Genomic DNA, 57,671 nt, shown 5'->3' with positions numbered 1-57,671 from the left:
CCGTCACTCCGCAGACACAGCAGGACTCGCGTCCTCCGCCGGACTGCACCCCCAGGTGCGTGTCGCCGCACTCCACCCCGTTTCCGGGAGGGAAAGCCATGTCCACCTTCACCCGCCGCACCATCGCCATCGCCGCCGCGACGCTCGCGCTCGGCGCCGTCACCGCCGGCACCGCCTCCGCCGCTCCGGCGCCCGGCTACGACTGCCTGATCGGCAACGTCACCCTCGGCGTGTTCACCGGGCAGTACTGCGCGCCGCGCGGTGGCGCGCCGGCGGCCGGACCCGTCAGCGGGTCGTTCACCGCCACCACCCTGCTCGTCGCGCGGGCCCGGATCCAGTGCGATCCGCTGCTCGACGCCGGACTGCCGCTGACCAGCGGCGTCGCGACCCAGTCGAACACCGGCTCGGTCCAGATCATCGGCACCAACTGCCACACGTACTGACCACGACCGACGGCGCCGGCTCACCTCGGGGGGTGTGCCGGCGCCGTCATGCGGTCAGGCCTCGGTCTCGACCTCGATGCGCGGGAACAGCGGGGCGGACTTCTCCACCTTCAGGCCCTCGACGCCGGTCGCCCAGTCGGCCGCGCCCGGCACCGTGTCCGGCGTGTCGCCGAAGATCGCCAGCAGCCGCGCGCCCGCGTCGGGCAGGAACGGCGTGATCAGGCGACCCAGCTGGCGCACCGCGCCGACCAGGTGGTGCAGCGTGGTGTCCAGCGCGGCCACCGACTCGGCCTCGTCGGACTTCGCCAGGTGCCACGGCGCGCGCACGTCGACGTAGGCGTTGGTGCGGCGCACCAGGTCCCACACCCGCAGCAGCGCCTCGCGGTGGTCGTAGTTGCGCATCGCGTCCACCGACGCCTGCTCGGTCGACGCCAGCTGGTCCAGCAGCGTCCGCTCGTCCTCGCCCGGCTCGCCGGAGGCCGGCGTGACACCGTCCCGGTAGCGGACGGTCATGCTGGTCACCCGGTTGACGAGGTTGCCCAGCGCGTTCGCCAGGTCCGCGTTGTACCGGGCGATCAGCCGGTCCTCGCTGAAGTCGCCGTCGATGAACGGCGACAGGTCGGCGAGAAGGAAGTAGCGCACCGCGTCCGCGCCGAACCGCTCGACCAGGTCGCTCGGGTCCACCACGTTGCCGGTCGACTTGCTCAGCTTGAGCCCGGACGCGGTGATGTAGCCGTGGACCATGATGTCGGTCGGGATCGGCAGACCCGCGGCGATCAGCATGGCCGGCCAGTACACCGCGTGGAACCGGGTCACGCCCTTGCCCATCACGTGCACGCGCTTGGCCGCGTCCACCCAGTAGCGCTGGTACTCCTCCGCGCCGCGGGTCCAGCCCAGCGCGTTGGTGTAGTTGGTCAGCGCGTCGATCCAGACGTACATCACCTGGTCGGGGTCACCCGGCACGGGGATGCCCCAGCCGTGGGCGCGCCCGGTCGACCGGGAGATGGAGATGTCCTCCAGGCCCGCCCGGATGAAGCTGACGACCTCGTTGCGGCGCGTCTCGGGCACGATCCTCATCGCGCCGGACTCGATGGCCTCCAGCAGCCGGTCGCCGTAGCGGGACAGCCGGAAGAAGTGGTTGGACTCGGACACCAGCTCGGGCTCGACCAGGTGTTCCGGGCACTTGCCGTCGACCAGTTCCGCGGGCGAGTAGAACTGCTCGCAGCCGACGCAGTACAGGCCCGAGTACTCCTTGGTGTACACGTCGCCGTTGGCCGCGATGCGGTTCCAGATCTCGGTGGCGCCCTCGATGTGGTCGGCGTCCACACTCGTGCGGATGAACCGGCTCAGTTCGAGCTGCAATTCCGCGCCGAGTTTCTCGAAATGCACCACGTTCCGGTCGACGAGCTCCCGGGTGGAAATTCCGGCCTTTTCCGCCGCGAGCACGTTCTTCAGGCTGTTCTCGTCCGAACCGCTCAGGAAGTAGACGTCCATCCCCGTCGCCGCCATGTGCCGCGCGTACGCGTCCGTCTGGACGAACTCGAACGCGTGGCCGAGGTGCGGGCTGGCGTTGACGTACGGGATGGTCGTGGAGATGAAGGCTGTCTGCTTCATGGTCCTCTTGTTCCTGACCGGCGCGAACCGACTTCTCGATTGGGGGCGAACGCCCTACCCGAAGTGTAACCACCGGGCAATGCGATTTTCTTCCGACCCCGGCCGCGGCGGAGCTTGAACCTCACGTCGGGTGAGGTTCTAGGGTCGGATCCGTGACCGGGATCTCGTGGAGCGTGGGGGCGCTGGCCAAGGCCACCGGCCTGACCGTCCGCACCCTGCACCACTACGACGAGCTCGGCCTGCTGCGGCCGAGCGCGCGCACCGCGTCCGGGCACCGCCGGTACACCGCCGAGGACGCCCGCAGGCTGTTCCGGGTGCGGCTGCTGCGCGGGCTCGACGTGCCGCTGGACCGGATCGCGGAGGTGCTCGACGCACCGGACGTGGAACCGCTGCGGGCGCTGCTCGCCGACCACGTCGACCGGCTGGACGACGAGGTCGAGCGGCTGACGTCGGTGCGCGAGCGGACGAGGGGCCTGCTCGCCCGGCTGGACGAGCCGGACGACCTGCTCGCCGGGCGGCACGAGGACCTGCTCGCGCTGCACGGCCGCACGAGCCTGTTCGACGACGGGTTGACGCAGGAGCAGGCAGCCAGGCTGGAGGCGCAGGCCGAGGCGATCGGGCCGGAGGTCAGGCGCGAGCTGGACGTGGTGTGGCGGCAGGCACTGGCCGAGGTGGTCGAACACCACCGCGCGGGCACGTCGGTGGACGACCCCGCGGTGCGCCGCACCGTCGAACGGCTGCGGTGGGTGGTCGGGACGTTCACCGGCGGCGACCCGGAGCTGGCCGCGTCGCTGTCGGCGTTCTTCCGCGACCACGGCGACGGCGTCGCCGACGAGGTCGTGCCCGGCGGGACGTCCGACGGCTGGTGGGACTACCTGACCAGGGCGTCCACCGCGTACTGAAAAACGCACGCCCATCGAGGGGAACGGAGGGGGATCACGATGCGCCGAGCACTGGCGTTCGCATTCGCGATCAGCGTGACCGCGGGAGGGGTCGCGTCGGGAGGGGTCGCGTCGGCGGGGACCCGGCTGACGCTGCCGGCGCCGACGGGACCGCACGCGGTGGGGTCGACCACGCTGCACCTGAGGGACCCGGGTCGGGTCGACCCGTGGCGCGGCGGGCCGCGCGAGCTGATGGCCACCGTGCACTACCCGGCCTGGAACGTGCTCGGGTACCCGGTCGGGACGCAGCTGACGGCGGCCGAGGCCGAGGCGTTCCGGGCGATCTACCCGTTGATCCACCCCGAGGTTCCGGTGGACGTGGCGTGGCAGGACGTGCGGACGCACTCGCACGTCGGCGCGCCGGCCGTGCCGGGGCGACGTCCGGTGCTGCTGTTCAGCCCGGGCGCGGCCGACCCGCGCGGGCTCTCCTCGTCGTGGGTGGAGGAGCTGGCGAGCCGCGGGTACGTGGTGGTGACGATCGACCACCCGGGTGAGCCGCCGGCGGTGGAGTTCCCGGACGGGTCGGTGCGCGGGTTCGCCCTGCCGGGTGATCCCCGGGTCGACCCGGCGTTGCTGCACACGCTGATCGACACCCGGTTGGCGGACACCCGGTCGGTACTGGACTCGGTGGAGGCACTGGCGGCCGGCGGCAACCCGGACGTGGAGCGCCGGCCGCTGCCCCGCGACCTGGCCCGCGCGCTCGACCCGACCCGGATCGGCGTGTTCGGGCACTCGGGTGGCGGCACGGTGGCCGCCGAGACGCTGCACGACGACCCGCGCGTGGACGCGGCGGTGAACCTGGAGGGGTACCTGGACTGGCCCGCCGACCAGCCCGGCGGGGTGGGCGACCTGCTGCCGGTGGCGCGGGACGGGGTCGACAAGCCGCTGCTGCTCGTCGGCACGGACGGCTACCGCGACGCCCGGTACGACCGGTCGTGGGCGGCGATGCTCGCGCACGGCACCGCGAGCAAGCGCGTGCTGACACGGGCGAGCCACTGGGCGCTGACCGACTTCGCCGTGCTGGCGCCGCAGTTGCAGCGGACCGGGGCGATGACGCCGGCCCAGCGCGTCGCGTTCATCGGGGCGGTGTCGCCCGTCCGCTCGGTCCCGACCGTCCGCACCTGGCTCGTGACGTTCTTCGACCAGGCGTTGCGGGGGCGGTGAAACGGAAGCCGGACCGGACACGTCCGAGTGACGTGATCAAGTCGACGTGGGTGGCGTTGGTCCTGGTGCTGGCGGCGTGCGCGCCGAACCCGGTGGAGGAGCCGACGCCACCCGCGGTTGAGCCCGGTCCGGCCCGGTCGTTGCCCGAGACCGAGGTGTGGGACCCGGTGCGCGGCTGGTACGAGGGCGCGCCGGCGCCGTTGGCCGCGCCGTCGGCGAAGTGGCGGGCGAAGGCCGACTCCTCCGCCGTGCACGGCTGGTTGATCGTGGCGGTGGCGGACGGCGTGGCGCGCCGACTGGACGTCGCGACCGGCGCGCCGCTGTGGGAGGTGGCCGCGCCGCCCGGGGCGAAGGTGTCCGTGGTGGACGACGTCGCGGTGCTCACGGCCGACACGACGGTGGTGCTGGACGGCGCGACGGGCGCCGAGTTGTGGCGCGGTCCGGCCGACGACGTGGACACCGCGCCCGGGCTGCTGCTGGTGCGCGGTGCCGCCGGCACGATCGCGCTCGACCGGAAAACCCTGGTCCGGCGGTGGACGTCGCCGGTGCGGGTGTCCGAGTCCGAGGGCGTGCTGTGGGGTGGGACGGGCAACCAGTGGCACGTGGTGTCCGCGGTGACCGGCGCGGCGGAGTGGGGCGTGCTGCGGGCACCCGGCAGCCACGTGGTCGTCACGAAGCACCGGATGATCGTGTTCTCCGGCGAGCGCGGCGAGATCACCCAGGCCCAGGCGTTCGCGGTCGGCAGCGGCAGCGCGGAGTGGCGGCTCACGGTGCCGGCGCTGCACGAGGCCCGGTTCGAGGCGGTGGTGATCGACTCGACCTGGGCGGTGATGAAGGACGACGGGGTCGCCATCACCTTCGACCCAGCGGGCGGCCACACCCACAGGTCCGGGTTGAGCCGCGGCGAGCCGGTGCCGCTGCGGGTCGACTCGGCGGCGCGGGTGATCGAGCGGCTGCTCGACCAGGTCTACCTGTGCCCGCCCGCCGCGGACCGCCAGGAGTGCCCGACGGCGACCGTGCCCCGGGACTCGACGTCCGTCGACGCGGGCGGGGTGCGCTACGTGCGCGCCGGCGAGTCGGTGTACGCGGTGCGGCACTCGGACCTGGGCGTGCAGTGGACCGCCACCGCGCCGGTCGGCGGCGACCTGGTGCCGATCCCCGGCGGCTTCCTGCTCACCGGGCCGGAACTGGTCGCCCACCTGTGAGGCCACGCACGTTCTACCTGCGCGTTTGCCCGGGTAGGATCGGTTCAGACGATTGTTGGGCAACCCGGTCACCGTCGACTTGGGCGACGTGACAGGAGACCCGCCGTGACCACCACCGCGCCGAGGACCCGCGGCGGCACCACCGCCGCGATGGGCGCGCTGGCGCTGGGCGGGTTCGCGATCGGCACCACCGAGTTCGCCACCATGGGCCTGCTGCCGCAGATGGCGGACACGTTCGGGATGTCGATCCCGACGGCCGGGTACGCGATCAGCCTCTACGCGCTGGGCGTGGTCGTCGGCGCGCCGCTGATCGCCGGGTTGGCCGCGAAGCTGCCGCGCAAGGGGTTGCTGATCGGGCTGACCATCGGGTTGGCGCTGGGCAACGGGCTCTCCGCGCTCGCGCCGAACGCGGGTTCGCTGCTGGCGGCCCGGTTCCTGGCCGGGTTGCCGCACGGTGCGTACTTCGGCATCGCGGCCGTGGTGGCGACGACACTCGTGCCGCCGGAGCGCCGGGGCACCGCGGTGGCCCGGATCATGGTCGGGTTGACGCTCGCGAACCTGGTCGGCGTGCCGGTGGCGACGGCGGCCGGGCAGCGGGTCGGGTGGCGCGTCGCGTACCTCGCGGTGGCGCTGATCGCGTTGGTGACGGCGCTGGCCCTGGCCCGGTGGCTGCCCCGGGTGCCGGCCGCGCGGGACGCGGGCGTGGCGGCCGAGCTGCGTGCGTTCCGCCGGCCGCAGGTGTGGTTCGCGCTGGTCACGGGCATGGTCGGGTTCGGCGGGATGTTCGCCGTGTACTCCTACATCTCCCCCATCGCGACCGAGGTCGCCGGGTTGCCGGGCGGCGCGGTGCCGTGGGTGCTCGCGGTGTTCGGGTTGGGCATGACCCTGGGCGCGATGCTCGGCGGCCGGTTCGTGGACCGGTCGGTGCTGGGCACGGTGTTCGGCGCGCTGGCCGCCACGGGCGCGGTGCTCGCGCTGTTCGGCCTGACCGCGTCGTCACCGGTGGCGGTGTTCGGGTCGGTGCTGGTGGTCGGGTTCGTGACGCAGGTCCTGGCGTCCGCGCTCCAGGTGCGGCTGATGGACGCCTCGCCGGACGCGCCGTCGCTCGCGTCGTCCTCGAACCACTCGGCCCTGAACATCGCGAACGGCGCGGGCGCCTGGCTGGGCGGCCTGGCCATCTCCGCGGGCTGGGGCTACGCCTCGACCGCGTGGGTCGGCGTCGGCCTGAGCCTGGCCGGCCTGGCGGTGGCAGGAGCCTCAACCCTGGTCGACCGCCGCCCCCGCTAGAGGGACCCCGCCAGTAGGAACGACCGACCTCGATCACCACCGCACCCAGCCGGGGACACCGCTTCGCCCGCCCGGGTTGCCGCCGCCCGAAGCCCGAAGCACCACCACGCAATCCGGAACGTCACCGCGCCCACCCGCGGCGCCGCCGCGCGAGGCCCAGGGCACCGTCGCGCCCTGCCCGAAGCACCGCCGCGCAATCCCGAGCGACACCGCGCCGCGACTTCGGGCACCACCGCGACTCGGGCACCACAGCGACTCGGGCACCACCGCGCAACCCGAGGCCATGACCGAGGTCGTGGACCTCCCGGCCGAGCGCACCCCTCGCGGCAGCCTGGGCGCGCCCCGACCTCGCCCCGGCCGATCGGGTCGGCGCAGCGGTCAGCCCCCAAGAGCCGCAACCCCCTCGGGCAGTCGGGGGCAGCGCCCAGCCCGGGCGGGCTCAGCAGCGTGACTTCATCCCCGGCGGTCGAGCTCGGTGCCCGCGCCGGCGGTCGGGTTCGGTTCAGTGCGGCGCCATCACCCCGGCAGCCAGGCTCGGCGGGCGGTGGCGTCGACCACCGCGCGCAGGTGGACGGCCGCGCGCAGCCACGCGGTCGGGAAGTCGTCGCCCTCGTCGTGGAGTACGCGACCGAAGGCGTCCCGTTCCCGGTTTCGGGAGGTTGCCGTCAGGGTGGACAGCAGGGTGGCCGTCGTGGTCAGGCCCAGGGCCGTCAGGTAGGCCACGGCCGGGTCCACGGCGCCCACCGCGACCACCGCGCGACCGCCCAGGGTGGTGCGGTGCAGGACGTTCTCCAGGGGGCGGACCGGTGCCGGCACGCGGTCCGGAGTCGGGCGGGGCGGTAGCGGGGTGGTCGGCGGGTCGGTGCGGACGGCCAGGTACGCGCGTTGCAGGCGGTCCAGGGTCAGGTCGGCTCGGCCGCTGAGCTCGGACGGCAGGGTCAGGTCGTCGCCCGCCACCGCGAGCGCGGTCGCGGTGCCCGGTCGGTCCGGGAGCGGCCGGGCCACGAAGCGCAGGGCCAGGCCCGGTGCGTCGAGCACGCGCAGGTTGTCCCGCGCGCGTTCACCCTCGCCGACCAGGTCGACCGGACCGTGGTCGGTGGCGACGCGCAGCGCCCCGTCGGCGAGCCCGAGCACGGTGGCGTCCAGGAACAGCAGTTCGCCGCCCGCCGACCGGTGCGACGCGGGCGCGGCGGCGGTGTCGAACGCCCGGTTCAGCTGATCGGGCAACGATTCCGCCCACAGGGCGGCGAGCGGCGGCTCGGTCCAGGCCGCGCCGGACGCCGCCACGGCCCGCACGTTCCGGCCCGCGCCCAGTCGCCGGTCGGCGGACGCGGTGCCGCCGGACAGCAGCAGCCCGCGTCGGCCCAGTTCGCGCTGCGTCAACCCGGACTCGCCGATCGCGACCGGACCGGCGGCGGCCACCGGGACGCGCTCCCGACCGCCGGGCATGATCGCCGGCACGCTCCACAGCATGCCGGAATCGTCCACCAGGTGGGTGACCACGCCGGCGTACCCGGAGGTGGTGACCACGGCTTCGGTGCACAGCCCGTACAGCCGAAGCGCGCCGACGGGGTGGTATTCCCGCCGGGCCGTGCCGCGCAGCTCGCCCGGATCACCGTGCCCGGCCCGGATGTCGTGGCACAGCAACAACAACTCGGTCAGTTCGGCGGTCAGCACCTCGCGGTCGAACGACGAGTCGCCGGACCGCGCGGCGGCCAGCGACGCGGCGATCCGCAACCCCGTCGCGGCCGCCCGGTGCAGGCCGACCACCCGCGCGGTGTGCACGGCGCGCAGCAACTCGGCCCGCACCACCACACCGCTGCCGGTCGCGCCGACCCGCAGCACGCCCGCCGCGGCCGACCACAGCCCACCGGCCGCGTGCCGTTCCGGCTCGCCGAACCCACCGTCCACTTCGGACACCACGGGTTCCGCGGCCACCGCGGGCCCGTCGGACGCGACCGGGTCGGCCGGCGCGTCGGACGCGGTGTCGGCGACCTCGGCCGCCGCCACCGCCACGCCCCGGTGCAGGCACTTCGGCGCGAGCAGGCACGTGCAGACCAGGTCGGCCGCCGCCGTCAGCACACCGCCGCGCAACGTCCATGTCAGCGTCGTGTCGGCGTCGAGCACCGCCGTCGCCGTGTCGCCGTCGACCCGGACCTCCCACCCGGCGACCTTGTCCAGCGCCGTGTCGACGCGTTTGCGCAACCTCGGCGGCAGGGCGTCCAGGACGTCCGCCACCACGTTCGGCGCCACCACGGGCGTGCTCATCCGCGCACCTTCTCCCCCACCCAGCGGGCCAACTCCTGCGGACTGAGCGCCGCGACCGGCATGCCCGCCGCGACCAGCGCGCCCGCGACCGACGTCGAGTACCGGGCCGTGCCGGTGTCGTCCAGGCTCGCGCACCCCAGCACCGTCACGCCCGAGGTCACCAGTTCCCGGACCTGGGCGACCAGCCCGCCCACCGGGCCGCCCTCCTCGAAGTCGCTGACCAGCACGACCATCGTCCGCTCCGGCACGGTCACCAACGACCGCGCGTGCCGCAGCGCGCCCGCGATGTGCGTGCCACCGCCGACCCGCACCTCCAGCAGCAGCGACAGCGGGTCGGCGACCCGGTCGGTCAGGTCCACGACCTCGGTCGAGAACGCCAGGAAGTGCGTCGACAGCGCGGGCACGCCGGCGAACACCGACGCGGTCAGCGCCGACCACACCGTCGAGGCCTCCATCGAGCCCGACACGTCGACCACCAGCACCAGCCGCCAGTCGCTCGACCGCCTGCCCCTGGTGCGGAACACCGGTTTCTCCGGCACCACCAGCACCCAGTCGCCCTGCCGGCGCGCGGTCGCGAGGTTCGCCCGCAGCGTGCGCGGCAGGTCGAGCTTCCCGCCCGGCCGCCGGGTCGGCACGGGCAGCTGCATGCCGGTGAGCGCGGGCCGGACCCGGTTCACCAGCTGCGCGGCCAACTCCCGGACCAGCCTCGCCACCAGCGGGCGCAACCGGGCCAGCGCGCTCTCCGACAGGCCGCCCGCGAGCGACAGCACGCTGCGCAGCAGCTCCACCGACGGCCGCACCGAGCCGGGATCGATCTCCAGGGCCGCCTCCAACCGACCGCCCTCGGCCGCGGCGGCCAGCACCTCCTCGCGCACCCGCTCGCCGAACAACTCGCTCAGCTCCTCGGACCACTCGCGCACGCCGGGGAACGGCGCGGAGCGGTCCGCGCCGAGGTCGCCGCGCAACGCGCCCTCACCCCGGTCGCGCCCGTACAGCTCGTCCAACGCCGCCGCGTACCGGGCGGCACCCGCCGGACGTTCGCCCCGCGCGCCGAGCACCAGCCGCCACCGCACCACCGCGGGCAACCCGCCGGGCTCCGGTTCGACCGCCGGTGGTGCCGGTACGGCCTCAGGCGCCGGCGCGGCCGTCGGCCGGACGACCGGATCCTCCACTGTGGACAGTCCGTGCGCGGCCAGCGCGTCGCGGCCGGCGTGCTCGGCGAGCAGCCAGTGCGCGAGGAGTTCCGGGTCGGGCGCGCCGGCGGTGTCCACCCGGTCGCCGGTGCGGGCCTCCACCACCGCGAGCACGCGGGCCCGCGCGGCCGGGCCGACCGAGGTGAAGGCGCCGCGCAGGGCGGGCAGCCGGTCGAGGAAGTCCTTGTCCCGCAACGACTCCACCCGCTCGAGCAACGGGTCCAGGGCCTCCCGGGTTTCCAGCAGCGGTGTCGCGGCCGCCAGCACGCCGGTCAGCGACAGGCGCAGCGTGACGCGGCGGTCGGGTGTGGTCGCGCCGTCGATCCAGGACGCGATCCGCTCGCCGAGCTCGGGCGCCGGCAGGAGGTCCAGCAGCACCCGGGCGGCGCCGGCCGCGCCCGCGATCAGCGGCGCGCCCTCCTCGGCCAGGCGCTTCAGGGTGGCGGCCAACCGCAGACCGGTGCCCCGCGCGTCGTGCCGCCGGCCGAGTTCGACCAGGGCGTGCGCGTCCGCCACCGCCTCGGAGCCCGCCAGCCCGTCGAGCTGCGCCACCGCCGCCGTCTCCAGCTCGTCCACCAGCAGCGGGTGACCGTCGAGGACGTCGGGCGCGGTGCCCGGGACGTGCCCCGAGCGCAACCGGTCCAGCAGGTCGAGACCCGCCAGCAGTTCCGGCAGGGTCGCGGCCGACGGCAGCACCGTCGCCGCGTCCGACAGCAGGTCCCCGACCAGGTCCGGCAGTCCGCACGCGGCCGCGGCCGCCAGGTCGGTGAGCACGTCGGCCGGCGTGTGGCCGTCCGCCCGCTCGCGGTCCGCCCGACGGGCACGCAGCTTGCCCTGGGCGGCCGACTCGAGCGTCACGCCCCACACCCCGGCCACCGGCAGCATCGCGGCCGTCGTCGGGGTCCACGTCGCCGTCCAGCGGGTGCTGAGCGTCTCGCCGCCGCCGACGCCCGTCGTGCCCGTCTCCTCGGCGTAGCCGACGCCCAGCACGGCCAGCCGGCGCAGCGCGACCTCGCGCCGACCATCCAAAGTAGACCGCATCGGGTCCAGTCGGAGCTGGACGGGCTCGCGCGAGCCCGGGCCGGGCAGCCGGAGATCGGCCAGCAGCGCCTCCACGGCGGGCGCGAGGCCCGAGCGCGGTGTGCCGGGCGCGAGCGCGCCGACCCGACCGCCCACCAGCACGTCACCCGCGGCGCGCGCCACCACCCGGCCGCGCCCCAACGGCTCGGCGTGCGTCAGCACGGTCTGGACCGCCTCGACCACCTCGCCGCGACCGGGCGCGGGCAACCCGCGCAACCGGGCCAGGTCCACCGCCAGGCGCAGCGCCTCGCGGGCCTCGCCGGGACCGGCCGGGTGGCCGAGTTCCCGGATCCGCGCGCACATCCGCACGATCACCCCGGCCGCGGCGGCCTCGACCGCCTCCGGGTCGGTGGCCGCCTCCAGCACGGCCTGCTGCCACTCCGGGTCGCGGATGCCCGCCGGGTAGCCGGACCGCTCGTCGAGCAGCGCGAACCCGTACGGCACCAGCGAGGTCACCACGTCGGCGGTGGCGGGCACCGGTTCGCGAACCTCCGCGCCGACGCCCTCGAGCAGGGCCGCGGCGTGGAACGAGCCGACGACCGCGGCGCACCGCCGACCGCCCACCGCGGCGACCGCGTGCCGCATCCACGCCTCGCGGCGCAGGTCGAACGGGTCCACCCCGCCGTCCTGCTCGGCGTCGCGGCGCAGCGCCCAGCCGGTGAACAGCGCGGCCCGGCGGACCGCCTCCGGGGTTTGGCCCGGCGCGGCGGCCTCCACGAGCCGGTCCCACAGGTCGTCGCCGTCGCGGCCGGTCGTGGTGCGGCGCAACGCCTCCGTCAGCGGTGACGCGCCCTGCCTCCCGTGTCGGTGGCCCTCGCCGCGCAGCGCCAGCGGCAGGTCGCACGGCCGCACCTCGACGTCGTTGCGGCGCGCCCAGCGGACCGCGGCCAGCTCGGGCGAGAAGTCCGCGAACGGGTAGAAGGCGAGCCCGCTCCCGTCCCGGCCCGCGCCGGACAGCGCGACGGGCGCGACCAGGTCCGGGTCGGCCAGGTGCGGCAGCCAGTCGGCGAGCTCCTCGGGCAGCTCGATCAGCAGCACCTCGGGCTCGGCGGCGTCGAGCAGGGCGGGCACCACGGCGGCCAGCGCCGGCGAGTGGTGCCGCACCCCGATCAGCAGCGGCTCGCGGTGCGCGGCCAACCGGTCCGCGAGGTCGGTGTCACGCGTCGAGGACGTCACGGAGCTCCCACAGCCTTCGCCAGGTGCGCGCGCCGGACTCGGCCCGCCGCCGCACCGCGCCGTCCCAGTAGCCGAGCAGCCGGGCCGCGTCGCCCGGGTCGTCCTTGCGGACCACGCCGAGCAGGTGGCCGGGCAGCAGCGACAGCGGATCGCGGTCGCCCGGGAAGTACGCGTCGGCCAGCCCCAGCGACGTCGCCACCGACACCGCCTCGGCGGTGCTCATCACCGTCGACGGCCGCTCGACCGCCCAGCCCTCCTCGGACACCCCGTTGCGCAGGTCCCGGAACGCCGTCACCAGCGCCTCCAGCACCACGTCGTCCACGCCGAACGGCGCCGAGACCCGGTCCAGCGCGGCCGAGGCCTGCCGCCGCACGAGCGCCGTCTCCGCCGCCAGGTCGCCGATCGGCCCCACGGCCTCGAAGTTGAACCGCCGCTTGAGCGCCGCCGACATCTCCGACACGCCCCGGTCGCGCAGGTTCGCGGTGGCGATGACGGTGAAGCCGGGCGCGGCGTGCACGGTCGCGCCGTCGGTGCCGGACAGCTCGGGCACCGCGATCCGCCGGTCGGACAGGATCGACACCAGCGCGTCCTGCACCTCGGGCAGGCAGCGGGTGACCTCCTCGACCCGCACCACGCCACCGGTGCGCATGGCGGTGAGCACCGGCGAGGGCACCAGTGCCTTGGGGCTCGGCCCCTCGGCGAGCAGCAGCGCGTAGTTCCAGCCGTAGCGCAGCTGGTCCTCGGTGGTGCCGGCGGTGCCCTGCACGGTGAGCTGACTGGTGCCGGACACGGCGGCGGCGAGCAGCTCGGACAGCATCGACTTGGCCGTGCCGGGCTCGCCGACCAGCAACAGCCCCCGCTCACCCGCCAACGTCACCACGGCCCGCTCCACGAGCGCGCGCTCGCCGACGAACTTCGGCGTGATCACCAGTCGGTTGGGCACGCCGTCGACCTTGACGCCCTTGGGCAGCACGAGCGCGTCCCCGCCGCTGCCGACGACGAACGTGACGACGGCGCGCGGGGTCAGCCGCCAACCCGGGGGCCGGGCGCCGTCGTCCTGGGCGGCGAGGAACGCGAGTTCGTCGCGGTACGCGTCCTCGGCGGGCTCGACCTGCCGAACGGGGGTGGAACTCACCGAACTCCTCCGATGTCGAGACGTGCTGAACGCGGGAAACGAACCGCGGGAAGCGAAAGGGTGCCAGAAGGCGGCGAAAGCAACCGCGCCGGACTCGGGCGACGGCACGCGGCGGGCGAATGGCACGGCTCCGAGTGCGGAGGGCGGCCCGCCACAGGAAGGCACCGCGCCAAGCCCGAAAGGCGGCCCACCACGGCAACGTATCGAGCCGAGCTCGACCGACCACGTGCCGCAGGCGAGCGACGCCAAGCCAGGCGCGAAAGGCGGCCCGCCGCAGGAAGGCATCGTGCGAAGCGCGGAAAGCGGCCCCCCAGAGCAAGGCACCGTGTCGAGCTCGACCGACCGCGCGCCGCAGGCGGGCGACACCGAGCCAAGCGCGGAGGGCGGCCCGCCGCAGAAAGGCCCCACGCCAAGCGCGAAAGGCGACTCGCCGCAGGAAGGCATCGTGCGAAGCGCAGAAGGCGGCCCGCCAGAGCAAGGCACCGTGTCAAGCTCGACCGATCGCGTGCCGCGGGCGGGCGACACCGAGTCAAGTGGGGAGGGCGGTCCGCCGCAGGAAGGCATCGCGTCCAACGCGAGCGACCGCGCACCACGGGCGGGCGAGGTCGAGCCGGACGCGAAAAGTGGCTCGCCGCAGGCAGAAGGCACCGTGCCGGACTCGGGCGACCGCGTGCCGCGGGTGGGCGGCACCGTGCCGGACCCGAGCGGCGGGAAGGTGTGCGCGGGCCGCTCCGTCCACCGTCCACTTCGGACTGTCGTGTGGGGCGTTCCTCGGCCGGGGCGCCGGCCCGTGGCACGAGGTCTGCGGGCGGGCGCACCGGCGAGGCCGCGTCGCGGGTCGCGGGCCTGGGCGCGAGCGGTCTCCCGGGCTTCGGGCTCGGCGACGAGCGGCGGAGGACCGCGTGGGCCGACGAGTGCCGGGTCCGGGGCGAGCGGCCGGCTCGGTGGGGTGAGGGGGGCGCCGCACCCGGCTCCGGCGCGCGAGGCGTCGGGGCCGGGTGTGGCGGTGGTGCGGTGGTCATCGGCGGGTGCCGGTTTTCAGTTCTTCGTAGGCCGGGGCGTCGCCCGAGCGGACTCGGGACCAGGCCTGTTCGAAGAGGGTCGGGATCGGTTGCCTCGGTGCGACGACCGTGCCGTGGGGTGGGGCCAGGGTGAAGCCGAACATGGTGGCCTTCCACGACTCCAGTGGGAGGTGGGGGGTTCCCAGCGGGAGCCAGCCGCCCGGGAGGAACAGGGTGCGGCCGGCTCGGGCGCGTTTCGCGGTCAGCACCAGGGTCGTCTCGGCCAGGGCGGCACGGGCCTTGCGGAGGCGGGCCGGTTTCCAGGCCGTCCACCTCGCCACGTTCGCGTCCGTCGGGTCCGGCAGGGCCAGGAGTTGCAGGTACAGCACCGCGGCGTCCTCGGGCAGCCCGAGCGTCGCCGCGACCTCCGCCACCAGGTGCGGCACGGAGAACGCCGGGTCCTGGAAGTACGCCTCCGGGTCGGCGCCCTCGGGTGCCACCGCCGCGCACGCGGCCTCGAAGTCCGCGTCCGCCACCAGGTCCAGCGCGGCCACGGCCTCGCGGGAGTTCGTCGTCTCCGCCGCCGCGACCAGCAGGTCGCGATCACCCGCCCCGACCAGCGCCGGGCGGATGATCAACCGGCAGTAGTGCTCGTTCACCCGGATCACCTCGAGCCAGCCGCGCACCGTGGTGGACGAGCCCACCGCGGGCACCTCGCCGGCCAGCGCCGTCACCGACTCGGCGTCGTGCCAGCCGCCGAAGTCCACCGCGAAACCCGGGTCCGCGACCCGCCGCCGGATCAGGTCGAGCGCCACCGGCAGCTTCGCGCGCAACGGCGACCCGGCGGGCAGCCGGTGCGCCAGCCACCGCAGCACCTGGGGCGCCGTCATCAGGTTCTCCTGGCTGAAGCCCTCGGGGTGCCTCGGGTTCAGGTCGGTGCCCTCCAGCCGCAGCCCCTTGTCCGTGGTGAGCCACACCGTGCTCTCCGGGTTGAGCACCGCCGTCACGTACTCGCCGGCACCCCGCGTCGGCAGCCGCTTGGTCGCGTCCACCAACACGTCGTCCGGCACCGGGCGGCGCACGCCGTGCTCGGCCGTCCACACCTCGGCGACCGCCGCCACGTCCGGACCGGAGGTCCACAGGTCGGCCGGGTCGGCGGGCACCGCCGCGGCGAGCAGCCGGTGCCGGTAGGTGTCGGACAACGGCTTGAGCCGCTCCTTCGCCGTCTTCGCCGCCGCCGCCGAGACGTCGAGCAGGTGCCGGTCGGCGGTCGACAGGTACGACGCGTCCCACCGGTCGACACCCGGCATGCCCGCCAGCAGCACGGTCGCCTCCGCGGTGCCCAGACCGGTGCGCTCGACCAGCGCCGGCACCGCCTCCGGCCGCCACGACAGCGGGCCGTTCTCGGCGAGCGCGGCCAGGAACCGGCGCACCCGGTCACCGCCGAACGGGCTGGTCACCCGCGTCTCCGAGGACACCACCCAGCCCTTGGGCAGGCTGTACGAACCCGGCGTCCGGGTGAACTGGACGCCCTCGTACTTGTCGCCCTCGCCGCGGTTCCAGTGCTCCGCGAACAGCGCGAGGAACCCGTCCGCGACCGGCGTGATCCGGTGCCGCGGATCGGCCGTCTTCTCCGGCACGACCACCTCGACCACGCGCCACTGCCCCGCGCCGTCCGCCAGGCCGTGCTCGGTCAAGGTGCGCAGCACCAGCACCAACGCCTCCCGCTGGTCCTGCGGCGTCAACGGCGACGCGGCGCGGTAGACCAGGGAACCCAGGTGCGGCAGCGCGTCGTACCACTCGGTGCTCGTGGTCGCGCCCAGCGCGCGGCCCTCGGGCTTGGCCTCCGCCGCCACCGCGCCCAGCTCGCCGATCAGCGCGGGCAGCTTGGTCGGTGTGCCGCCCGACCGCCCGGAGTTGCCGCCGGAGAACCAGGACAGCGCCTCGTTCACCACGCTCTCGGCCACGTCGGGGCCGGCCGGGGTGAACGCCGTCGGGTCGACCGTGCGGGCCGCCGACGCGATCTTCGCGTAACCCCGGTAGGACTTCAGCAGCTCGCCCGCGCGCCGCACCACGGCGACCACGCCGGCCAGCAGACCGGGGTGCTCCAGCCCGGGCAGCGCCTTGAGCACGGCCCGCTCCAGATCCTCGCGATCACCGCGGACCAGCGCGGTCAGCTTGCCGCGCAACGACTTCTCGGTCTTGCGCTCGGCCGCCGCCACCGCGATCAGCCCGTCGACGGTCTTGCGGTCGACACCGCGCAACGCCGCCGAGCCCGCCTCGTCGCGCGGGCGCAGCAGGTGCCACCAGTCCAGCGGCGGCACCAGCGGCGTGCCGGGCGCGCCGAACGAACGCCTGCCGCCCACCAGGACGGTGCCCAGCAGGGTGCCCTCCTCCTCGAGCAGGTGGATCTCGTTGCCGTTCTGGGCCAGCACCAGCCGACTGCCCGCGGGCAGGTTCAGCACGCCGACGGGCGGCTTCGCGCCGCGCGGCAACCGGACCCGGTCACCCGCCACGCTCTCGCCGAGCCACGAGCCGTCGGCCTCCTTGCGCACCCGCCACCCGTGCAGGCCCGAGGCGGCGCCCAGCGGGCTGGCCGCGGTCGCCTCGGTCGCGGGACGCAGGTCGCAGTCCGACAGCCGCAGCGTCGCGCCGTCGGCGGCGAAGTCCTCGATGAACGCGGGCAGGCTGTTGCGGCCGCGCTCGCCGGTGGCCGGGTCGACCTCCACCCAGCGCCACGCGCGGTCGTGGTGGTGCCCGCTCCACAGGGTCGTGCCGTCGCCGAACGCCACGTCCGAGACGGGCAGCGAGGTGTCGCCCGGGTGCACCGCGCGGTGGCCCGCGAAACGACCGCCGCCGGGCAGCGCGACGGACGGCTCGTGCTCGTCCCGGCTGTAGTAGTACGACCGGCTCGCGCCTTCCGGCTCGAACACCCGGTCCGGCGCGTCGCTCCAGTACGCCAGCGGACCGTCGGGGCCCTGCCAGCGCACCAGCAGCACGCCGTCGAACCACGCGGCCGTCGGCTCGAAGGACCAGCGGTTGCGGGCCTCGGGAGGCACCCGGGCGAGGTGCTCCAGCAGCACGCCGTCCGGCCCGACCACGACGAACTTCTCGCCCCGGCGCAGCACCAGCGCGGGCCAGCCCTCGCCGCAGACGACCGTGCTGTCGTCCTTGTCGTGCTGCGGCTCGCCGAGCAGCGCGACGGCCTCCTCCAGCGCCGGCCACTCCACCTCGTCCACCAGACCGGCGCGCAGCGTCGCGTGCAGGGCGGCGGCCACGTCGGTCTCGGCGAGGGTCTCGGCGGCCTCCGGCACGTCCGCGAACGCCTCCGGCACCCGCACGGCGGCCAGCCGGTCGAGCAGCAGGCCCAGGTCCGGCATCCCGGTGACGGCGACCTCGCCCACCCGGTCGGTCAACCAGCGGCGCAACGCGGAGCGCAGCCCCGGCACGGCCATCCCGGGCAGCAGCACCTCGGTCGCGGCGATGCCCGCGTTCACCGCGGTGCGGACGCACTCCACGAACGCGTTGCCCAGCGGGCCGACGAACCGCTCGTCGGCGGCCAGCGCGGCCAGGTCGCGGGCGCCGGGCTGCTCGTCGGCCAACCAGTGCGACAGCTCCAGCCGCAGCTCGCCGCGCTCCTGGTCGTTGACCGGCACGCCGCGCGCCACCAGCAGGTCGAGCAGGTCGAGCTCGCCCTGCCGCCACCCGCGCAGCACCACCACCGCGATGCCGTCCGCGACCAGCCGGTCGGCCATCTCGGCCACCAGGTCCAGCACGACGGCGGACCGGTCGACCGAGCGCCACCCGCTCGACCGCACCGCGAGCAGCGACGACAGCCACGCGGCGGGCGGCGTCGTGCCCTCCGGCGCGGTGCCCGTCAGGTACTCGAACGCGCCGCAGTCGCGCAGGATCTCCACCCACGTGTCCAGCGCGTTGACCGAGGACGGCACGAACGACAGCAGTCGGACGCGCACCTCCTCGGACTTCTTCGCCAGCGCCACCAGCGAGTCGCGGTAGAACTTCCAGAACGACGCGGTGGCCCGGTTGATCGAGGAGCTGTCCAGCACCGCGGCCAGCAGCCGCTCGTCCTCGGTGCGCAGGTCCCGCTTGGCGGCCTTCGCCAGCCGCCGCAGGTCCTCGGGCATGCCGGTGTAGGGCGGCAGCCCGCCCCGGGTCCGCTCCACGCACAGGGTCAGGAACAGCTCGTAGGCGGCGTCCACGTCGTGCTTGCGCGCCAAGCCCTTCGCGTGCGCGGACAGCGCCTTCGCGGTCAGCGCGCCGGCGAACGCGAACTCCAGGAACACCTCGCGGATCCGCTCCGGGTCGACCTTGAGGTCGTGCACCTCCTCGGCCTCCCGCGCCTTGCCGAACATGGTGGCCGCGAACGTCGTGTTGCCGTGCTCGAGGAAGATCCGGCCCGCCTGCTCGTAGAACGTCGGCAGGAAGTGCGGCGCGGACCGGCCGAGCATCTCGCCCAGCGCGGTGAACCCGTCCTTGGCGGCGCCCGCCCGGGACCGCGCGGTGCGCGCCAGCCGCTCGACGTCCTTGACCAGGTTGAGCGCGTGGTGGCCGTTGGCCGGGTCGTTGACCAGCGCCCACGCCGGGAACCCGAGCGCGCTGCGCCGACCGGTGCCGACCTCGGCGGTGCGCGCGGGCGCGGCGAACCCGAGGTACTCGCAGGTCAGGTCCTCGGCCTTGCCCAGGACCGCGGGCACCAGCCGGACCACGACCCGGTCGCCGAGACCGGGGTGGGTGTAGTGCCGGGCGGTGATCGTGTCCCGGTCCTGGCCCGCCGCGGCCGTACCGGGCAGGATCGCGCCCGCCGAGATCAGGGTGGACTCGTCCTCGCGCACGTTCTTCTTCCTCACTGGCCCGCCACCGCTTCCTCCACGACGCGACCGGCGTACACCGTCGACGCCATCCGCATGCCCTCCGACCACGCGACCGGCCCGACCTCGGCCAGTGGCACGGACGTGCCGTCCTCCAACGCCCAGCGCAGGTCGCCGGTCCACGTCTCGCCCTCGGGGTAGTCCGAGCCGAGCCAGTAGCGCGCCTCGACCACCCGGCCGCCCTCGAACGCCGAGTACACCGCGTCGCCGCCGCGCACCGGGTAGCCGAGCGTGCGGCACCGGCCGAGCGCGTGGTTGAGCTGCTCGAACTTGCCGCCGGAGTAGGCGTCCACCGAGTTCTTGCCCGCCGGGAACGACTCGGGCCGGGCGAAGGTCTGCCGGAACAGCTGCTGCACCTTCTGCTCCACGCCGAGCTCGGCGCCGAACTCGCGCAGCTCCTCCAGATCGGCGAGCAGCACCGGGTGCGGCACGTCGACCGCGTCGGGGCGCACGCGCACCGTGTCACCGTCCACAGTGACCACGCCGAGCCCGCGCTCCGGGTCGGCGTCGCGCAGGAAGCCCACCTCGCCGTCGGCCGAGACCACCAGGTCGCGCAGCGCGCCGGCCCACGACGGGTCCGCCCACGCCTCGACGACCACGGCGGTCGGCACCGGGAGCGAGCGCACCATCCAGCCGTCCACAGCGGACAGGCACTCGGCCTCGTGGCGCGCGAGCCACTCGGCGAGCTGGCGCAGCTGCACCACCTGCGGATCGTCCTTGATGGACGCGGGCACCGAGGAGAGCAGCTTTCCCTTGCCGTTGCGGCACTGGACGCGACCGTTCTCCCCCAGCCGCACCTGGTACCCGGACGCGGCGTCGAGCCAGCCCACGGTTCCTCCTGCGAGTCGTGTTCGAAGTGATGATCGGGACGTTAGCGACGACCACCGACAAAAATCGCGCGATCGGCTCCGCCCGCAACCTCGATGTGACCTGCCACCAGGACTTTCAGTCCACCGAAAGAGGCAGCCCGAACGGTCCGAAGTGCTCCGCGCCCAGGAACGAGGTCACTTCCGCGACCAGTCCGTCGCGCAGCGTCAGGACGTTGATCGACCACGCGGTGTGCGGACCGCCGTCGGTGCCGAGGTAGCACGCGACGGCGGCCGTGCCGTTGGCCCACGTCGGCAGGTGCCGCCACGAGCCGCACGAGCCCATCGGCACCGTCACGACGAAGTCCCGCACCGCCGCCACGCCCCGGTACCAGCGCGGCAGCGGCGGCATCGACCACGTCACGTCCTCGGTCAGCAGGGCGACCAGCGCGTCCGCGTCGCCCTCCTCCAGCGCGGCCGAGTAGCGGGCCACGACCTCGCGCGTGCGCGCGTCGGTGGGTCGGGCGGCGGGCGTGGGCGCCTTCGCCGCGAGCACCCGGCGTGCCCGGGCCAGCGCGGAGTTCACCGAGGTCGCGGAGGTGCCCATGATCGCGGCGATCTCCGCCGCCGGCAGCCCGACCACCTCGAACAGCAGCAGCGCGGCCCGCTGGTTGCCCGGCAGGTGCTGGAGCGCCGCGACGAACGCCAGTTCCACCGCCTCACGCCGCTCGTAGGCGCCGTCCGGGCCGAGGTCCGGGTAGGGCCCGAGCCACGCCACGTCGGTCCGCGGCGCGTCGCCGACCACGACCCGGTCGCCGGACGGCCCGAGGTCCACCGGCAGCGCCCGCCGGCCGCGGGCCCGGATCGCGTCCAGGCACGTGCGGGTGGCCACCGCGTACAACCACGACCGCACCGAGCTGCGCCCCTCGAACCCGGCGAACCCGCGCCACGCGCGCACCAGGGCCTCCTGGAGCGCGTCGTCGGCGTCGTGGCCGGATCCGAGCAGCCGGTAGCAGTGCGCGTGCAGCTCGCGGCGCAGCGGGGCGACCAGCCTGCCGAACGCGGCGTCGTCGCCGGCCCGCGCCGAGCCGACGTCCGCGGGAAGTTCGGGCACGGGCGACGATTCTGCCGGATGGTGGGAGTCACCACTCCCGACCCGATCGGAAAGGACTCCCATGAGCCACCTGGAAGTACCCGACGCACGGCTGTACTACGAGGTCAGGGGCTCCGGCCCCCTCGTGGTGCTGGTGGGCGCGCCGATGGACGCGCAACCGTTCGAGCCGCTCGCGGACCTGCTGGCGACCGACCACACGGTGCTGACCACCGATCCGCGCGGCATCCGGCGCAGCACCGTGGCCGACCGCGGCGCGGACTCGACCCCCGAGCTGCGCGCCGACGACCTGTCCCGGCTGATCGCGCACCTGGACGCGGGACCGGCGACGGTGCTCGGCTCCAGCGGTGGCGCGGTGAGCGCGCTGGCCCTGACCCAGGCGCACCCGGAGCAGGTGACGACGGTGATCGCGCACGAGCCGCCGGTCACCGAGCTGCTGGAGGACGTCGAGGACCTGCGCGCGCGGACCGAGGACATCGTCGCGACGCACCGGTCGGGCGACGTGGAGGGCGCGCTCCGCAAGTTCCTCCTGCTGGCGAACCTGCACCTGCCGGAGCAGATCGTCCGGCAGATGGTGGACGACCGCGACGAGCAGGCCACCGCCGACGCGGACTACCAGAACGACCGGATGATGCGCCCGACGGTGTACTGGCGGCCGGACCTCGCGCTGCTGCGGTCGGTACCGAGCCGGGTGGTGATCGGCATCGGCGAGGACTCGACCGGTCAGCTGTGCGACCGCACGTCACGCGCGCTGGCCGACGGCCTGGGCGTCGAGCCGACCTCCTTCCCCGGCGGTCACGTGGGGTTCGCCGAGGACCCGAAGGCGTTCGCCGAGCGCTGGCGCGCGGTGCTGTAGTCGACCCGGGAACGGGCCGGACGCCCCCCGCTGGTGCGAGGGGCGTCCGGGTGTGGCCTGGATCAGGCCGAACGCCAGAGGGCCGGCACGTTCGGCGGCTCCCAGCCCGGCTGGGCCAGGTGGCCCTGCAAGCACACGTACGAGGAACCGCCGTAGGTCACGGTGGCGCCCGCCGCGTACTGGGTGCCCGCCGCCCACGAACCACCGGGCTGGGTCGGCGCCGTCGTCGTCGTGGTGGACGTCGTCGTCGTCGTCGGCCCGGTGGGCTTGGTGGTGGACGTGGTCGTGGTGGGACGCGTCGTGGTGGGCGTCTGCTTGACGTTCAGCACGAAGTCGTACGCACCGGTCTTGGCGGTCCCGTTGGTACCCATCGTCATCAGCAGACGCGGGTCGTAGATCGTGTCGGTGCTGTTCCGCGGCTCGTTGGGGAAGTAGAGCTGCGTGGTCAGGATCCGACCGCCGGGCGCCTGGACCTTCACGTGGATGTGCCGCGTGCGGCCCGGGTACAGGCCCGGGACGATGGTCGACAGGCTGAACTTGCCGGAGGCGTCGGTGTACTGGTGCCCGCGGAAGGTGAACCCGCTGTTGTCGTAGTTGCCGTTGTTGTCCGCCTGCCAGAAGTCCAGCAGGGCGTTCGCGATCGGCTGGCACGACAGACCGAAGACGTAGCCGGACACGGTCAGCCGCGTGCCGGGCGTGCTGCCCGTCACGAGCACGGAGCGCTCGGGCGAGTTCGGCTTGAAGTACGGACCCTCGGTCTGGTCGATCGTCGGCGCGTCGCCGTCGTGGCAGTCCGGGGTCAGCTCGACCTTGCCGCCCGTGGCGGGCAGCGTGCGGGCCAGGGCGGGCACGCCCATCAGCGCGGCGGGCACCGCGACGCCGGCGGCGACCGCGGCCTTCAGCACGGTCTTCCTGGTGAGGCGCCGGTCACCGGACTCTTCGGTTGCGTCGTGGTCGCCGGGCAGGGAGGCGTCCATGCTTGCTCCTCGTTGGTGGGATTCGGGAATTCATCACGAACGTACGGAGGCCGCCCGACTCCGACGATGGACTGGACCGGCTGGTCGTGGTGAATCTCGCGGTCCGTGATAACTGTGAACATCGCTCACCGAAGGGTCACCGCCGTCGCGCCGGAAGTGGCCGGGGCTGACACCCGTCTCACGACGGAAGAAGCGGCAGAAGTACGCCGGGTCGCCGAACCCGACCCGGGCCGCGACCTGCCGCACCGACAGGGCCGTCCGGACCAACAACCGTTTGGCCTCACGGGCGCGCGCCTCCCGGACCAGTTGCGAGGGCGTGCGCCCGGTGGCACTTTTCACCGCGTCGGTGAGGTGTCCCGGTGTCACGCCGATGCGTTCGGCGTAGGCCCGCACGGACCACAGCTCGAGGTCGGTCCGGCCGGTGAGCCTGGTGAACTCCTGCGCCACCCCACCGGGGCGCGACGGCGCCACCGCGTGCGAGGCGGGCAGTCTGGCCGCGCGCACCACCAGCACGTGCAACAGGGACCGCAGCACGGTCTCCACGCCCTCCGCGCCGGACTCGTGCTCCTCGAACAGGTCCGCCACCAGCCTCCCGGTGCGCTCGTCGGTGTCGGGGTCCAGGCTGAGCCACGGCCGTTCCGCGAGCCGGCGCAGCGTGTCGCGGTCGACGGGGTGGTCGATGAGGAAGTCGTCGGTGAACAGCACGACGTACCCCTCCAGGCCCTCCGCGCTCTCCCAGTGGTGCACCTGACCGGGCGCGATGAAGCACAGGTGCGGCGGGCGCACCTCCCACCGGGCGAAGTCGACGACGTGCGCACCGGTGCCGCCGGTGACGTAGACGATCTCGTGGAACGTGTGCCGGTGCGGGAAGTCGGCCCGGGACAGCGGCCCCAGGCTGTCGAACGTCCCGATGACGAACGGGAGCGCGTTGGGGATCGGCACTTCCAGCCGGTGCATGGGCAGCTCGCCGTCCCGTGGCGCGTGGCAGGGCGTTCCGGTTAAGACGGTCGTTCCGCGCATCGCTCTCTCCTGATTAAGGTCCAGACCAATCGTGCGTGAACTCACCATGACATGTCGGGGCCGCGCGGAAAACACGCCGTTGCACGGGTTGACAACGGCGTTTTCCCGGCGTTCGCCACGTCAGGGCGGGCCGGCGGCGGTCCTGCCTGCGGAGTGCGGAGCCCAGGTCGTGGTGAAAGCGGCCCAGACGAGCGGCGTGGCGGCCGGATCCCCGGTGGATTCCCAGCGTGTCGCGCGTTCGCGCTGCCAGTCGTTGAGCGCGCGGACGGGGTCGTCGGCCGCCTGCGCCGCGTCGACCGCGAGGACGGTGGGCCCCAGCACGGGCTCGGCCGGGAACCCCGGCGCGAGCGCGGTCAGGCCCGCGTCGGTGGGCAGCGTCCACCTGGTCGCCGCCACGAATTCCGCACCACCGTGTACCAATGTGGTGACCAGACCGGACGGCTCGGCGAACCGCACGTCCCCACCGCTCTCGCAGGCCACCAAGGCGACCCGGTTCGGGATCCGCCACGGTCGCGCCGGTCCGGGCCGGTGGCCGAGCGCGAGGTCCGCGGCGGTCAACGGCCGGTGCGCGCCCAGCGGCGCCGCGCGCCCCGTCGTGGCCAGGCCGCAGGACAGGTGCAACCGGGCGTCCAGCGCGTGGCCGCCGGTCGTCACGTGGCCGACGTAGAGCAATCGCGCCGCGCCGGCCAGCGCGGCCTCGAGTTCGTCCCGGTCCACCGGACGGCGGACACCCAGCGACGCCAACGCGGGCACCGGCGCGGGCAGCACCGAGCCGAGCGCCGAGTGGTCGGCGAACCCGGGCACCGGCGGGTCGAGCACCGCCACCACCGTCCCCTGTGGACGGAACGGCGACACCCGGCGGCCCGGCCCGTTGGCCACCGTCGCGGGTGCCAGCGCGCACACCTCCACCAGGTGCACCAACCGCTCCGCCTCGTCCACCCGCAAGGCCTCCCACGGCACCAGCGCGGTCGACGGCGACGGCTGCACCCGCAACCGCGGCCGCACGCCCTGGTCCAGCCACCCCTGCAACTCGACCGCCAGTTGCGCCGGCAGCAAAGCCCGGGACAGCGCGCCGGCCAACGCGATCTCGCGCTCCCGGTCCAGCAGCGGACCACCGGTCAGCGCCCGCTGCAACGCCGCGTCCGCGTTCTCGCCGGGCAGCGGCGAGGGCACCGCCGCGGCCCACCGCGCCACCGCGTCCGCGACCAGCTCCCGGGGCAGCACCAGGGCGCGCGGCCGGGTCGGGTCGTGCTCCCAGCGCCACGACAGGTACAGGTCGCCCGCGTCCACCAGCTTGAGCTGCACGGTCACCACGACGACACCGCCAGGCCCGAGCGCACCGCGACGCCGTAGCGCCGCTCGGCCACGTCGATCCAGTGGTCCACAGTGGATGGTGTCGCCGGGTCGACCCGAACCCTGGGCGGCAGCGCGAAACCGGCCGAGGCGAACGCCGGGTCGGCACCGGTCACCAGCCCGGACGCCGCGTGGGGCAACGACTCCGCCTCGGGCGCGGGCGGCACCGGCAGGTCGACCACCTCCAGCGGCAGCGCGACCGCCGACACCGCCGCGCCCAGCGACACCGAGCCGGCCAGGTGGTCGACGTACTCGGCGGCGAGCAGCAGGTCGCCCACCGCGCGCACGGCAAGGAACGCGGCGCGGACGGTGGGCGCGCAGGCCCGGGCCACCCACCGCTCGCGCAACGGCCCCGGGGGGAACCGGTGCCGCACCGCCTCGGCGGCCAGCGCGGCGGGCAGGCCGAGGTCCAGCGCGCGTTGCGCGAGCACCCGCCGTTCCGCGCCGGAGACCGCGGCCGCCCGGCGCACCAGCGCGTCCACCCGCCACCACGTCAACCCCAGGTCGACGTGCCACATGCCCGCCTCGGCGCACCGCCGGGACGCGATCGCGAACCACTCGTCCGCCGCGTCGTGCTCGCCGAGCGACTCGAACGCCGCCGCGCGCAACGGCGGTTCGGCCAGCAGCAGCCGCGGCGTGACGTACGCGGCCACCGCGCGGTCCAGCAGCGCCAACGCCTCCCGCCCCTCGCCCCGGGTCACCCGCACCGCCGCGCGGCCGACCAGGCACGCCGACAGCGACACCGGATCCTCGGCCGCCAGGGCCTCCGCCCGGTCGTACCAGGCGTCCGCCGCGTCGTGGTCGGACCGCAGGTAGGCCAACCGCGCCAGGCTCACCAGCGCCGCGGCCTCGCCCGCCGGGTCGCCCGCCGCGAACTCCCCGGCCAGCCCCAGGTGTTCGGCCGCGCCGGCCGGGTCACCGGTCGCGTCGGCGATCTCCGCCAGCGTCCGGTGCACGTCCGCGGCCAGCGCGGCCGACGTGCCGTAGGCCAGGTCGAGCGCGGCGTTCGCGGCGGCGGACGCCTCGGCGAAGTGCCCGCCCGCCGCCAGCACGGACGCGCGCGCGGCCCGGGCGAACGGCTCTACTTCCGCCACCCCGTGCGACATCGACGGCAGCAGGGCCAACGCCTCGTCCACGTCCGCCAGCGCCGCCGGCAGCCGAACCTCCCGCAACCGCTGCCGCGACCGGGCGATCAGCGCGTTCGCCAGCACCACCGCGCCGTCGCCGCCGTCGGGCAGCGCCACGACCGACCGGGCCGCGGCGACCGCCTCGTCCGCCCAGCGCGCCGGGTCCGCGCCGACCAGGTGGGTCAACGTCGCGGCCCGCCACCGCGCCGCCTCGTCGTCGTCGGTGGTGATCGCCCGGTACGCGCCCTCGAAGTCCTCCAGCGCGTGGCACTCGACAACCGCGCGCCACCGCGCGGGGAACTCGCCGACGGGCACCTCCGCCAACCCCCGGAACGCGGCGGCCCGGCGCTCGTCACCGAGGTGCTCGGCGACGATCGCGCGGTTGGTGTAGAGCTGCGGCACGAAGGCGGGGTCGTGCCGCAGCGCGACGTCCAGCGTCCGCACCGCCTGCTCCTCGGCCTCGTCGGCGCGACCGGCCATCATCAGCAGGGCCACCCTCGTGGTGCCCAGCAACACCTCCAGCTCGGGCGTACCGCCGGGCAGCAGCCCCTCCAGGTCCGCCCACGCCTCGTCCCAGCGCCCCAGCCACGGCAGCAGGTCGGCCCGGGCGACCAGCGCCCGCACCCGCGCCTCGCCGACCTCGGTCGAGGCCACCCGCGTCAGCAGGTCCACCGCGCCCTGCCGGTCACCGGTCAGGTCGACCGCGTGGGCCGCGTTGACCAGCAGGAGCCCCCGGTGCGAATCCGGCGCCGTCGCCGCGGCCGCCTCGAACTCGGCTCGCGCGCCCCGGTGGTCACCCGCCTCCATCAGGCGGACGCCCTCCAGGTTGCGCTCGCGCCAGGTCACCGACCGGCCACCCGCTCGGTGAGGGTCGCCTCCGCCGCGCCGACCCTGGCCAGCGCGTAGGCGACCACCGCCGCCCGGCGCGGTGCCGCGTCCGGCTCGGGCGCCACCGGCTCGGCGAAACCCGGCGCGTACACGGTGAGCACCCGGCGGTCGGGCGGGAGCAGCAGCGCGGTCGCGGGCGCCGGCGCGGACCCGGTGAGCCGACCCAGGTCGTCCACGCCGTCCACGACCACGTCCAGGTCGCCGAACCGGGCCGCCAGCGGCACCCCGCCGCGCGGTCCGGCGGGCACGACCACGTCCAGGAACGTGCCGCCGTCCCGCCGGGCCACCGACCACGTCGCGGGCGCGGCCGCGTCGACCACGCCCTGCGGCACCAGGTTCCAGTCGACGGAGGACTGTCCACTGAGGACCACAAGGCCGGCTTCGGCACTGCCGCCCGCCGCCAGCGCGAACGCGGACCGCCGGGGCACGACCTGATCCGGCACGACGCCGTAGTCCTCGGCGACCTCGACCAGCCGGGCCACCAGCGCGTCCACCTCGGGGTCCGAGGTCGCCGCGGCCACCGGGCCCACCTCCGCGAGCGCCCGCGCGGTCGCGTCCGGGTCGTCCAGCAGGTGCTCGACCGCCGCCACCGCGAGCGCGCGTTCGGCGTGCAGCAGCACGGGGTCCAGCGCGGGCACCCCGGCGCTCGCCGAGGCGGGCCACCAGGACCGGGCCCAGGACAGGTGCGCGGCCACCCGGCACGCGTCGCGGACCCGCCGGTCGCCCTCCTCCGGCACGTCCACGTCCTCGCCCGCCAACACCGCGTCCGCCGCCGCGCCGTAGACCTCCCACAACCAGTCCGCGGCGCGCGCCTCGTCGTGCACCCGCACCGCGGGCACCGGCGAACCCGCCAGCACGTCCCACGCCAGCAGCGCGCCGTCGGCCTCCAGCAGCGCCGTGCGCTCCGGGAACGCGGGCCACCCGTTCGGCCTCATGAAGGCGCCTCCCGCTCCAACACCGACCGCAGCCGGTCCCGCTGGTCGAGCACCACCGACCGCAGCACGCCGTCCAGCACGTCCCACAGCTCGTCGGCGGTGATCACGTCGTCGCGCAACTCCCGGCCGTGCACCCGGACCCACAGCCGGCGCAGGTAGGCCTCGCGCACGCCGTGCACGTCCGCGAGGACGCCCGCCGGCACCGCCGACGGCGCGCGCAGCACCCGGTGCACGTAGGCCTCCCGGTCCCACCGGGCGCGCAACCGGGCCGCCGCGCCGGCCGCCGGCACCGGTCCGACCAGACCCGCCGACGCCTCCCGGCCGAGCACCAGCACCACCCGGCCCTCCTCCAGCGCCAGCTGCCACGGACCCGCGACGCGCGCGATCTCCTTGCGCACCAACGAGGGCACGTCGTCCAGCTCGGCCCGCCTGCCCGCGTCGGTCAACGGCGCGAACAGCCGTTCCACGATGGACCGGTCGAACGGCTTGGGCAGGTTCCGCTTGGACGCGCTCTCGCCGATCTCCGGCGGTGCGACCAGGTCCCGGTCGGTGAGACCGTGCGCGAGCGCGACACCCGGCCGGTCCAGCTCGGCCGCGCCCGCGGTGCCGGCGAGGTCGCGGACCAGCGCGGCGAACAGCGCCCGGTCCGGCTCGATCGCGCACGTGGCCAGGAAGTCCGCGGTGGACGAGCCCGCCGGCAGCGGGCGCGGCGCGTGCATCGCGGTCCACGTCGCGGCCAGCAACCGGGTCAGCTCGCCCGCGTTCGCCGCGTCGGTGACGAAGCTGCGCAGCCCGGCGACCGTCGGACCCTCCCGGCCGTGCACGTCGGCCAGCACCTCGCCCGCCCGCTCCGCCGCGTCCGGCCCGGGTTCGCCGTGCCCGACGGCGAGTTCGTAGCAGCGCTGGAAGTACAGGTCCTGCGGGTTGCCCTCGGTGATCCGGCGCCGGCGGCGTTCACCCTTCAGCACCAGGAACCAGCTCGCGGTCGCGGCCAGCACCGGCCCGGCGTCGGTGATCCGGGCGCGCAGCGCGTCCACCCGGTCGATCGGCACCGCGCCCGCCGCGAAGTCCGGGTTCTGCACCGGCCGCAGCACGAGCGGGTCGAGGATCAGCTTCACCGTGCGGGCCAGGGGGCGGCCGGCGACGTTGCTCAGCGGCGCGACCGCGTCACCGAGCGTCGCCCACGCCTGCGCGACGAGCACGCCGCGGGGCAGCGCCGCCTGCGTCCCGGTGCTCGCCACGACGTCGAGCCTAGCCGGAAACCCCAGGTGAAGGATCTGATCGTGATGATTTCTGTGACCGGTAGGCGACCGCGGTACCGCAAGCTTGTGCCACCAACCGAGCAGGGAGAAACCCCATGTACCCCACACCGCAGCAGTACTCGCCGGTGGCGCCCTACGAGACGCCGCGACGTCGCCGCCTCAGCTTCGGGCCGTTCCTGGTCGTGCTGCCGCTGGTGCTGTTCGCCGGGTTGTTCTTCGGACTGTCCTTCCTGGCCTCGCCGGAGCCGGACATCGAGGTGCAGCAAGGCGTCGGCCACGCCAGGGTGCAGGGCCGCGACGTCGTCCTGGTGCCCTACGCCCGGCACGGCGCGCGGGGCATGTTCCAGCTGATCTTCCGCGACATGTTCCAGGTGCGGCTGTCCGCGACGGACCCGGCGACCGGCGAGTCGCTGTGGGACACGCAGTTGTCCGACGAGCTGATCTGGGAGGCGGACGTGCTGGGCGCGGGCGACAAGTACGCCTACGTGGCCACCGACTCGGGCTTGCGGATCCTCGACCTGGCCGACGGCGACCTGGTCGCGCAGGGCGACGGGATCACCGGGTTGGGCTCGGGGTACGTGGCGGCGCGCGGCGCCTACGCCTACGACCCGGAGGGCGGCCGGGTGCTCGCGATGAACGCGAACGGCGACGTGCTGGCGATCCCGGTGGACCAGACGGCCGCCGCGCCGGTCGACCAGGCCACCGCCGCCGCGTGGGTCGGCAGGCTCACCACCGACCACAAGACCGTCCGGTACGACACGACCAAGCGCGAGGCCGCGGTGGACGGCGGGCAGTTGGTGGTCCGCGAGCGGCCGAACGGCGCGCCGGGCAAGGTGCTCGTGCGGGTCGCGGCGGACGGTCAGGAGACGCCGGTGGGCGACGCCGCGTTCCAGAACGCCTCGATCGTGGTGGACGGCGACCGGGCCGCGGGCGCCGCGGCCGGCTCCGTGCTGGTGCACCACCAGCGCTCGGTGAACGACAAGGGCTGGGCGGTCAGCCTGGTGTCCCTGGCCACGGGTCAGGTCACCGGCACCCAGCCGGTCGCGTCCTCGCTGACCAGGGTGCTCACCACGCCCGACGGCGGCACGCTCGTCACGACCGACGACGGCGTCCTGACCGCACGGGACGGCAAGCTCACCGCGCTGGCCGTCGGCGCGACCGACTTCTTCGGCTCCCCCTCCTAGTCACCCTTCCCCCTCACACCAAGGAGCAACGACCATGAAGACCGCCGCCTGGATCTCGCTGGTGATCTCCCTCGTCCTGACCGGCCTCTGGGTGGCCGGCGGACTGACCGGCGACGACGAGTTCGCCTGGCTCAACGGCTACCTGGCCGGCCCGATCGTGCTGATCTTCGTCGTGCCGATGCTGTTCACCTTCTCCAAGGTCTTCGGCGGCGCGATGGCGCAGTTGCGCGGCGAGCTGCCCCAGGACTTCGCCGGCGCCCCGATCGGCATGGGCACGGTGGTCGGCGTCGGCCGGACCGGCCTGAGCATCAACGACCAGCCGCAGCTCGCCATCCAGCTCCGGGTCGACACCGTCGACGGCCGCACGTTCCCCGCGACGGCCAAGCAGATCGTGGACCTGACCGAGCTGGGCGCCGTGCAGCCGGGCGCGGTGCTGCCGGTGCGGTACCTGCCCGACGGCCGGGTGGTGCTGGCGACCGACGCGTCGCAGCAGGAGTTGCAGCACGCGCTGGACCGCATCCAGCTCGCGAAGGGCCTGGTGACGCCGAACCAGCTGCGGATCAGCGAGCAGGGCGTGGACGCGCAGGCGGTCGTGCTGGCGATGGTCCCGACGGGCGAGGTGCGCGACGGCCGCACGGTGGCCCACGTGACGCTGCGCGTGACCCGGCCGAACGGCACGATGTTCGACCTGGTGCAGGAGAAGAACCTGGTGCCGAGCGCGATCCCGCAGGTGCAGCCGGGCATGGTGGTCCGGGTGAAGTACCTGCCCTACGACGAGTCCGAGGTCGCGATCCTCACCGCGCTCAACCGCTGACCCGCGATGACGTCGACCGGGGAGCCGGGCGTGGCCGACGAGCCCGCCCGGCCCGCCCGCACCGCGAGAGGCCGAGGGCCGCAGCGCCAACCGCGCTGCGGCCCCGTCCCCGAACCCGACCGACGCCTACCACGCCGCCCGGGTTCTCCCCCGGAGCGCGACGCCGCCCACACGGCGCCCGCGCCCACCGGTCCTTCCCCACACACCCGTTCCGAGTGCATCACGCGGTACCGACCCCACCGGGTTGCACGACCCGCCACATCCGCCGGCGGCCGAGCGCCCACTCCCCCGGCCGGCCAGTCGGACACCGAACCCGTCCGCCCCGCGCGCCCCTGATCACGCCCCTGATCAAGACGCTGATCCCGAGCGAGTCGAACCCCGCCGGTCGCACGCGCGCCCCCCGCCACCGGCCGCCCCGCCCGAGTGCCCTCGCGGTTCCCGGCCCGCCGGTCTCGGCCCACGGTCGCCGCGCCCGGGTGCACTCGCCGTTCCCGGCTTCCGCCGCCCTGCCCGCGCCCGACCTGCGTCCAACCCACCGGGCGGACGTCGCCGGCAGCCCTCGCGGCACCGTCCGAAACGCCCCGCCGTTCCCGGCCGGTCATCTGGCCCGACGGACGCCGGCCGAGCGGCCGCGGCGTTCCACTTCCTCCGCCAGTTCGCGCCAGGCGTCACCACAGGCCCGGGCCAGGTCCGCGACGACCGGCGCGCAGTGCGGCGGCACGGCGGCCACCACGGCGGCCCGGTCCTCGGCGAGCACGGTCCGCATGCCGAGCCACCGCAACAGCAGCCGCCCCTCGGCCCGGAACCTCAGCGACGGGTCGCGGGTCAGCGAGCGGAGCAGGGCCAGGTGGTCGGGCGCGGGCTCGACCTCGCGGGCCCGGCGGGCGCGCAGACCGGGCGGCACCGGGTCGTCGCCGCGTGCCGCCCGGGCGCGCACGTCGCTCGCCGTGCCCACCGACACCCCTGCCTCGCGGGCCAACCGGCGCACCGACATCCCGGGCGTCGCCTTGACGAGCTCGTAGGCCCGCCGGCGGCCGGCGATCGGGTCCAGCGGCCGCACCCGGCCGTCCCGGCCGACCCGCGTCCCGCCCCGCGCGCCGACCCGCGACCGCGACCGGATCGCCGCGACCGTCTTGGCCGCCAACCCCGCCGCCGCCGCGATCGCGCGGTCCGACCACTCGGGGTGCAGGTCGATGATCCGGGTCGCCGCCGCCTCCCGGTCGGCGGCCGTCAGCGGCAGCCCGCTCTCCGTGTTCGACCGCACGGCCAGCACGAACGCGTCCCGCGACGACCCCTCGTGGAACCGCGCGTCGATCTCCCGGTCACCGCGCAACCGCGCCGCGCGCACCCGGTGCACCCCGTCGACCACGGACATCGTCGCCCGGTGCACCACGATCGGCGGCCACGGTGTCGCCGCGTCGGCCAACGCCCGCACGTGCGCCGCGTCCGCACCGGCACGCACCCGGTGGTCGAACCGCAGCGGGTCGACCGGCAGGCGCACCACTTCGGGCCCCACCCGGTCCCACTCGGACCCGTCCTCGGCCACGCCCACCCGCCACTCCTCTCGCCGCGCCACACGGGAGGGTGCTCCTGGTCGCTACCCGTGCGCGCCCCGTCGACTACCCGGCCGGCCGACGCGGACGCACCCGCACACCAGCAGACCGGCCATGACCAGCCCGAACACCGGCAACCCGAGCAGCAGCGCGATCGCCGCGTGCAACCCGAGGCCGAGCACCAGCACGACCCGCCGCCGCCCCGCGGGCACCGCCACGGCCAGCACCAGCTGCACCGCGATCACCGACCACGTGAGCACCGGCAGCGCCCACCCGACCGCGACCGCCGCGACCGGGTCCAGCAGCACCCGCGGCAGCCCGAACTCCGGGTCGTGGAACACCACCCGCAGCGCCGTACCCGCCCGCCACGCCGGGTCGCGCAGCTTCGACACCGCCGCGTCCAGGTACACCACCGTCGTCTGCACCCGCAGCACCAGCAGTGCCGCCAGCGCGCTTCCCCGCCACGCGGGAGCGAGTGGCGTGCCGAGCGGCGCCCACTGCCACCACCGCCGGTCGCCCAGGCACAGCGGCACCACCAGCAGCGCGGTGATCTGGGCGATCCGGTCGCCGCCGTTGGCCGTCGAGGAGCACGCCGCGAAGCCGAACGCCACGTACCAGTGCGGCACGCACGTCCAGCGCGGCGCGAAACCGGCGGTCACCAGCGTCGCGACCACCACCGCCACCACCCGCGCGGGCCAGGACGGCCCCAGCACGCACCACAGCCCGAGCGCGCGGATCCCGTCGCACCGGGGACCGCCCGGGAACAGCACGTCGTCGGGGTTGACCGCGACCACGACCAGCAGCGCCAACCCGAGCAGGCTGCGCCCGACCGCGAGGAACGCCCCGCGCGGGTCGAAGCGCGCGCTGTGCCGTTCCACGAACGCGTTCAGCACCGGGGCACCACCAGGGCGATCCGGTGCACGTGCCGCGGTGGCACGGACAGCCGCCGCTCACCGTCCCGGGTCACCCGTTCGACGGATAACGCCACCGGCGCGCAGAGCAACGCGCCACCCGCCCGGTTCTCGGTGTGAAACGTCAATCCGGCGTCCAGCGCGAAACCGCAGGCGCGGTACCCGACGTCACCGCAACGCTGCCAATAGCGCTCCGGTATTCGCACCGCGAGTGCCCGCAATTCCTTCTCGTAGGAATCGTCCAAGCGGCGCAGGCCACCCAACCGGTCGTCCCACAACCGTCGTTCCCGCACCGGGTCCAATCGCCCGTCGGAAAGTCGGCGATAGGCCACCAGGACGTCCTGCTCGGCCGGCGTGAAAAAGGCCCAGCCCTGTGGCCAGAGCACTTCGTACGCGTCCAGCCGGCGCAGCGCGCCGTCCGGCAGGACGAACCGCGCGTGGGCCAGACAGGCGACGATCAGACTGGTCAGCAGCAGTGCGACGGTGACCAGGAAACCGCGGGACGCGGCGCCGTGCCGCGCCGGTGAGGCGAACACCAGACCGACTCCCGCCCCGACCTCCTCACCGCTTGATGGTGCCCTGGAGCACCGTCCCGGACACCACGTGGTTCGGTGAATCCGCGGTCGGCGCCGGACCCGGATCGGTACCGGTCGCCAGCACCGCCACGACCAATGCCGCGGACAGCGCGAAACCGACCAACAACGCTCGCATGGAGCCCCCAAGGAACTTTTTTCAACCGGTGCGTGCGGCGGAGCCGCGGAACACACGGCGGGATCCACCACCGGGCGACGGCCGTCGGCCAGCCTATCCACACCGGCTATTGCCCTGCTACCGGTCGACTACTTCTGGTAGACCTGACCCCGTGGCGCAGCGCGCGCATTGCGAGTCGAAGGTGGTCGGCGCGGTGGAATTCCGGGTACTCGGCCCACTGGAGGTGCGCGCGTCCGGTGAGGTCGTGCGGGTGCCGGGCGCGCGCCAGCAGCGACTGCTCGCCCTGCTCCTGCTCAACGCGAACCGCGTGGTGCCCGTCGACCGGCTCGTCGAGGAACTGTGGGAACAACCGCCGCGGTCGGTGCGCCAGCAGGTGCACAACGCGGTCGGCAGCCTGCGCGCGTTGTTGACCGCGCCGGGCGGCGGTGTCGGCATCACCCGCGCGGACGTCGGCTACCGGCTCGACGTGCCGGAGGACGCGGTCGACGCGCACCTGTTCGCCCGGACGGTGCGCGAGGCGGCCCGACCCGACCGGCCGGCGGACGACGCGATCGCGCTGCTCACCGAGGCGTTGGCGCTGTGGCGCGGCGACGCGCTGGCCGGGTTGGACGGTCGGGCGATCACCGGCGCGGCGGCCGGGTTGGACGAGCAGCGGCTGGCCGCGGTCGAGGAGCTGATGGCGCTGCGGCTGGACCGGGGCGAGGCGGGCGGCCTGATCGCGGACCTGCGCCGGCTGGTGGCCGACCACCCGCTGCGGGAGTCGTTGCGCGGTCACCTGATGCGCGCGCTGCACCGGTGCGGCCGGCAGGCCGAGGCGCTGGAGGTCTACGACCAGGGCCGCCGCACGCTGGCCGAGGAGCTCGGCCTCGACCCGGGTCCGCGATTGCGCTCGCTGCACGCGGAGATCCTGGCCGAACGGGACCAGCCGCGCGCCGCCGTGGCGACCGCCGAGCCACCGAGACAGGCCAGGGCCACCCGGTCCTACCTGCCGCACGACATCCGCGACTTCTCCGGCCGGTCGGCCGAGCTGGTCCGGCTGCTGGCCGAAACCAGGGGCGTGCTGCCGACCGCGCTGGTGATCACCGCGATCGACGGCATGGGCGGTGTCGGCAAGACCACGCTCGCGGTCCACCTCGGGCACCAGGTCGCGGACGACTACCCGGACGGCCAGTTCTTCATCGACCTGCACGGGTTCAGCCCGGGCGTCGACCCGGTCACCCCCGAGCAGGCGCTGGACGCCCTGCTGCGGGACAGCGGCGTGCCGCCGGAACTGGTGCCGTACGGGCTCGAGGGGCGCGCCGCGCGCTGGCGGTCGGCGATGGCGGGCAGGCGGGCGCTACTGATCCTGGACAACGCGATCGACGCCGCGCACGTGCGCCCGCTGCTGCCGGGCGCGGCCGGTGTGCTGGTCGTCGTCACGAGCAGGCGCAAGCTGGCCGCGTTGGACGGCGCGGTGCCGATGTCGCTGGACGTGCTGCCGGCGGCGGACGCGGTGGCGCTGTTCACCCGGGTCGCGGGTCCGGACCGGGTGGCGGCCGAGCCGGAGGCCGCGGCGACCGCGGTCGAGCTGTGCGGCCGGCTGCCGCTGGCGATCCGGATCGCCGCCGCCCGGCTGCGCGACCGCGGCACGTGGACGGTGTCGGACCTGGTCGACCGGCTGGCCAGCAGGCGGATGCGGTTCCTCCAGGTCGACGGCCGCAGCGTGAGCCACGTGCTGACGATGAGCTACCGATACCTGCCGGGCGCGCAGCAGCGGCTGTTCCGGCTGCTGAGCCTGCACCCCGGCACCGACTTCGACCCGCACGCCGCCGCCGCGCTCGCCGACTGCCCGCCGGAGCAGGCCGAGTTCCTGCTGGACGCGCTGTTCGACGCGAACCTGCTCAAGCAGAGCACGACCGGCCGCTTCTACTTCCACGACCTGGTGCGGGACTGCGCCCACCAGATCCTCACCGAGACCGAGGACGAGGCCCAGCGCCGCACCGCGCTGCACCGCCTGCTGGACTACTACGCGCTGGCCGCGCACCACTGGTCGCGCGACCTGGACAACCGGGTCTACCCGCTGCCGCCGCGCGTCGACCACCGGCCCGAGGTGCCGCCCGCGCCCACCGCGCAGGACGCGATCGCGCTGCTGCGCACCGAGTACCGCAACCTGATGGCGGTGGCCAGGTTCGCCGCCGAGCACGACTGGCACGACCACGCGTGGCAGCTCGCGTGCTTCCTCCAGCCCGCGTTGCGGGACCGCAACTACGGCGAGGGTTCGGCCGAGGTGTTCGACCGCGGCCTGCGCGCCGCCCGGCGCACCGGCGACGTGCGCGGCGAGGCGGCGTGCCTCCAGGGGTTGGCCGCGGTGTGCCGGGAGCGCGGCTCGACCGAGGAGGCCGCGGCGCACCTGCGCGCCGCGCTGGAGATCGGCCGCACCCTGGGCGACCGCGAGTGCGAGGCCGCGCAACTGGTCGAGCTGGGCAACCTCCACCTGGCCGAGGAGCGGCTGGACGAGGCGCACGGCGCGTTCGCGGCGGCGGGCGACCTGGTGGCCGACCTGCCCGACTCGCCGCTCGGCGCGGCGATCGCGAACAACCTCGGTGTGGTGCACCGCGATCTCGGCCGGTACGACGAGGCGCTGGCCGCGTTGCGGAAGGCGTTGCGCGCCAAGGGTTCGGAGCGGTTCCCGCAGGCCGAGCTGCTGACCGCGTGGAGCATCGGCGCGGTGCGGCACTACCAGGGCGCGCACGACGACGCGGTCCGCGAGTTCTCCCGGATCCTGCGGGAGAGCGAGCAGCGGGGCTTCGAGCACGGCGAGGCGGTGGCGGTGCTCGGGTTGAGCGCGGCCCGGCGCGCGCTGGGCCTGCTGGACGAGTCGCTCGCGCTGGGCCGCCGGTCGCTGGCGCTGGCGCGCAAGCTCGACCTGCCGCTGCTGGAGTGCGAGGCGCTGAACGCGATCGGCGAGACCACGTTCGCGCTCGGCGAACCGGAGCAGGCCGAGAAGGTGTTCACCCAGGCGGTCGAGTACGCGCGGCAGTACGACGCGCCGCGGTACCGGGCGCGGGCGCTGGAAGGCTTGGCGCACACCGCGATGCGCCGCGGCGAGACCGGTGAGGCGAGGCGGTGCTGGGAAAGCGCGGTGCGGCTGTACCCGCGCGGCATGGCGGACGCCGAGTACGCCCGGGTGCACCTGGCGGGCGCGCCGACGTGCTTCCGCTGCGCGGTGCAGTCGACCAGCCACAGTGGACGGTGAGTAGGTCCACTGTGGACCGAAGGGGCCGGCGCACCGCCAACCGGGTGAGGCCCGCCGGTCGGAATGGGGACTCAGCGTGATGCGGACGGCCGCCGAGGTTCAGTCCCGGGCTGCTCGCCGACCGCCCGCATCGGTGTGATACTGGTCGGCACCCGGTCGGGAGACGTGCTGATGAAACCGGACATGACGCCGCGCCACGGCCTCCGCGGCGCGCTCGCCGCGCTCGCGGCGCGCAACGACCACTCCGGCGCGGTCGCGGGCAGCGTGGTGCAGGCCAACGTCATCCAGGACGTGACGCTCGTGGCCGCGCCGGCGGCGGCGCAGGTCAAGCGGCCGCGCCAACTGCCGCCACCGCCGCACGCGTTCGTCAACCGGAGCGACGAGCTGTGCCGGATCGCGCGGGCCGTGACGGCCGGGTCGGGCGGCGCGGCGATCGTGGTGCTGACCGGTCTCGCGGGCGTGGGCAAGACGGCGTGCGCGGTCGAGTTCGGGCACCGCAACGCCGACCGCTTCCCCGACGGGCAGCTGTTCGCCGACCTCGACGGCTACCGGCACGGCGGCACGGTCGCGGTGACCGACGTGGTGGCGGCGTTCCTGCGCGCGTTGGGCGTGCCGTGGGACTACCTGCCGCCGAGCTTCCCCGAACGGGTGGCGCAGTTCCGCAGCCTCACCGCGCGCCGCCGGCTGCTGGTCGTGCTCGACGGCGCGGACCACGCGGCCCAGGTGCGCGCGCTGGTGCCGGGTTCGCCGGGCAGCGCGGTGATCGCGACGAGCAGGCGGCGGCTGAGCGGGTTGGCCATCGACGGCGCGCACGCCGTCGCGCTGCGGCCGCTCGACGGCGAGCACGGCGCGTCGATGGTGGCGCGGATGCTCACCGACGAGCGGGCGGCGGACGACCCGGCGTCGGTGCGCCGGCTGGTGGACCTGTGCGCGGGCCTGCCGATCGCGCTGCGCGTCGTGGGCGCCGAGCTGGGCAGGCTGGACCGCTGGTCGGTCGCCCGGTACGCCCGGCACCTGTCCGATGACCGCCAACGCCTGCGCCGGCTGTCGGTGGAGGGGGACCAGCACGTGGAACACGTCTTCGACGCCGCGTACGGCGAACTGCCGGACCCGGCGCAACGGCTCTACCGACTGCTCGGCCTGCACCCGGGCCCGGACTTCGGGCCCGGCGCGGCGGCCGCGCTCGCCGACCGGCCCGACGAGGACGCCGAGGCGCTGCTCGGCGTGCTGCGCGGGGTGAACCTGGTCGAGGAGCACGCGCCCGACCGGTACCGCTTCCACGACCTCGTGCGGCTGCACGCGCGCGGCGTCGCGGACCGGGACTGCCCGCCCGCGGAACGCGAGGAGGCCCGTCGGCGGGTGGTCGCCTGGTACCTGCTCGGCGCGGCCGCCGCGGACCACGCGGTGCTGGGCCCGGCCCGGTGGCGCCTGGCCCGGCATCCCGTCGCGGACTGGCCGGTCGCGTTCGACGGCGCGTCCGGCAAGCGCTGGCTCGAGGTCGAGCGGACGAACCTGCTGGGCGCCGTGCGACTGGCCGCGGAACTGGGCGACGACGGGTCGGCGTGGCGGTTCTGCGAGGCGCTGTGGGCGCTCTACCACAGCCTCAAGCACCACGCGGACTGGATCGAGGCGCACCGGATCGGTGTCGCGGCGGCGGTCCGGTGCGGCCACCGCGACGCGGAGTGCCGACTGCGCAACCAGTTGGCCCGCGCGCACATCGAGCTGCGCGAGTTCGACGCGGCCCGCGCGGAGATCGCCCTGGCCGAGGGCGCCGTGGTCGGCGAGGGTTACGGGCTGGCGATGGTGCACGAGTCGCGGGGTCTCCTGCTGCGCGCCGGCGGCCACTTCGCCGAGGCCGCGCGCGCGTTCGGCGTGGCGCTGGACGTCAGCCGCCGGCTCGGCGACCCCCGGGCGATCGGCATCCAGGGTTACCAGTGCGGCGACGCGCTGGTGCACGCCGTGCGACCGGCCGAGGCGCTGCCGGTGCTGGACGAGGCGCGGGGACTGCTCGCCGACCTGCACGACGAGTTGGCCACCGCGCGGGTGCACATCGCGCTCGGCCGGGCGTACGAGGCGCTGCACCGGACCGCCGACGCGCGCCGGGTGCTGGACGACGCGGTGGCCGTGACGCGGCACCGCGAGCAGCCGGTGAAGGAGGCGCAGGCGCTGGAGGTGCTGGTGGTCATCGCGCTCGGCGAGCACGACGACGGTCTGCTCCGCACGTCCGCGCAACGGCTCTACCAGCTCTACCGCGAGGCGGGCAACCCGCGCAGCGCCGAGGTCCTCCGCTGGCTGGACCGCCGCTGCTGAGGTGGACCCACCGCGGGCGCCTCGGACAGCGCCACCACGCCTATGACATCGTTGTCGAAGACGGCCAGCACCAGCTCGGGGGTCAGCGGGTGCCCTGTGGACACCCACGCGTTCAGCGCGCAGGCCGCCTGCACCGGCCCGACGCACACCCGCCACGGCCCGACGTCGCGCAACCCCACCACGCACCCGCCGTCGACCGCCGCCGCGGCGACCGACGCGCCCCGGTACTCCTCGAGCGCGCGCCGCACCCACCGCTCCGCCTCGGCGGGTCCGGTCACCTCACCGGTGACCACGACCTCGGCGTTGGACCGCACGCCCGGGTCCACCTCGGTGTCGTCCACCAGCAGGAACACGTCGGCGTCGGGGTCGTGGAACCGCTCGAGCAGATCGGGGAACCGCTCCAGCTCGACCCGGTTGCGGGACTCGCGCACCCGCGCGGACACCAGGTACGCACCGACCGGCTCGGCCTCGCGGGGCGTGAACCGCGGCACCGCGTGCACCCGCGGCTTCGCCCCGGTGATGCCCAGCAGTCCGTGGAGTTCCGCGTAGAGCCGGGCCTTGCCCTCGCCGGGCACCCCGAACACCCGGTCGGTGATCCGCCGCAACGGCTCCGCGTCGGGCCGCCCGAGCGCCTCCTCGACCTGCTTGCGGAACGACGACCCGAGGTCGAGCCGGCGCGCGGCGGCCCACAGGTCGGCCTGCGCCGAGGTGGGCTCGACCTCCGGTCCGCCGTCGCTGACCAGCAGCAGCGGCTTGCCGAGTCCGACGCCGTAGACGGTCACCGAACCGTGGTCGCCGATCACCAGGTCGGAGGCGACGAGCACCGCCTGCCAACTCGCGTCCGGCGGCACCAGCACCAACCCGCACCGCTCCGCGTCCCGGAACTGCTGCCCCACCTCGTAGCGGCTGTGGGCCTGGCTGATGTTCCAGTGCTGCACCAGCGCGACCCGGTACCGCCCGAGCGGCAACTGCGCCACCAGGCGCTGCGGCAGGTCGGGGTCGGCGGCGAGCGTGGCGTGCGGCCCCCAGGTCGAGTTGACGAGCACCAACCTCTCGTCCGCCCCGAGCCCCAACTCCCGCCGGTACCGGTCGCGCTGCCCGCGGCTGAACCGCAACTGGTCCATCACCGGGTCCCCGACGACCACCGCCCGACTTTCCGCCTCGGGACAGGTGCGGCGAAGAAGCGACATTTGTTCTTCGTGCGAAAGCCCTATTTTTGCGGGGATGACTTCCCCACCGGACATCAGTTGGGACCGCGCCACACCTGTGGGTGAACTTCCATCGCCCCCGGTCGTCTCCGGGACCAACCGCGGATATCCCGCGCCGTGGGGAATCGTCATCAGCGGCGCGTCGAGTTCGTGCAGCCTGGAGCTGGTGTGGGAGGCGAGAACGGCGTCGAACCTCGTCGCCACCGCCTCTTCCCACGGCAACACGTGACACCCGGCTTGCGAGAGGTGTTCGCGCAGGTCGCGGTCATACTGGGAGCCACTGTCCACAGTGAACTTGAGCGCCACCCGGCGCGCTGCGATCATCCCGTCCAACTGCTGGAGCAAGCGGAACAACGACGTGGAGTTGCGTGCGGCGACAAGCAGTCCCCGCTCGGTGTCCCACGTGTGTTTGACCATGACCCCATCCGAATCCGAGAAGTCAGATCCCGAAGTGCTTGCTAGCATGAAGGTAGCAAGCATAAGACGAGATGGCTATATGCTACGTTGCAGATAGCCCGGTAGCCGAGTGAAAGGTGACTCCGTGGCACAGGCGACCAACCCTGTAGCCCAGCAGCGACGTCTGCGCACCGAGCTGCGCAGGGCACGCGACCGGGCCAACCGCACCCAAAGGGATGTCGCCGAAGAGCTGGACTGGTCGACAAGCAAGATCATCCGGATCGAAACCGGCGCGGTGAACATCTCCACTACCGACCTGCGCGCCCTCCTGGCCTTCTACGGCGAGCCGGCCGAGCGCATCGCCGAACTGGTCGAGGTGGCCAAGGCGAGCCGCCAACAGGCGTGGTGGGACAAGTACAAGGGCAAGCTGAGCAAGGAGTTGTCGGCCCTGCTCGAACTGGAATCGGCGACGTCGCTGATCCGCCAGTTCCAGACCCTGGTCATCCCCGGGCTGCTCCAGACGGAGGACTACGCGCGGGAAATTCTGCGGCTGTACTCGCGCGAGGACGAACTGGACTTCAAGGTCAAGACCCGCCTTGAACGGCAGCGCCTGGTCCTCGAGGAGGGCGGACCGAAGGCGTTCTTCGTCATCGACGAGGCCGCGCTGCGGCGCTGGGTCGGCGGACCCGCGGTGTTCCGGGCACAGCTCGAACACCTGAAGGAACTCAATCGCCGGCCCGCCGTGTCCATCCAGGTCCTGACCTTCGACAAGGGTGTCCACCGCGGGATACGCGGCAACTTCGAGGTGTTCGAGTTCCCGGACGACCAGGACCACGTGGTGTACCTGGAATGGCCGAGCGGTGTCCAGGTCATCCAGAACGACACCGCGCAGGCGAGCAATTTCGTGGAGATCTTCCTGGAACTGGAAGGTCTCGCCGAACCGAGCGACCGACTCGACGCGGTGATCGACCGATTGCTGGAGGAGGTTCCCCGCTAACCGCCAACTTCACACGCGCTGAGCGCCGTCCTATTCCACTTCGGCCCACGAGGTGCCGGAAGCGGAGCAATGGCGCTCGCTCACTCGGCGGTGGCTCCTCCCGCACCGCCGCGGATATCATGTGTCCACCTCGCCCAAGTCAGGGGCACGGGAGGAGGCCGGCACATGGCGGACGAAGATCCGGAATTCGTGCTCACCTGGCGAAAGAGCACATTTTCCGGTGATCATGGCTGCGTCGAAATCGCGTTCACTCCGAAAACGGCCCACCTTCGCAATACCCGTAATCGTGCGGGCGAGCGGTTGGCATTCGGGGCGGCGGCCTGGACCGCGTTCAGACAGGCAGTGGTCCGTCCGTAGTCGGACCGGCGGGCGCCGGTCCGACTACGGACCGGTCAGGCCAGGTGGATGCGCGGCGAGTACAGGTCGAACCAGTGGTACAGGTCGAGGACCCGGTCCAGGCCCACCCGGTCGGCGGGGTTCATCGTGGTCGCGTCCACTTCGGACGCCCGGTGCACCCACGTGCGGTCCACCAGGTCGAACACCGGGTGGTCCGCCTCCACCAGCACCTCCTTCACCTGCTGCTGCAACGCCTTCGCGTACCCCGGGTCCTGGGTGGACGGGTACGGGCTCTTGACCCGGTCGCGCACCGACGTCGGCAGCACGTGCTCGGTCGCGTGCCGCAGGAGGCTCTTCTCCCTGCCGTCGAAGGACTTCAAGGCCCACGGCGCGTTGTACACGTACTCGACCAGCCGGTGGTCGCAGAACGGCACCCGCACCTCCAGCCCCACGGCCATCGACGCGCGGTCCTTGCGGTCCAGCAGCATCCGCACGAACCGGGTCAGGTGCAGGTGGCACACCTCGCGCATGCGCGCCTCGCGCGGCGACTCGCCGTCGAGCCGGTCGACCTCGGCCACCGCCGTCCGGTACTGGTCGGCGACGTAGGCGCCCAGGTCGAGCGCGCGCAGCACCTCCCCGTCGTACAACGAGGTCCGCCGGTCCGGCTGCGCGGTGAAGAACCCCAGCCACGGGAAGGTGTCCAGGTCGGCCGAGCCGTCGTGGAACCACCGGTACCCGCCGAACACCTCGTCGGCCGACTCGCCGGACAGCGCGACCGTCGACTCCTCCCGGATCGCCTTGAACAGCAGGTAAAGCGACGTGTCCAGGTCGCCCATGCCGGACGGCGAGTCCCGGGCGACCAGCACCGCGCGCCGCGCCTCGGGGTCGCTCAGCGCGGCCGGGTCGAGCACCACGTCCCGGTGCGCCGACCCGACGAGCCGCGCCACGTCCCGCACGTAGGGCGAGTCGGCGGTGTCGCGCATGCCGTCGGGCTTGAAGTTCTCCTCCTGGCCGAGGAAGTCGACCGAGAACGTGCGCAGCACCTCGCCGTGCGACGCCAGGTGCGCGGCGGCCAGCCCGGTGACCGCGCTGGAGTCCAACCCGCCGGAGAGCAGCACGCACCGCGGCACGTCGGCGACCAGCTGCCGGTGCACGACGTCGGTCATCAGCTCGCGCACCCGCGCCACCGTCGTGTCCCGGTCGTCGGAGTGCTCGCGCGCGTCGAGCCGCCAGTAGGTGCGCGACCGCAGACCCTCCCGCGTCACGGTCACCAGCGATCCGGGCAGCACCTCGCGCACGTCCTTCCACAGCGACACCCCGGGCGCCTTGGTGAACGTCAGCAGCTCACGCAACCCGTCGGCGTCGACCACCCGCGCGGCCAGGGGGTTGGCCAGGATCGCCTTGGGCTCGGAGCCGAACAGCACGCCGTCGGGCGTCCGGTGGTAGTAGAACGGCTTGATGCCCATCCGGTCGCGGACCATCACGAGCCGGTCCTCGCGCCCGTCCCAGATCGCGAAGGCGTACATGCCGTTGAGGTGGTCCACCACCGACTCGCCCCACTGGAGGTAGCCGTGCAGCACCACCTCGGTGTCGCTGTCGGTTTCCCAGGCGTGGCCCAGCGCGGTCAACTCCGCGCGCAGTTCGGCGAAGTTGTAGGTCTCACCGCTGTAGATGAGCGCGACGTCGCCGTTCGGGGTGCGGACGGTCATCGGCTGGCGCCCGCCGGGCAGGTCGATGATGGCCAGCCGCCGGTGGCCGAGCGCGACGTGCGTGCGGACCCACGTGCCCTCGTCGTCGGGACCGCGGCAGGACATCGTGGCGGTCATCGCGTCCACGACGTCCTGCCGTCGCGTGAGGTCGGAGTCGAAGGAAACCCATCCGGTGATACCGCACATGCGCGCCTCCCCGTGGCCACTGCTTAGCTACCGCAACTATCTACGGCTCCGGTGTAACACCAACACGGGGATTTGTCTGCCCGAATTGCACTCTCCGTCCTGGTCCGACCACGCTGGGTCGCCAACGCCACCCGGTTACTCGCAGGCGATCCCGTCGCCGTCGGCGTCGAGCTTGTAGATGTCGCGCCCCACGACCCGGATCGGACCGGTGGTGTACGCGGGCCCGTTGCCGCTGCCACCGGCGCAGTCGACGTCGCTCGCGATCGGCACGCACCCGGTGTAGTTCGGGTCGCACCCGGACGCCTGGGGTTGGGTCACCACCGGCGGCGCGGCGACGGTCGTCGTGGGCACCGGCCGAGTCGTGGTCGTGGTTGTGGTGGTGGTTGTCGTCGTCGTGGTGGTCGTGGGCGACGGGGTGGTGGTGGTCGGCACGAGCGTCGTGGTGGCCTTGGCCGCGGTGGTCGTGGCGGCGGTGGTGCCGGTCAACGCGGCCGTGCCCACGTCGGACCGGCGGTTGCCCGCGTTCGCCAGTCCGATCACCAGCAGCACGCCCAGCACCCCGGCCGCGATCCACAGCGGTCGGCGACGCCGCGGCGTCGGCGCGCCCAGCGGCACGGGCAGCGGACCGGCCTGCGGCATGGGCAGCGGACCGGGAACCGGCACCGGAACCGGCGCGACGGCGGCGGCCTCGCGGGGCAGCCGCAGCACGACCTCCAACCCCCGCGTGCCGCGCCGCACCGTCGCCAGGCAGCCCGGACGACCACCGGCCGCGAGCACCCCACCGACCAGGTGCGCGTACCGCCTGCTCATCAACTGGGTCAGCTCGCCGACCCGCCGACCGTCCAGCCGCACCTCCAGGACGAGCTCGCCCTGGTGCCGCCCGGCCGTGGCGGTGCACCAGTCCAGTTCGACGGCCACCTCCCGCCGCCCGCCCGGCACGACCGCGTACCGGGACAGCTCCACCTGGTGATCCTCTTCCCGGGTGACCACGACCGAGACCTCAGCCGCCACCATCACCAGCCCCACAGCCGAGTTCTCGATCACCGCGTCACTCCTCGGGTGCCGACGTTCAGACATCCGGGAATCGGCGGTTCGGCCTAGCCGTTACACCCGGTCACGAACCCATCACAACCTCCGCGCATCGGAAACGGGCGTCCGCCCACCACCGATCACGCCCGGAACGCCGTCGTTGGCGCGCGCCCGTCCGCCGTGCCTAGGCTGGTCGCATGACGGACACCGGTATCCACGAGCGGATCGGCGCGCTGGTCGCCGAGGAGCACGCCCTGCGCGCGAAGGTCGTGGCGGGCGGGTTGCCGCCGGAGGCCGAGCAGGCGCGGTTGCGCGAACTCGAGGTCGCGCTCGACCAGTGCTGGGACCTGCTGCGGCAGCGCCGGGCGCTCCGGCACGCGGGCCAGGACCCGGACGAGGCGGCCGTGCGACCGGCCGGCGAGGTTGAGGGCTACCGCCAGTAGCTCAGCCGACCGGCCCGTCCCAGGACCACCGCGGCACGCCCTGACCGGCCGGCACGCGCTCCGCCGAGTCGGGGTGCGCGACCATGTCCGCCACGGCCCACTCCATGTACCCGCGCAGCGCGGCCCGGAAGTCCTGGTCGGCGGGCAGCCCGGCGTCGTCCAGCGCGAGCAGGAAGCACGCCAGGAACCGGCGGCCGAGGTCGTCCATGTCGCCGTTGCCGGCGTGCATCACCACTACGTCCGTGTGGTCGCCGTACGACCGGGTGTAGTCCGCCGGCCCGCCCCACACCTCGCCCCAGTACGCGGCGAGCCGCTCGACGTGCCGGGGGTTCTGGCCGGGTCGGGTGAACGGGTGGTTCAGCTCGGGATCGGCGACGCACCGGGCGTGGTGCGCCCGGGCCAGGGCCAGCAGCGCCTCGGCGCCGCCGGCGAACTCGTAGAGCGTTCCGCGCACGCCGGGAGCCTGGCACACCTCACGTGGACTTGCCCAGGCTTTCCGCGAGCGGCTAGTCCCACTCCCACACGATGCCGTGCACGCCGGGTGGTGCGTCCAGCACGCAGATGTGGGTCGTGGCGCTCACGCCGATCGACAGCTCCGAGCCCTGCGCGGCGTCCGGGTCGGTGCGGGACCGGTGGAAGCGGTAGGCGCGCACCGGGACGGTGGCCGGGTCGAACGAGACCTGGATCAGCAGTTCGCGGGCCGGGGTGCGCAGGCCGTACTGGATGGTGTCGCCCTGCGGCGGCACGCCCGCGTAGCCGATCTCGTAGCCGAACACGTAGCTCTCGCCGGTGCGCAGCGGGTGGTCGAAGCGCAGTTCCACGGCCAGCAGCTCGCTGCCCGGGTCCGTGCGGACCCGACCGGCCCGGCACCCCTCGGTGCGGACCAGGGTCGGCCGGTGGTCGCCGCGGTCCTGGGGGTGGAAGAAGAGCACCCAGCGGTCGACGCCATCGGCTTTGCTCACCACGACCATCTCGCTGACCACCGACCGCTCGGCGCGGTCCGCGTCGATCCGCACGTGCTCGTGCAGCGACACGATGGACAACCGGTTGTTGCCGTCGAGGTCGATGCCGTCGCACGAGGTCAGCACGGTCGGCTCGAGCTCCAGCGCGGTGGCGAGGCTGATGGTGCCCGGCACGTGCCCGATCCACCGCCCGCGCGGCCGCTGCGGCCCGATCAGCCGGACCAGCGCGTCGCGCGGCAGCACCAGGCAGTCCTCCAGCGCCCGCACCGCCCGCAGCGACCGTTCACCCTCGGGTGAGCGCCGACCACGCCGCCAGTAGCTCAGCGTGGCCTGGCTGACCCGCGCGCCGCGGGCCGACATCCGCCGCTGCACGGCCTCCAGGGACAACCCCCGCAGCCGGATCGCGAGGTCGAGCGCGTCGTGGAACGAGCCCTGGCGCAGGGCCGCCGCCAGTTCGGGGGGCAGGGGAACTGCCGGTTCGCGCGCGGCCGTCGTCACGGTGCCACCTCCCGGATGAGGAGTGCCCAGCATGTGCACCGGGTCCGCACTGTTCAAGGGGTGTCGGCCCGCTGTTCAAAACCGTGAAGGCGGCGTGATCGCGTGAAGTGGCCTGACCTGCGCGAATGATGGAGACGATTAACCCAAATGCGTGAGTATTCACACGACGAGGGCGGGCACCGCCGCAGTGGTGCCCGCCCCGTGCCCGCCGTGCGTGGTGCTCAGCCGAGCGTCAACGCCGTGTCGTCGACCAGGAAGGAGGTCTTCAACGACTGGTCCTCGGTGCCCGCGAACTTCACGGTCACCGTCTGACCGGCGTAGGACGACACGTCGATCGTCTTCTGGACGTACCCGCTGGTCTTGTCCAGGTTGGTGTACGTGCCCACCGCCGTGCCGCCGACCGACACGACGAGCTTGTCGTAGACGGCCGGATCGACCTCGGCGGTGTCGATCCGCAGCCAGAAGCTCAGCGTGGCCCGGCACCCGGCCGGGATCGCCACCGACTGCGAGATGGTGTCGGTGTGCGCCGAGCCCCACCCGCCGAGCCACGCGTCCCACGTGCCGGAGCGCGCCGGCGCCTGGGCGCCGAACTGGCCGATGGCGGTGTTGGGGTCGCTCCACGAGGTGCGGCCCGACTCGAAGCCCGTGTTGGCCAGCTTCTGACCGGAGCACCCGCCGGGCTGGGTGGTCGTGGTCGGCGGCGTGGTGGTCGTGGGCTTCGTCGTCGTGGTGGGCGGCGTGGTCGTGGTGGTGGGCGAGGTGGTCGTGGTCGGCCCGCCGGTGCACGTCGGGTCACCCGACTGGGCCGGCACGCTCACCGCGTCCCACGCGGCCTTGACCGTGTTGAACTCGGCGCAGCTGTTGGGGTACAGGTTCTTCGCGGCCTGGAGCGACCACGTCCGGTACTTGAGGTAGTTGCTGCCCGAGGTCTTCAGCTGCACGGCCCCGTGCATGATCTTGATGGCCTTCTGGAGGCCGAGACCGGTGATCGTGCTGTTGTTGCAGGTGGGGCTGGTCGGCTGGCCGTTGGTCGGGTTGCTGCCCTCGGCGAGCAGGTAGAACCAGTGGTCGCCCGGACCGGCCGCCGCGTGCACCTCGGCGTTCGGGATGCTGCTGGAGTAGCAGTTCGGGTCGTTGTTGTGCTTGGACGGCTGGTACATGTACCGGATCGGCCCGGTGCCGAGCAGGTTGGACCGCTCGCCGATCTCGTAGTCCGGCGGGTCGTACTGCGACGACTCGTTGGCGAACCACTCGGTGGCGGTGCCGAAGGTGTCGGCGATGAACTCCTGGGTGCCGCCGCCGGAGAAGCCGCCGGAACCGGAGTAGTCGTCGATGCCGTGGCCCATCTCGTGGCCCAGGATGTCCAGCGACGCCACCCACTCGCCGCTCGGGTTGTGTCCGATGTAGACGTACGCGGGCCGCGAGTTGTAGTAGTACGCGTTCTGGTCGTCCAGCCCGACGTTGATCTTCCACGCGCCGCCGTTGCCGTTGAAGCTGTTGCGCCCCAACCACTGCGACAGCATCTTGTTCTCGGTCTGCGCGACGTACAGGGCGTCGACGCAGCCGGTCTCCTTGTTGGTGCCGCTGCCGTTGCCCCACGTGTCGTCGGTGCCGGTGAGCACCGTGTCGGTGGCGTAGTCGCGGCACTCCAGCGCGGAGATGCCCGGGTCGCGCAGGTAGTACGTGCTGCCGGACTTCACGGTGTCGAGCGGCAGCGGCGCGGGGCCGTTCCACTTGCCCGTGCCGGTGCCCGCGGCGACGTGCTGCACGGTGCTCAGCACGCGGCCGTCGAGCGCGTCGACGTAGACGCTCAGGCTGCTGAACTCGCCGTCGGAGTCCTTGCCCTCGACGTTGCTCTCGTAGGCGAGGCGGCCGGCGCCGTCCGCGACGACGACCTTCCGCCCGGCGGACACCACCTTCGCGCCGGTCAACTGCCGCAGCGCCACCGCGTCGGCCTGGCCCTGGTCGAGCTTGGCCGCGCGGACGTCGACGTCGCCGAGCGCCCTGGTCTGGGCGACGGAGGTGGCGCGCACGGCGCCGCTGTCGTCGGTGGCGACCACGAAGTCGCCGCCCACGACCGGCAGGTCCTGGTAGGTGCGGTCGTACACCACGTACTGGAGCCCGCCCGCGGACCGCACGGTCCGCTGCACGAACTTGTCCTTGGCACTGGCGAACAACCCGGCGGGCGGGTTGGCCACCAGCGCGGCGGCCCCGCTGGTGGCGTTGGCCTGCGCCTGAGCCGCCGAGACGGCGGGCGGGACGGGAGCGGTGGGCGTCGGCGTGGCGACGGCGGTGCCGATGACCACCATGCCCGCGGCCACCGCACCGCCCAGCGCGGTGAGCCGGTGAGTCGATCTCATCGTGTTCCTTTCCCGGGCACGCCCCGGTCGGCCCGGTAAGGCCACCGGTCACCCGGAAAACGCAGGGGGAGAACAGGTTCCGCGTCGGTGCGAGGGGCCGCCGCGGGCCGAACACGCGAGACGTTAACGCCGCGGGGCGGGCCCGCGACAGGTCCATCACAGCCCGGGATGTTCACCCGCCGGCGCCGTCAAAACCGTTACGCCGCAACAAATTCGGACAAACCGCACGCTACCCGACGGCCCGGCGCGGCGTCCACTGTGGATCTTTCAACCCCACCGGGACCGCCGGTCCGCCGGGCGCGTCATTCCGACCGGGTGTCGAATCGGCACCCGCACAATGGCGTGAGCCGAATGTCGCATTCCCCTTCCACCGATACCGACGGTAATCCATGGCCCATTCGAGTGAGGCCGCAGACATTTCGCCCGTACTGCTACATTCGGGCCGCCCGTGAACAATGGCCGCCCTTTTCCAGGAAGGTGTGAGGATTTGCGCAACCTCCTTTCCGCGTTGACCGCAGTGGCGCTGGTGGTGACGTCGGCGGGTGTGGCGGGCGCCGACGACGACCCGGGCGCGCAGGGCGTCGCGGTGACGCTGGCCCGGTTCGAGACGCCGGACGTCGCCACCAAGGCGTTCACCTACGACACCGCGCTGGTCGAGCCCGGCTCGGCGGTGCTCGTCGTGGGCACGCCGGTGCGCCGGAAGTCCACGAAGGTGCTGTTGAGCGTGCACGGCCTGGTGCCGGACCGGACCTACGGCGCGCACGCCCACCAACGCCCGTGCGGCGCGCTGCCCACCGACGCCGGCGCGCACCACCAGCACGAGGTCGACCCGAAGCAGCCGTCGGTCGACCCCGCCTACGCGAACCCGACCAACGAGATCTGGCTGGACTTCACCACCGACCACCGCGGCCGGGCGGTCGTCACGACCTCCGTGCCGTGGCAGTTCGCCGACCGGCGCGCGGGCTCCGTGGTGATCCACGCCCAGAAGACCAGCAGCGAGCCAGGCAGCGCGGGCACCGCCGGCCCCCGACTCGCCTGCGCGACCGTGAAGTTCTGACACCACACCGTTCCGGATGTCGCGAGAACCGCCGCTCGCGGCGTCCGGCCACCCCGTTTCCGCACGTTGCCGACACGGTTGATCACCGTCCGTGGTAGTTCCTGTCGATCACGCCCGAGGCGTAGCGCCACCACGGGTCGCGACGATGTCCAGGGCAGTCGGTGTGGATGAGGGGTGGCATGTCCGAGCAGTTCGGGCCGTACCGGATCGAGTCGTTGCTCGGACGCGGTGGCATGGGCGAGGTGCACCGCGCCTACGACACGGCGAACGAGCGGTACGTGGCCCTCAAGCGGCTGCCCGCGAGCCTGGCCCACGACGAGGAGTTCCGCGCCCGCTTCCGCCGCGAGGCGCGCCTGCTGTCCCGGTTGAGCGCCCCGCACGTGATCCCGATCCACGACTTCGGCGAGATCGACGGCCGGCTCTACCTCGACATGTTCCTGGTCGAGGGGCGCGACCTGGACAAGGTGTTGGCGCAGGGCAGGTTGTCGCCCGCGCGCACGGTCGACGTGATCGGCCAGCTCGGCTCGGCGCTGGACGCCGCGCACGCGACCGGTCTGGTGCACCGCGACGTGAAGCCGTCGAACGTGCTGCTGTCCCAGGTCGACGGTGCGGATTTCGTCTACCTGCTGGACTTCGGCATCGCCCGCAGCACCTCGGGCACCACCGGTCTCACCGCGACCGGAGCCGCCATCGGCACGCTGGACTACATGGCGCCGGAGCGGTTCGTCACCGGCGAGGCGGACGTGCGCTCGGACGTGTACGCGCTGGGTTGCCTGCTGCACGAGTGCCTGACGGGCGCGAAGCCGTTCCCCGCGGGCAACATGCCCGCCCTGATCCACGCGCACCTGAGCGTGCCGCCGCCCAGCCCGTCGACCGCGGTGCCCGACGTGCCGGTCGCCCTCGACGGCGTGGTGGCCCTGGCGATGGCGAAGGAGCCGACCACCCGCTACGCCACCGCGGGCGCGCTGGCCTCCGCCGCGCGGGCCGCGCTGACCGCCGGCGGGTCCGCGCCGACGCCCACCCGGGTCGAGACGCCGCCACCGCCCGCCACCCGGATCGACGTGGCGCCGTCGTCGCGCCAGCCCGACGCCACCCACACCCGACTGCGACCGGCCGCGTCGGACGTGCCGCGCCAGTCGTTGCCGGGCACTCCCCCGCCGCAGACACCCGCGCCCGGTTTCCCGACACCCGCGCCCGTGCCGCCGCACTCGCTGCCCGGCCGCCCCGCGCCGGTCTTCTACGCCCCGAACACCCCGCCGCCGGGTTTCCCCGTGCCGCAGCCGCAGTTCCGCAACGCCACCCTGCCGCCGATCCCGACCTACACCGGCCCGCAGCCGACGGGTCGCAAGCGCTGGGTGTCGGTGGCGGCGGTGGGCACCGCCGTGGTCGCGATCGGCGGCGCGGTGGCGTTGACGCTGGCGCTGACCAACTCCCCGTCGACCCCGGTGGGCAGTTCCGGCACCACGACCACCACGACGACGACCGACACCACGACGGAAACCACGACCACCACGTGGGAACCGAGCACGACGACGAGCACGAGCACCACCACGACCACGACGACCACCACGCAGCCGGCCCTCGCCGACCCGGAGGTGTCGGGCTCGGTGTCGTTCTACTCGTGCGACCAGGCCGACGTGCCGTCCTCGCCGACGGGCTTCGCCTCCGAGTTCACCGTGACCAACGCGCGCAGCGGCGGCTACCCGATCATCGTGTACTGGATCGACTTCACCGGCGAGTGGCAGCACTGGTTCGACGTGGAGCCGGGCGAGACCAAAACCCAGCAGTCCTACAGCGGCCACCGCTGGTCGTTGAAATACGACAGCTGCCTGGCCGTGTTCTCCGCGCCCGGCGCCATCGTCGTGCGCTGACGAAACCCGATTGCCCGACGCCGGCCGGGTCGGGGACGATGACGTCCCCGGATCGGCACGGCGGAGGACGAGGCACATGGCGGAGCACACGTACCGGATCCTGGTGCGCGGCCGGTTCACCGACCTGGACGACGCGGGTCGCACGCGACTGCTGGCCGAGGTCGACCGGCACAGCATGATCACCAACGGGTTCAGCGACACCGGGAACCTGACCTACGACCGCGGGTTGGACTTCTTCAGCTTCCGGGTGGAGCTGCGCGCCGAGGTCGCGGACGACGACCGCGCGGTGCGGGACCGGGGCATGGCGCTGGCGGCGCGCGCGGTGGAGGCGTTCGACGTCGACTTCCGCGACATGAAGGCGTCCGCGACGGACGTGGACCTGATCAAGATCAACCGACCGCGGCGGCAGGCCTGACCGTTCCGTGATCATGATGTCGCCCGAAGGCCACCGAGTTCGGCGGGCCGGGCAGGCAGACTCCTCCCCGTGGAAAGACTCAAGACCGCGGCGCTCAGACTGGACGCACGCCAGTTCGCCGCGTATTCGACAACCCCGCCCACCCGTCCCGAGTGGACGGCCGCCCGAGCGGGTCTCGCCGCCGGGTCGCTGCTGCTCGTCCTGGTGGTGCTCGCCGGCCTCGTGACCGGCGGGTGGTTGGTGCTGCGGGACTTCCCGTCGCTCACCATCCTCCCCGGACTGGTGCTGATCGCCGTGGCGTGGGCGCTGCGCCCGCGGCTGGGCGTCGAGGACACCCCGTGGTCGGTGATCACCCGGGACGCCGCGCCGACCCTGTTCGCGCTGCTGGACCGGATCGCCGACGCGGCGGACGCGCCCGCGCCGCACGTGGTGGCCCTGGACTTCGAGTTCAACGCGAGCGCGAGCGTGGCCGGCCTGCGCCGCCGCCGCATGTTGACCCTGGGCCTGCCGCTGTGGGGCGTGCTGTCGCCCGGGCAGCGGGTCGCCCTGCTCGGCCACGAGTTCGGCCACTTCGTGAACGGCGACCCGACCCGCGGCCTGCTGACCGCGCCCGCCGTGGCCACGCCGGGAATCCTGGCCGACATGGTGCGGCCCAGTTCGTCCACGACCGGCGCGAACCTCGCGATCGAACTGGCGGAACGGCTGATCGCGCCGCTGCAACGCCTGCTGGCACGCGGTTTCCTGCTGGTGCAGGCGGGTGTGCTGATCGTGGCGCTCCGGGACCGGCAACGGGCCGAGTACTGCGCGGACGCCGTCTCGGTGCGGCTCGCGGGCACCGACGCCGCGGTGGCGCTGCTGGACGACGCCGTCGCGGGCGAGGCCCTCCAGACCGCGATCGCCTCGGCCGAGCGCGCCGTGCAGACCAGCGTCACCGCGCACCGCGACCACCCGGGCGCGACCACGTGGCGAGCCGCCGCGGACCGGGTCCGCCCCGGACTGGACCTCGAGTCGCTGCGCGCCGAGTCGGTGGCCGCGTCGACGCTGTGGCAGGGCCACCCGCCGTCGGGCCTGCGCGCGCGCATCGTCGAATCGTGGCCGCACCAGGACCCCGCGGTGGAGTTGACCGAGGAGGACTCGGCCCGCATCGACGCCGAACTGTCCCGCTGGTACGCCAAGGCCGGTCGCGACCTGGCCTGGTCGTGACGGTGCTCCCCGGTGGCGGTGCGCGCGTCGGCACCGCGCCCGGCCGACGGCGGCACTGACCGCTCGCGGTCGGGACGGCGTCGGGACCCGCTCCGGGCCCCGACGCCCGCCACCGCGCTACGCGCGACCCACGGCCTCCGGGCCGGGGTGCGTCGGGCCGTTCTGCCGCAGACCCAGTTCGTTGCTGTCGGGATCGCTGAAGAACGCCAGTTGTACGCCCTCGCCCACCGGCGTGATCTCGCCGACCTTCACGCCCTTCGCGGTCAACTCGGCCACGGTGCGCTGGATGTCGGCCACCACGAAGGTCGGCGTGGAGCCGCCGGTGCCGGGCGAGCCGCCGGACGCATCGAGCCCGATCGCGATGCCCGGCAGACCCGGCACGTTGAGCTGCGACCACGTCCGCGTCTGGTAGCGGGGGTCCGGGAACAGCCCCAGCGAGTCGGCGTACCACTCGGTACTGGACTGGAGGTCGGTGACATCGAGTTTGGCGACAAAGCCCACGTTGTCACCGAAAAGGGAATTGGACACGGCAGAAACCTCCGTAGCGGAGCGGCTGATCCGACCACCGTTCCGTCGAATCCGCACTGATCACAGCAACCGGGCCCAGTGTGGCAGCGCGTCGGGTCGCCAGAAACGGTTGAGGAGCAGAGCACCCTAAAGTGTGGGTTCAGCACCCTCCGTCCATTGCGGACCGTGACGACGACCGCGAAATCTCGCTCAGCCCTCCGGCCCCGGAGCCGGTGCGACGAGCACCGCGCTCACCCACCCAGGCGAACGGCATCCCGGACCCGCCCTGAGCGCCGACGCGCCGTGGTACCGCGGCCGGCGCCGGACACCGCCGTCATCCGTCCACAGTGGACTCAACGGCGCCGAGCACCAGCGCCCGGACCGCCCAGGCGAAGTCGTCCCCCGCCGGACCGCTCCCGTGCAGGTGCCCGAACGGGTGGGCGTTGAGCAGGTGGCCGAGCAGCAGGTGCCACAGCGAGCGGTACGCGCGCACCGCGTCGTCGTCGGCCAGCCCGGTCGCCCGCAGCCCGGCCACGCAGTGCTCGGCGACGGGCCGCGCGGCGTCCAGGGCGAACTCACCGCCCGCGATCACCTGCGGCCCCCACGGGTGGGCCACCAGGTAGGCGCGCATCGACTGCCACTGGCGCACGACGCCGTCCACCGGGTCCGCGCCGTCGGGCGCGATCAACGGGTACCCGGCGGCGAGCCCCTCGGCGAGCAGGCCCAGCAACTGGCCGCGGTCGGCGATGTGCCGGTACAGCGAGGCCTGCCCGGTCCCGAGTTCCCGCGCCACCCGCCGCAGCGTCAACTCCGCCAGGCCCTCCTCGTCGGCGACCCGACGAGCGGCCTCCACGACCGCGTCCCGGCTCAGCGTGCGCGGTCGCCCGCGAGGGCGTGGCGGATCGCCCGACATGACCGTCACCTCTTTGCGAACGCGGTTCGCCGGAGTGTAGCGTCGCTTTTTGCGAACTACGTTCGCAAATTGGGAGGGGGCGCGGTGGACGCGGAGGCGGACCAGGTGGCGGGGGCACGCGGACCAGCGGGCAGGGCCGGGACGGCGGTCCCGACCTCCCCGCCGCGCGACGGCGCCTCGGGCGTGCTGACCGCGGTGTCCCTCGCCGTGCTGTCCTACGGGTTGATGCAGGTCATGCTCGTGCCGGCGGCCGGCGCGATCCAGCACGACCTGCGCGCGAGCCCGTCCGCCGCGTCGTGGGCGGTGCTGAGCGCGCCGCTGCTGGCGGGCGCGCTGCTGACCCCGACGGCCGGACGGCTGGCCGACCGGCTGGGCAGGCGGCGGGTGCTGGTGTGGGCGTTGGCGCTGCACCTCGTGGGCACCCTCGCCGCGATCGCCGTGCCGGACGTCGGGACGCTGATCGCGTGCCGGGCTGTCCAGGGCGTGAGCCTGGCGTTCCTGCCGTTGGCGCTGGCCGTGGCGCGGGAGGCGCTCCCGCCGGCCCGGGTGCCCGCCGGGTTGGCCCTCGCGACGGGTCTGGTCACCGGCAGCGCGGGCGCCGCGCTGCTGCTCGGCGGCGTGCTGGTGGACCACGCGTCGTGGCGTTGGCTGTTCGTCGTCGGAGCGGCCGTGACGCTGGCCGCCCTGGTGACGACGGCCGCGCTGGTGCCCGTGCTCCCGCCGCCCGACCGCGCCGCGCCGACCGGCCCGCGCGCGAACCGACCGCTGCTGCTCGCGCACGCGGGCGCGTTCCTGTTGGGCGTCAACCAGTTCATGCTCTACGCCCTGCTCCCCCGGCTCGCCGGGTCCGCCGACGGCTTCGGCACGTCGGTGACCGGCGCGGCGCTGATGTTGTTGCCCGGCACGCTCGTCACCATCCCGGCGAGCTGGGCGGTGGGTCGTTTCCGGTCGGCCGCGCGGGTCCCGTTCGCGGTCGGCGCGGCGCTGGCCGCGCTGGGTTCGGCGCTGCTGGCCCTCACCCACGACGGGCCGGTCGCGGTGGCGGCGGTCTACGCGGTCGGCGGCGTCGGTTACGGCCTGGCGATGTCCGCGCTGCCGCGCATGGTCGCCGAGGCGTCGCCGCCGGCCAGGG

42 protein-coding genes and 1 pseudogene (1 of these 43 cut by a window edge) are annotated in these 57,671 nt (G+C 74.0%); 18 read left to right on the top strand and 25 right to left on the bottom strand.

The annotated features are described in order from the left end of the window. Positions 1–98 precede the first annotated feature (98 nt). On the top strand, positions 99–443 hold the full coding sequence (locus AB0G50_RS13805; protein WP_360106872.1) for a hypothetical protein: 345 nt from the start codon (positions 99–101) through the stop codon (positions 441–443). A gap of 54 nt (positions 444–497) precedes the next feature. Here the strand turns inward: AB0G50_RS13805 and metG are convergent. Then, positions 498–2,072 (bottom strand): annotated as a pseudogene (gene metG / locus AB0G50_RS13800) (methionine--tRNA ligase); the annotation flags it as partial. A 137-nt stretch (positions 2,073–2,209) separates the two neighbouring features. Here metG and AB0G50_RS13795 point away from each other — a divergent pair. The 4 genes from AB0G50_RS13795 (at position 2,210) to AB0G50_RS13780 (ending at position 6,654) form a co-directional block, all read left to right on the top strand. After that, positions 2,210–2,959, top strand: coding sequence for a MerR family transcriptional regulator (locus AB0G50_RS13795; RefSeq protein WP_360106869.1), 750 nt, complete (start codon positions 2,210–2,212; stop codon positions 2,957–2,959). Between the two features lie 39 nt (positions 2,960–2,998). Continuing rightward, positions 2,999–4,162 carry an alpha/beta hydrolase gene (locus AB0G50_RS13790; RefSeq protein WP_360106866.1) on the top strand — a complete coding sequence of 388 codons (1,164 nt, stop codon included), beginning with the start codon at positions 2,999–3,001 and terminating at the stop codon, positions 4,160–4,162. A 32-nt stretch (positions 4,163–4,194) separates the two neighbouring features. Further along, the gene (locus AB0G50_RS13785; RefSeq protein WP_360106863.1) at positions 4,195–5,367 is read left to right on the top strand and encodes a PQQ-binding-like beta-propeller repeat protein; all 1,173 of its coding nucleotides are present in this window, start codon (positions 4,195–4,197) and stop codon (positions 5,365–5,367) included. Between the two features lie 105 nt (positions 5,368–5,472). Further along, positions 5,473–6,654 carry an MFS transporter gene (locus AB0G50_RS13780; protein ID WP_360106860.1) on the top strand — a complete coding sequence of 394 codons (1,182 nt, stop codon included), beginning with the start codon at positions 5,473–5,475 and terminating at the stop codon, positions 6,652–6,654. A 516-nt stretch (positions 6,655–7,170) separates the two neighbouring features. On the opposite strand, the gene AB0G50_RS13775 is transcribed toward AB0G50_RS13780, so the two are convergent. The 6 genes from AB0G50_RS13775 to AB0G50_RS13750 all read right to left on the bottom strand — a co-directional run bounded on the left by AB0G50_RS13775 (position 7,171) and on the right by AB0G50_RS13750 (position 21,316). After that, positions 7,171–8,922, bottom strand: coding sequence for a hypothetical protein (locus AB0G50_RS13775; RefSeq protein ID WP_360106857.1), 1,752 nt, complete (start codon positions 8,920–8,922; stop codon positions 7,171–7,173). Continuing rightward, positions 8,919–12,371, bottom strand: a complete 3,453-nt coding sequence (locus AB0G50_RS13770; RefSeq protein ID WP_360106854.1) for a DUF5682 family protein — start codon at positions 12,369–12,371, stop codon at positions 8,919–8,921. Before AB0G50_RS13770 ends, AB0G50_RS13775 begins: the two co-directional genes overlap by 4 nt. Beyond that, a complete protein-coding gene (locus AB0G50_RS13765) occupies positions 12,352–13,506 on the bottom strand; it encodes an AAA family ATPase (RefSeq protein WP_360106851.1) in 1,155 nt (384 codons plus the stop codon). The genes AB0G50_RS13770 and AB0G50_RS13765 overlap by 20 nt, the downstream gene beginning before the upstream one ends. A 1,018-nt stretch (positions 13,507–14,524) precedes the next feature. Continuing rightward, positions 14,525–19,375, bottom strand: coding sequence for a hypothetical protein (locus tag AB0G50_RS13760; protein ID WP_360106848.1), 4,851 nt, complete (start codon positions 19,373–19,375; stop codon positions 14,525–14,527). Next, complete coding sequence (locus AB0G50_RS13755; protein WP_360106845.1) at positions 19,372–20,226, bottom strand: DUF4132 domain-containing protein; 855 nt, start codon at positions 20,224–20,226, stop codon at positions 19,372–19,374. The genes AB0G50_RS13760 and AB0G50_RS13755 overlap by 4 nt, the downstream gene beginning before the upstream one ends. 115 nt (positions 20,227–20,341) lie before the next feature. Continuing rightward, positions 20,342–21,316: a sigma-70 family RNA polymerase sigma factor gene (locus AB0G50_RS13750; RefSeq protein ID WP_360106842.1), complete on the bottom strand. Its 975-nt coding sequence runs from the start codon at positions 21,314–21,316 to the stop codon at positions 20,342–20,344. 61 nt (positions 21,317–21,377) lie between these two features. Here AB0G50_RS13750 and AB0G50_RS13745 point away from each other — a divergent pair, with 61 nt between their 5' ends. Then, a complete protein-coding gene (locus AB0G50_RS13745; protein ID WP_360106839.1) occupies positions 21,378–22,169 on the top strand; it encodes an alpha/beta hydrolase in 792 nt (263 codons plus the stop codon). Between the two features lie 62 nt (positions 22,170–22,231). On the opposite strand, the gene AB0G50_RS13740 is transcribed toward AB0G50_RS13745, so the two are convergent. The 6 genes from AB0G50_RS13740 to AB0G50_RS13715 all read right to left on the bottom strand — a co-directional run bounded on the left by AB0G50_RS13740 (position 22,232) and on the right by AB0G50_RS13715 (position 29,710). Next, complete coding sequence (locus AB0G50_RS13740) at positions 22,232–23,146, bottom strand: carbohydrate-binding protein (RefSeq protein WP_360106836.1); 915 nt, start codon at positions 23,144–23,146, stop codon at positions 22,232–22,234. A 33-nt stretch (positions 23,147–23,179) separates the two neighbouring features. Then, positions 23,180–24,103: a helix-turn-helix domain-containing protein gene (locus AB0G50_RS13735; protein ID WP_360106833.1), complete on the bottom strand. Its 924-nt coding sequence runs from the start codon at positions 24,101–24,103 to the stop codon at positions 23,180–23,182. A 183-nt stretch (positions 24,104–24,286) separates the two neighbouring features. Then, positions 24,287–25,480 (bottom strand): CHAT domain-containing protein, encoded by a 1,194-nt coding sequence (locus AB0G50_RS13730; RefSeq protein WP_360106830.1) that lies wholly within the window; start codon positions 25,478–25,480, stop codon positions 24,287–24,289. Then, positions 25,474–27,492, bottom strand: a complete 2,019-nt coding sequence (locus tag AB0G50_RS13725) for a hypothetical protein (protein ID WP_360106827.1) — start codon at positions 27,490–27,492, stop codon at positions 25,474–25,476. Before AB0G50_RS13725 ends, AB0G50_RS13730 begins: the two co-directional genes overlap by 7 nt. Then, positions 27,489–28,469: a hypothetical protein gene (locus AB0G50_RS13720; protein ID WP_360106824.1), complete on the bottom strand. Its 981-nt coding sequence runs from the start codon at positions 28,467–28,469 to the stop codon at positions 27,489–27,491. The genes AB0G50_RS13725 and AB0G50_RS13720 overlap by 4 nt, the downstream gene beginning before the upstream one ends. Next, on the bottom strand, positions 28,466–29,710 hold the full coding sequence (locus AB0G50_RS13715) for a hypothetical protein (RefSeq protein WP_360106821.1): 1,245 nt from the start codon (positions 29,708–29,710) through the stop codon (positions 28,466–28,468). Before AB0G50_RS13715 ends, AB0G50_RS13720 begins: the two co-directional genes overlap by 4 nt. Positions 29,711–29,826: 116 nt before the next feature. Between AB0G50_RS13715 and AB0G50_RS13710 the strand changes: the two genes are divergently transcribed. Continuing rightward, positions 29,827–30,915, top strand: a complete 1,089-nt coding sequence (locus AB0G50_RS13710; RefSeq protein ID WP_360106818.1) for a PA2928 family protein — start codon at positions 29,827–29,829, stop codon at positions 30,913–30,915. Positions 30,916–30,949: 34 nt separating this feature from the next. Next, a complete protein-coding gene (locus AB0G50_RS13705; protein ID WP_360106815.1) occupies positions 30,950–31,729 on the top strand; it encodes a hypothetical protein in 780 nt (259 codons plus the stop codon). Between the two features lie 598 nt (positions 31,730–32,327). Here AB0G50_RS13705 and AB0G50_RS13700 read toward each other — a convergent pair. The 4 genes from AB0G50_RS13700 to AB0G50_RS13685 are packed head-to-tail and all read right to left on the bottom strand — an operon-like array spanning position 32,328 to position 34,904. After that, on the bottom strand, positions 32,328–33,281 hold the full coding sequence (locus AB0G50_RS13700) for a ParB/RepB/Spo0J family partition protein (RefSeq protein WP_360106812.1): 954 nt from the start codon (positions 33,279–33,281) through the stop codon (positions 32,328–32,330). A 45-nt stretch (positions 33,282–33,326) separates the two neighbouring features. After that, positions 33,327–34,175, bottom strand: a complete 849-nt coding sequence (locus tag AB0G50_RS13695) for a hypothetical protein (RefSeq protein ID WP_360106809.1) — start codon at positions 34,173–34,175, stop codon at positions 33,327–33,329. Further along, entirely contained in the window at positions 34,169–34,729 is a 561-nt protein-coding gene (locus AB0G50_RS13690; RefSeq protein WP_360106806.1) for a hypothetical protein, read from the bottom strand. Before AB0G50_RS13690 ends, AB0G50_RS13695 begins: the two co-directional genes overlap by 7 nt. A 25-nt stretch (positions 34,730–34,754) precedes the next feature. After that, a complete protein-coding gene (locus AB0G50_RS13685) occupies positions 34,755–34,904 on the bottom strand; it encodes a hypothetical protein (RefSeq protein WP_360106803.1) in 150 nt (49 codons plus the stop codon). A gap of 193 nt (positions 34,905–35,097) precedes the next feature. On the opposite strand from AB0G50_RS13685, the gene AB0G50_RS13680 reads away from it, so the two are divergent. Both AB0G50_RS13680 and AB0G50_RS13675 read left to right on the top strand, forming a co-directional pair. Further along, the gene (locus AB0G50_RS13680) at positions 35,098–38,139 is read left to right on the top strand and encodes a BTAD domain-containing putative transcriptional regulator (RefSeq protein ID WP_360106800.1); all 3,042 of its coding nucleotides are present in this window, start codon (positions 35,098–35,100) and stop codon (positions 38,137–38,139) included. A gap of 171 nt (positions 38,140–38,310) precedes the next feature. Next, positions 38,311–40,449, top strand: coding sequence for an ATP-binding protein (locus AB0G50_RS13675; RefSeq protein WP_360106797.1), 2,139 nt, complete (start codon positions 38,311–38,313; stop codon positions 40,447–40,449). On the opposite strand, the gene AB0G50_RS13670 is transcribed toward AB0G50_RS13675, so the two are convergent. After that, complete coding sequence (locus AB0G50_RS13670) at positions 40,386–41,594, bottom strand: hypothetical protein (protein ID WP_360106794.1); 1,209 nt, start codon at positions 41,592–41,594, stop codon at positions 40,386–40,388. The genes AB0G50_RS13675 and AB0G50_RS13670 overlap by 64 nt on opposite strands. 604 nt (positions 41,595–42,198) lie before the next feature. Here AB0G50_RS13670 and AB0G50_RS13665 point away from each other — a divergent pair. Both AB0G50_RS13665 and AB0G50_RS13660 read left to right on the top strand, forming a co-directional pair. Continuing rightward, a complete protein-coding gene (locus AB0G50_RS13665) occupies positions 42,199–43,050 on the top strand; it encodes a helix-turn-helix transcriptional regulator (RefSeq protein WP_360106791.1) in 852 nt (283 codons plus the stop codon). 165 nt (positions 43,051–43,215) lie between these two features. Continuing rightward, positions 43,216–43,407, top strand: coding sequence for a DUF397 domain-containing protein (locus tag AB0G50_RS13660; protein WP_360106788.1), 192 nt, complete (start codon positions 43,216–43,218; stop codon positions 43,405–43,407). A gap of 35 nt (positions 43,408–43,442) precedes the next feature. On the opposite strand, the gene asnB is transcribed toward AB0G50_RS13660, so the two are convergent. Further along, the gene (asnB, locus tag AB0G50_RS13655) at positions 43,443–45,281 is read right to left on the bottom strand and encodes an asparagine synthase (glutamine-hydrolyzing) (protein ID WP_360106785.1); all 1,839 of its coding nucleotides are present in this window, start codon (positions 45,279–45,281) and stop codon (positions 43,443–43,445) included. A 135-nt stretch (positions 45,282–45,416) separates the two neighbouring features. Beyond that, positions 45,417–46,325, bottom strand: coding sequence for a hypothetical protein (locus AB0G50_RS13650; RefSeq protein ID WP_360106782.1), 909 nt, complete (start codon positions 46,323–46,325; stop codon positions 45,417–45,419). A 182-nt stretch (positions 46,326–46,507) separates the two neighbouring features. Between AB0G50_RS13650 and AB0G50_RS13645 the strand changes: the two genes are divergently transcribed. Beyond that, entirely contained in the window at positions 46,508–46,753 is a 246-nt protein-coding gene (locus AB0G50_RS13645) for a DUF2630 family protein (protein ID WP_360106779.1), read from the top strand. A gap of 1 nt (position 46,754) precedes the next feature. Here the strand turns inward: AB0G50_RS13645 and AB0G50_RS13640 are convergent, their stop codons facing one another. The 3 genes from AB0G50_RS13640 to AB0G50_RS13630 all read right to left on the bottom strand — a co-directional run bounded on the left by AB0G50_RS13640 (position 46,755) and on the right by AB0G50_RS13630 (position 50,573). Continuing rightward, positions 46,755–47,207 (bottom strand): oxidoreductase, encoded by a 453-nt coding sequence (locus AB0G50_RS13640; protein WP_360106776.1) that lies wholly within the window; start codon positions 47,205–47,207, stop codon positions 46,755–46,757. Positions 47,208–47,259: 52 nt separating this feature from the next. Further along, complete coding sequence (locus AB0G50_RS13635) at positions 47,260–48,213, bottom strand: helix-turn-helix transcriptional regulator (RefSeq protein ID WP_360106773.1); 954 nt, start codon at positions 48,211–48,213, stop codon at positions 47,260–47,262. Positions 48,214–48,434: 221 nt separating this feature from the next. Further along, positions 48,435–50,573 (bottom strand): M4 family metallopeptidase, encoded by a 2,139-nt coding sequence (locus tag AB0G50_RS13630; RefSeq protein WP_360106770.1) that lies wholly within the window; start codon positions 50,571–50,573, stop codon positions 48,435–48,437. 487 nt (positions 50,574–51,060) lie between these two features. Here AB0G50_RS13630 and AB0G50_RS13625 point away from each other — a divergent pair, with 487 nt between their 5' ends. The 4 genes from AB0G50_RS13625 (at position 51,061) to AB0G50_RS13610 (ending at position 55,119) form a co-directional block, all read left to right on the top strand. Further along, complete coding sequence (locus tag AB0G50_RS13625; RefSeq protein ID WP_360106767.1) at positions 51,061–51,630, top strand: superoxide dismutase; 570 nt, start codon at positions 51,061–51,063, stop codon at positions 51,628–51,630. 179 nt (positions 51,631–51,809) lie between these two features. After that, positions 51,810–53,501: a protein kinase gene (locus tag AB0G50_RS13620; RefSeq protein ID WP_360106764.1), complete on the top strand. Its 1,692-nt coding sequence runs from the start codon at positions 51,810–51,812 to the stop codon at positions 53,499–53,501. Between the two features lie 76 nt (positions 53,502–53,577). Next, complete coding sequence (locus AB0G50_RS13615) at positions 53,578–53,916, top strand: DUF6204 family protein (protein WP_360106761.1); 339 nt, start codon at positions 53,578–53,580, stop codon at positions 53,914–53,916. Between the two features lie 69 nt (positions 53,917–53,985). Next, a complete protein-coding gene (locus AB0G50_RS13610; RefSeq protein ID WP_360106758.1) occupies positions 53,986–55,119 on the top strand; it encodes a M48 family metallopeptidase in 1,134 nt (377 codons plus the stop codon). A 117-nt stretch (positions 55,120–55,236) separates the two neighbouring features. Here AB0G50_RS13610 and AB0G50_RS13605 read toward each other — a convergent pair whose 3' ends face one another. Together AB0G50_RS13605 and AB0G50_RS13600 are read right to left on the bottom strand one after the other, a co-directional pair. Beyond that, entirely contained in the window at positions 55,237–55,647 is a 411-nt protein-coding gene (locus tag AB0G50_RS13605) for a VOC family protein (protein WP_360106755.1), read from the bottom strand. A gap of 313 nt (positions 55,648–55,960) precedes the next feature. After that, positions 55,961–56,539 carry a helix-turn-helix domain-containing protein gene (locus AB0G50_RS13600; RefSeq protein ID WP_360106752.1) on the bottom strand — a complete coding sequence of 193 codons (579 nt, stop codon included), beginning with the start codon at positions 56,537–56,539 and terminating at the stop codon, positions 55,961–55,963. An 84-nt stretch (positions 56,540–56,623) separates the two neighbouring features. Between AB0G50_RS13600 and AB0G50_RS13595 the strand changes: the two genes are divergently transcribed. Next, positions 56,624–57,671 carry the 5' portion of an MFS transporter gene (locus tag AB0G50_RS13595; protein ID WP_360106749.1) on the top strand. Its footprint extends 164 nt past the window's final position, so only the first 1,048 of its 1,212 coding nucleotides appear in the window; the start codon lies at positions 56,624–56,626; its stop codon lies off the right edge, out of view.

It is taken from the genome of Actinosynnema sp. NPDC020468 (genome assembly GCF_040642015.1).
GTDB lineage: Bacteria > Actinomycetota > Actinomycetes > Mycobacteriales > Pseudonocardiaceae > Actinosynnema.
Note: the sequence above shows the minus strand (reverse complement) of the source record. Positions and strands in the feature narration are given on the sequence as shown.

Bases quoted from the DNA above. Each gene is read 5' to 3' on its own strand.
- AB0G50_RS13645 (WP_360106779.1), top strand. From the start codon at position 46,508: ATGACGGACACCGGTATCCACGAGCGGATCGGCGCGCTGGTCGCCGAG.
- AB0G50_RS13710 (WP_360106818.1), top strand. From the start codon at position 29,827: ATGTACCCCACACCGCAGCAGTACTCGCCGGTGGCGCCCTACGAGACG.
- AB0G50_RS13805 (WP_360106872.1), top strand. From the start codon at position 99: ATGTCCACCTTCACCCGCCGCACCATCGCCATCGCCGCCGCGACGCTC.
- AB0G50_RS13720 (WP_360106824.1), bottom strand. From the start codon at position 28,469: ATGAGGCCGAACGGGTGGCCCGCGTTCCCGGAGCGCACGGCGCTGCTG.
- AB0G50_RS13775 (WP_360106857.1), bottom strand. From the start codon at position 8,922: ATGAGCACGCCCGTGGTGGCGCCGAACGTGGTGGCGGACGTCCTGGAC.
- AB0G50_RS13740 (WP_360106836.1), bottom strand. From the start codon at position 23,146: ATGGACGCCTCCCTGCCCGGCGACCACGACGCAACCGAAGAGTCCGGT.
- AB0G50_RS13615 (WP_360106761.1), top strand. From the start codon at position 53,578: ATGGCGGAGCACACGTACCGGATCCTGGTGCGCGGCCGGTTCACCGAC.
- AB0G50_RS13685 (WP_360106803.1), bottom strand. From the start codon at position 34,904: ATGCGAGCGTTGTTGGTCGGTTTCGCGCTGTCCGCGGCATTGGTCGTG.
- asnB (WP_360106785.1), bottom strand. From the start codon at position 45,281: ATGTGCGGTATCACCGGATGGGTTTCCTTCGACTCCGACCTCACGCGA.
- AB0G50_RS13600 (WP_360106752.1), bottom strand. From the start codon at position 56,539: ATGTCGGGCGATCCGCCACGCCCTCGCGGGCGACCGCGCACGCTGAGC.
- AB0G50_RS13630 (WP_360106770.1), bottom strand. From the start codon at position 50,573: ATGAGATCGACTCACCGGCTCACCGCGCTGGGCGGTGCGGTGGCCGCG.
- AB0G50_RS13735 (WP_360106833.1), bottom strand. From the start codon at position 24,103: ATGCACCGGCTGGAAGTGCCGATCCCCAACGCGCTCCCGTTCGTCATC.
- AB0G50_RS13705 (WP_360106815.1), top strand. From the start codon at position 30,950: ATGAAGACCGCCGCCTGGATCTCGCTGGTGATCTCCCTCGTCCTGACC.
- AB0G50_RS13745 (WP_360106839.1), top strand. From the start codon at position 21,378: ATGAGCCACCTGGAAGTACCCGACGCACGGCTGTACTACGAGGTCAGG.
- AB0G50_RS13620 (WP_360106764.1), top strand. From the start codon at position 51,810: ATGTCCGAGCAGTTCGGGCCGTACCGGATCGAGTCGTTGCTCGGACGC.
- AB0G50_RS13790 (WP_360106866.1), top strand. From the start codon at position 2,999: ATGCGCCGAGCACTGGCGTTCGCATTCGCGATCAGCGTGACCGCGGGA.
- AB0G50_RS13675 (WP_360106797.1), top strand. From the start codon at position 38,311: ATGAAACCGGACATGACGCCGCGCCACGGCCTCCGCGGCGCGCTCGCC.
- AB0G50_RS13660 (WP_360106788.1), top strand. From the start codon at position 43,216: ATGGCGGACGAAGATCCGGAATTCGTGCTCACCTGGCGAAAGAGCACA.